The following is a 54,864-nucleotide window of genomic DNA, read 5'->3' on the forward strand; positions in this document are numbered from 1 at the left end:
AACATCCTCGTGGGGCTGCCCGACCGGGAGTTGGCCGTGCTGGTCTGTGCCCACAATGCCGACTTTTCGGCGACACAAAGTGCAAGATCGGCGCGGCGTCGGGTGGGGTCGGGTGGGGTGCGCGCGTTCCGGTGACGCGGGAGACCGGCGCACAGCCGACTGCCGTACCTTGACCTGCATGGGGCGGTTCGCGCAGTGGCGCGGGATGGTGCTGGAGCAGGGGCATCGGCTGCGCGGTGCGCTTCGGCGCCCGGAGGAGCTGGACGACCCGTTCGATCCGACGGGCAGTCTGAACCGCCTCGACGCGCTGGTGGAGGGCTTCGCCGCCGCTCAGCCGGTGCGGTGGAGCCTGGCCGGTCAACCCCGGCCGCTGCCGGGACCGGTCGACGCGGTGGCGTACCGGATCATCGAGGAATCGTTGACGAACGCGGGCCGGCACGCTCCCGGCGCGCCGGTCGCGGTCCGCCTGCGCTACGACGCCACGGGCATCACCATCGAGGTCCGCGACGAGGGCGCCGGCCCCCTGCCGTCCGGCGGTGGCAGCCAGGACGCCGGGCGGGGTCTGCTCGGGGTACGCAGGCGCGCGGAACGCCTCGGCGGCACGTTGTCCGCTGGCCCGCGCGCCGGTGGCGGCTTCACCGTGCGGGCTGCCCTGCCGGCGCCCGAGGAACTGGCCGAATGATGATCGCCCCGCAGGGCTTTCGCAATCGGGTGCCACGGAAATAGGGTGGGGGCGGCGACCGTGCTGGTGGCCGGTGACCCGGTGGGAGGCGCAACCCGCCGGGCCCAGGTGCGTCCGCACCCACCGGTGACCGCTCGGTGCCGTGTACGTCCGGTCACCCTCGCCCCGGTCCGCACCTGGAATCCCCCATGACAACAGGGGAGATGAACAATGGCGCGACCCATCACGCTCTTCACCGGCCAGTGGGCCGACCTGCCTTTCGAGGAGGTCTGCCGGCTCGCCTCCGAGTGGGGCTACGACGGTCTGGAGATCGCCTGCTGGGGCGACCACTTCGAGGTCGACAAGGCGCTCGCCGACGACTCGTACGTCGAGCGCAAGCGGGAGACCCTCGCGAAGCACAACCTTGAGGTCTTCACGATCTCCAACCACCTCGTTGGTCAGGCGGTCTGCGACCACCCGATCGACGAGCGGCACCAGGACATCCTGCCGGGCCGGATCTGGGGCGACGGGGAGCCCGAGGGGGTTCGTCAGCGGGCCGCCGAGGAGATCAAGGACACCGCGCGGGCGGCGGCGAAGCTCGGAGTGAAGACCGTCGTCGGCTTCACCGGCTCGTCGATCTGGCACACCCTGGCGATGTTCCCGCCGGTGCCGCCGGCGATGATCGAGCGCGGCTACCAGGACTTTGCCGACCGGTGGAACCCGATCCTCGACGTGTTCGACGAGGTCGGGGTGCGGTTCGCGCACGAGGTCCACCCCAGCGAGATCGCGTACGACTACTGGACGACCAAGCGGACGCTCGAGGCGATCGGCAACCGGCCCGCGTTCGGGCTGAACTGGGATCCGTCGCACTTCGTCTGGCAGGAGCTGGACCCGGTGAACTTCATCTTCGACTTCGCCGACCGGATCTACCACGTGGACTGCAAGGACGCGAAGGTGCGCACCGGCGACGGCCGGCGTGGCCGGCTCGCCTCGCACCTGCCCTGGGCCGACCTGCGCCGCGGGTGGGACTTCGTCTCCACCGGCCACGGCGACGTGCCCTGGGAGGACTGCTTCCGCGCGTTGAACGCGATCGGCTACACCGGCCCGATCTCGGTCGAGTGGGAAGACGCCGGTATGGACCGGCTGGTCGGCGCCCCGGAGGCGTTGCAGTTCGTCCGCCGGCTGGCCTTCGACGCACCGAGCGCGGCCTTCGACGCGGCGTTCAGCAGCAAGGACTGACCGCACGTCGGACAGACCACGGGCCGGTCGCCCTGCGGCGACCGGCCCGTCGACGTGCGATTGGTCAGAGCGTGCTGGCGTTCGTGCCCGAGCCGGACGGCTTGGTGCGGGGGTTGTTGGTGGACGACGGCGACCCGGAGGTCGTGCCGACCGTGCTGGTGCCCGCCTTGGCGCCCACGGTGGCGGGCGTGCCGGCGAACGCGTCGTCGGCGGCGGTCAGCTCCTGCGTACCGGTGCTGCCGTTACCGGTGCCCAGCTTCTCGCCCAGTTTGGTCTGGCCGAGCTTGTCCTTGCCCTCGCTGTAGAGCTTGTTGGCCTGGGCCTGCGCGACCCCGGCCGCCTCCTGGACGGTCGGGTGGTCGAGCACCTTGCGGCCCCGAACAACGAGCTCCTCGTACTTTTCCCGGCCGGCACGGGCGCCCAGGACGAATCCCGCAGCCAGCCCGCCAAGAAACATGATCTTTCCGCGCATGGCGGCTCCTTCCGTACCTGACGCGCCGTCGCCCCGGCGAGTTGCCCCGTCGGAAGGCGACCTGTTCGCGCCTGCGTCCTCTGTCCGCAGCTAACTACCCATCCTGCTCTCCGCTCAAGCATGCTTGTGCCGGGATGGCGATTTACCCCGATTGTCAATGCGTCGCGGGCCGTGACCTGTGCACCTTGATCATCGGCGGGTGCGGCGGAACCCACTGGACCGCAACCGGGGGATGTCCTGTATTCTTTTCCCGTCGCACGGCACCGGGGTGATCCGGGGCGCGCGGTGCACGATCCCCTGTAGCTCAATTGGCAGAGCAGCCGGCTGTTAACCGGCAGGTTATTGGTTCGAGTCCAATCGGGGGAGCTTCTCCACCCAACGCCCGTCGGCCTGATGCCGGCGGGCGTTCTCTTCGTACCACCCTTCGCCCTCTCCGCCTGTGCGCAGGGGTCGGCGTTCGAGACAGCAACTTCGGGGATGTTGCTGCCTCCCGCGTGCCTGAGGCAGCAACATCCCCGAAGTTGCGCCGATCTTGGTGCGGGGTGCGGGGCGGAATGAGGGGTTTGGCCCGCTAGGGGCCTCCGTGGCCGGCAGGATGGTCGATGTCGACTGAGGCTTTCGCTGCGTCGATTGATGCGTCGACCCCTGGGGTGAGTGCGGATGTCCGGACGTGGCGGCAGGGCCACGCTGATCGCGGTGGCGGTCGTGCTGGCCTGGCTGGTGATCGGCGGCGTGGCCGGGCCGTACGCCGGGCGGCTCAGCGAGGTCGCCACCAACGACAACGCCGCCTTCCTGCCCACCGACGCCGAGGCGACCCGCGCCCAGGACCTCACCGGCGACTTCGTCGACAGGCAGACCATTCCGGCGCTTGTCGTCTACGAACGGCCGACCGGGATCACCGACGCCGACCGGCAGCGGGTCAGCGCCGACGCCGCCCGGTTCGCCCAGGTGCCCGGCGTGCTCACCCCGTTGCCCCCACCCATCCCGAGCCAGGACGGCCAGGCCCTCCAGGTCGTCGTACCGGTGGACGACGCCGAGGGGGAGGAGATCGGCTCGGTCGTCGACCAGCTCCGCGACATCACCGGCGGGGACCGGGACGGGCTCACCGTGGACGTCTCCGGGCCCGCCGGCCTCCTCGCCGACCTGATCAAGGTCTTCTCCGCCATCGACGGGCCACTGCTGCTGGTCACCCTGGTGGTGGTGCTGATCATCCTGTTGGTGGTCTACCGCAGCCCGGTGCTCTGGGTCTTTCCGCTGCTCGCCGCCGGCATGTCGTACGCCCTGGCCTCGGTCTTCGTCTACCTGCTCGCCGACGCCGACGTGGTGAAGCTCAACGGGCAGGCGCAGGGCATCCTCACCGTGCTGGTCTTCGGTGCCGGCACCGACTACGCGCTGCTGCTGATCGCCCGCTACCGGGAGGAGTTGCACCGCCACGCCCGACCGTGGGACGCCATGCGGACCGCGTGGAAGGGCGCCGCGCCCGCCATCATCGCCTCCGGCGGTACCGTCATCGTCAGCCTGCTCTGCCTGCTGCTGTCGAGCCTCAACTCCAACCGGGCGCTCGGCCCGGTCGCCGCCATCGGCATCGCCGCCACCCTGTTGGTGATGCTCACCTTCCTGCCCGCGCTGCTGGTGCTCGGCGGCCGGTGGGCGTTCTGGCCGCGACGGCCCCGGGAGGACCAGGCCGACCCGCGCGCCGAGCACGGCATCTGGAGCCGCGTCGCCGGCTTCGTGGCCCGCCACGCCCGACCGATCTGGCTGAGCACCGCAGTCGTGCTCGCCGTCCTCACGTTGGGGCTCACCCAGCTCGGTGCCACCACGCTCGGGCAGTCCGACCTGTTCACCCAGCGCACCGACTCGGTGGACGGACAGGAGGTGATCTCCCGGCACTTCCCGGCCGGCACGGGCAGCCCCGCCACCATCTTCACCACCGAGCGGACCGCCCGGCAGGTCGCCCAGGTGGCGCAGGGCGTACCCGGCGTCGCCGACGTCCGCCCCCGCACCGCCGGCCCACAGACCGGCCCACCCAACCCGAACGCCGCCCCCAAGGTCGTCGACGGACGGGTGCAACTGGAGGCCACCCTGGCCGACCCACCCGACAGCGACGGGGCCGAGCGGACCATCCGGGAGCTGCGGGTGGCCGTACACCAGGTGCCCGGCGCGGACGCGGTGGTCGGCGGCTTCACGGCGATCAACGTGGACACCTCCGACGCCGCGAAGCGCGACCAGAACGTCATCATCCCGGTGGTGCTGGTGGTCATCGCGGTCATCCTGGCCCTGCTGCTGCGAGCGCTGCTCGCCCCGCTGCTGCTGATCGGCACCGTGCTGCTCAGTTTCGCGGCCACCCTCGGCCTCTGCGCGCTGCTGTTCCGGCACGTGTTCGACTTCCCCGGGGTGGACTCGTCGTTCCCGCTGTTCGCGTTCGTCTTCCTGGTCGCCCTCGGCATCGACTACAACATCTTCCTGATGAGCCGGGTCCGGGAGGAGTCGCTCAAGCGCGGCACCCGCGCCGGGGTGCTGGCCGGTCTCGCCGTCACCGGCGGCGTGATCACCTCCGCCGGCATCGTGCTCGCCGCGACCTTCTCCGCCCTCGCCGTCCTGCCGCTGGTGATCCTCGTCGAGTTGGGTACGGCGGTCGCGATCGGGGTACTGATCGACACGATCATCGTCCGGTCGCTGCTGGTGCCCGCGCTCGCGTACGACATCGGGCCGAAGATCTGGTGGCCGGGCCGGTTGTCCCGGACGAACGGTGAGCGGGAGGCGCGCGATGCTGGCTGAGACGGACGTGGTCATCGTCGGCGGTGGCCTCGCCGGCCTCGCCGCCGCCCGCCGGCTGCACCGCGCCGGCGTGCCCTGGCGGCTGCTGGAGGCCAGCGGCCGACTCGGCGGCCGGGTCGCCACCGACGTCGTCGACGGCTACCTCATCGACCGGGGCTTCCAGGTGCTCAACACCGCCTACCCGCAGCTCGGCACGCTGCTCGACACCGATCGGCTGCACCTCGGCTACTTCACCTCCGGCGTGCTGGTGCGCAAGGGCGACGACCTGCTGCGGCTGGTCAACCCGGTGCGGGAGCCGACCGGCGCCCCCGGCACCGCGCTCGCCGGAATCGGCACCCTGCTCGACCGGCTGCGCTTCGCCGCGCTCGCGACCGGCTGCGCCACCCTGCCGGTGTCCCGGCTGCTCAGCGCCCCGGAGACCAGCGCCGAGACGGCGCTGCGCCGGGCGGGCCTGTCCGACGCGATCATCGAGGAACTGTTGCGGCCGTTCCTGTCCGGTGTGTTCATCGACCGGGAGCTGGCCACCTCCAGCCACGTCCTCGCGATGGTGTTGCGCTCCTTCGCCCGCGGCCGCATCGGCCTGCCCGCCGAGGGCATGGCCGCGCTGCCCAGGGCCATCGCCGACCCGCTCCCCGCCGACCTGCTCGACCTGGACACCCCGGTCGCGCAGGTCGCGCCCGGCCGGGTCGGCACCCAGGCCGGCGACATCACCTGCCGGGCCGTCGTGGTCGCCGTCGACCCGCCCGCCGCGCCCGCGCTGCTGCCGGCCCTGGCGACGGTACGCATGCACAGCTACACCACCTACTACCACAGCGCACCGGAACCGCCGCTCACCGAACCGATCCTGCTCGTCGACGGCGACCGACGGGAGATCGTGGCGAACACGGTGGTGCTCAGCAACGCCGCGCCGACGTACGCGCCCGCCGGGCGGCACCTCGTGGCCACCTCGGTGGTCGGCCCGACCGCGCCACCCGAGCCGGCCATCCGGGCCGAGTTGACCCGGCTGTACGGCCGATCCACCGCCGACTGGACCCACCTCACCACCGTGGCCGTGCCGCAGGCGCTGCCCGCCGCACCGCCACCGCAGGGACGGCTGCGCAAGCCCGTGTCGTTGGGGGAGGGCCTCTTCGTGGCCGGTGACCACCGGGACAGCCCATCGATCCAGGGCGCTCTCGCCAGCGGCTGGCGCGCGGCCGGCGCCGTGCTTGAGGAGCTGCGCGCCGGCTGACCGGCGTACCCGAGCACGCTGTTATATTCCTGTAGCCCATCGTGCTGGCGCAGGCGTGGGCACCGGCCGGCACGGTGCTGGCTGCTGATCGCCGAGCGGGATAAGATCCGGCGCGGTGTTTCGGGGCGGTAGCTCAGCCGGTTAGAGCAGGGGACTCATAATCCCTCGGTCGCGGGTTCGAGTCCCGCCCGCCCCACCAGCCAAAACGCGACCTGCCCCTGACCTCACGGTCAGGGGCCGACTTCGTTGTGGGTCGATGGAATCAAGATCAAGGGTGTACTTCAGGGGGTACCTGGCCTCCGAAGCAAGGTCGTTCCCATCGTGTCCGTGGCCCTTCTTCGCCAACTCCGACGCCGCGTGCACGTAGCCCCGCGTCACCTGAATCGCCGAGTGCCGCAGCACCTCCTGCACGACCTCGATCGGCACGCCCTGCGCGATCATCAGCGACGCCGCGGTGTGCCGGCCGTCGTGCACTCGCGTCGCCGGCACGCCAGCGGCCTTGCACAGCGCCTTCCATTCCGCCCAGTCCCGCGCCGGGTCGATCGGCGACCCGTCGAGGTCTGCGAACATCCCAGACCTCTCCGCTGCGGCATGGCGAAGCCCACGTACGACGACAACAACGGCGGTGCCCGCATCGACAGTCGCCATCCTCGACTGCGTCGTTCCGTAGGCGACAGCAAGAATCTCGGTGGCGGGAGCATCCAGTCCACGACGGGCCACTAACTCCGCTTCATGTGGGTATCAAGGCGCCACTGCTGCGGCGTGAGACCACGGCGACCTCCGCAGCCGGGCATCGCAGCGACCGCCGCTGGTCGGTCTGCCACCCAGCCTGATGCAGTCAGCTCAGGGTGAGCCCCAAAGGTGCCGACAGTCGCAGGCCGCACTCGTATCAGGGCGGTCGGTAGCAGTAGAGTGCCTACTTTCGGTGTGATCCTCTCGGCGGGTGGGCTGCTCGCCGACGACTCGGACGGGAATCGAAGCGCAGTGACGACCGTGCACGACGTCATCAAGGCGATCCGCGACAACTCGACCACCAACCGAGATCGCGGCACTGGCTTCGAGGAGTTGATGCTCAAGTACCTCAGCATCGACCCGCAGTGGACCGAGCAGTTCAGCCGGGTCTGGATGTGGGCCGACTGGCCCGGGGCGGCGCACGACCGCCGAGACACGGGCATCGACCTGGTTGCCCTCGACCGGGAGACGGGCGGCTACTGCGCGATTCAGTGCAAGTTCTACGAGCCGCACCACACCGTAGAGAAAGCGGACATCGACTCGTTCTTCACCGCGTCCGGCAAGGGTGGCTTCACTCGCCGTCTGATCATCTCGACGACGGAGAAGTGGAACGTCCACGCCGAGGCGGCGCTCGCCGACCAGCAGATCCCTGTCACACGGGTCGGGCTCGTCGAGATCTCGCAGAGCCCGGTCGAGTGGCATATCCCCAGCTACGGCCATCAGCCCGATCTGACGCTGCGGGCCAAGAAGACACCGCGTCCGCATCAGCGTGAGGCTATCGAGGACGTCTTCACCGGCCTCACCCAGCACGATCGCGGCAAGCTGATCATGGCGTGCGGGACGGGCAAGACGTTCACCAGCCTGAAGATCGCCGAACGGCTACAGAGCGAGCGTGCCGCCCTAGGAACGGGCGAGCACACCAATGTCCTGTTCCTGGTCCCCTCCATCGCGCTGCTATCGCAGAGCTTGCGGGAGTGGTCGTACGAGTCCGAGGTGACGCTGCGCGCGTTCGCGGTGTGCTCGGACGCGAAGGTCGGCAAGCAACAGCCCGCAGGCGACGACAAGGACATGGCCACCTACGACCTGGCCCTGCCCGCCACCACAGACCCGGCTCGACTGATCGAGCAGATGACCAGCGTGGCGGAGCACCCGGGGCTGACAGTCGTCTTCTCCACCTACCAGTCCATCGCCACCGTCGCTGCGGCCCAGCAGCAGGGCCTGCCGCGTTTCGACTTGATCCTGTGCGACGAGGCCCACCGCACGACCGGCGTCACGCTGGCCGGTCAGGACGAGTCGGCGTTCGTCCGGATCCACGACGACACCTATATTGGTGGCGATCGTCGCCTCTACATGACCGCCACCCCGCGGATCTACAACGAGGACACCAAGGCTGAGGCCCGCAACGCGGACGCGCTGCTCGCTTCCATGGACGACGAAGCCACCTACGGTCCAGAGTTCCACCGCCTGGGCTTCGGTAAGGCCGTTGAGCGGGGTCTGCTCACCGACTACAAGGTCCTCATCCTCACCGTGGATGAGGGCAGGGTCGCCAAGACGCTGCAGCGAGGTCTGGCCGGTGGAGACTCCGAGCTGAGACTCGACGACGCCGCGAAGATCATCGGCTGTTGGAACGCGATGGCGAAGCGCACCGGCACGTTCGCCGACGGCTCCGGGTTCGCCGAAGGCGAGGCACCTATGAAGCGGGCCGTCGCGTTCGCACGCTCCATCGCCGACTCCACCGCGATCGCCAAGCGCTTCAACGACGTGGTCGACGCCTACGACGACGCCGATGACGAGGTGCTGCGCTGCGAGGTCGAGCACGTCGATGGCACCTTCAACATGCTGCGCCGCAACAAGCTGCTGGACTGGCTGAAGCAGGATCCCGGCCCGGCCAACGCGCGCATCCTGTCGAACGCTCGCTGCCTTTCCGAGGGCGTGGACGTGCCGAGCCTGGACGCCGTTCTGTTCCTCCACCCCCGCAACTCGGTCGTGGACGTCGTCCAGTCAGTCGGGCGGGTCATGCGCCTCGCGTCCGGCAAGAACTACGGCTACATCATTCTGCCGGTCGCCATCCCCGCCGGGATGGCGCCAGAGAAGGCACTCGCCGACAACCAGCGTTTCAAGACGGTCTGGCAGGTCCTCCAAGCGCTACGCGCCCACGACGACCGGTTCAACGCCACCGTCAACCAGATCGAGCTGAACAAGAATAAGCCCGACAACAAGATCGGCATCGGCAACATCGGTCCGGGTGACGAGTCGGTCGGCGACCGCGACGGATCGAGTACGGACTCCAGCGCCGAGGCCGCGAAGGCGAAGGAAGCCCAGAGCGCCAAGCACGTCCAGGAAGCCCTCTTCTCCGTCACGGACTGGCGGGAGGCGATCTACGCCCGCATCGTCGACAAGGTCGGCCAGCGGCAGTACTGGGAAGACTGGGCCCGCGACATCGCCCAGATCGCTGACCGGCACGTCACCCGGATCAGGGCCGCCCTGACGCTGCCCGACAAGCGCAACGCCTTCGAGGAGTTCCTCGACGAACTTCGGGTCAACATCAACCCCGGCGTCAACGAGACCGACGCCATCGACATGCTCGCCCAGCACATCGTCACCAAGCCGGTCTTCGACGCGCTGTTCAAGGATTACGGCTTCGCCGAGCACAACCCCGTCTCCAAGGCCATGCAGCGCATGCTCGACATCCTTGACGACCAAGGGCTCGACGCCGAGAGCAAGAAACTCGACGAGTTCTACCAGTCGGTGCGGGTGCGCGCCGAGGGCATCGACAACCACGAAGGCCGGCAACGCGTCATCATCGAGCTGTACGACAAGTTCTTCAAGACAGCTCTGCCCAAGACTGCCGACGCCCTCGGCATCGTCTATACCCCCGTCGAGGTCGTCGATTTCATCATCCGGTCCACGGAACAGGCGCTGAACAAGCACTTCGGCCGCTCACTGTCGGACGAGGGTGTGCAGATCATCGACCCGTTCGTCGGCACCGGCACCTTTCCCGTCCGCCTCCTCCAGTCCGGCGTTGTCAAACCTGAGGATCTGCTCCGCAAGTACACGAGCGAGCTGCACGCCAACGAGATAGTGCTGCTCGCCTACTACATCGCCGCCGTGAACATCGAAGCAGCGTTCCACGACCTGAGCGGCGGCGACTACCGGCCCTTCGAAGGCATCGTGCTCACCGACACCTTCCAGCTCGCCGAGGGGACCGCGAAGCTCGACGGCCTTGACGTCCTCGAAGGCAACAGCGAGCGCGCCAAGAAACAACAAAAGCAGAAGATTACAGTAATAATCGGCAACCCGCCCTACTTCGGCGGCCAGGATCGCGCAAACGACAATAACCAAAACATGAAGTATGAAGTGCTGGATCAGCGTATTGCAGAGACTTACGTCGCGGCTTCTACGGCTACGCTGAAGACTTCGCTTTACAACTCCTATATCCGAGCCATCCGCTGGGCCTCCGACCGGATCGAGGATGAAGGTGTTGTGGCATTCGTCTCCAACGGTGGGTATATTGACGACAATTCGGCAGATGGTCTTCGCAAGTCTTTAGCCAACGAATTCGACACGATTTACTGCTACAACCTTCGCGGGAACCAGCGGACGAGCGGTGAGCAGTCGCGCCGAGAAGGCGGTAAGATTTTCGGGTCAGGCAGCCGGAATACTGTCGCAGTTCTACTTTTGATCAAGGGTGGCAGAAGTGTTGCGACCAATGAATGCGCGCTCTACTATCGGGATATTGGCGACTATCTGAGTCGCGAAGATAAGCTACGTATCGTTGGTGGTCAGGGTCTCGACACTGTCGATTGGCAACGCCTTGCGCCCAACCAATCGGGTGACTGGATCAATCTGAGAGACGAGCGTTTTGCGTCTTTTCAGGCCCTAGCCGGGAAGGAGTCTAACGACAGACAGAGCGCCATTTTCGAGCTGTACTCCAGTGGCCTTAAGACTGGTCGAGACGCTTGGGCATACAACTTTTCCGACCGACAGCTAAAGACCAACATGCGGTCGATGATTGACTTTTACAACTCTCAGGTTAGAGGATTCTTGCAGTATTGCAAGAAGGAAGGTATAACCTCCCCCAAGGGTTCACATGCGGATGAGTACATCGACTTGGACCCGAAAAGGATTAGCTGGGACCGGGCAGATAAAGTTCGCATCGCCAAAGGCGAAGAGTACAGCTTTGACGATCGCCGTATCTTTATATCGACATACCGGCCATTCACTAGGCAGCGAGCCTATTTTGATCCGAAGCTAAACAACACCGTTTACCAGCTTCCCCGAATCTTCCCCTCGGCCCAACATGCCAATATCGGGTTCTACGTCACCGGTGCAGGTTCAGAGGAGCCGTTCTCGGTCCTGATGGTGGACGCCGCCCCCGACCTGCATGCAGTGGGCACGAAGAGCGTCGGGCCACTCTTCGCTCGCTATTTCTATCGGGAGCGCGGAAAAGGTGATGATCTCTTTTCGGCATTAGAAGACGAGGTCGGCCACGATCGCATTGACAATATTACCGATGCGGCCCTTCATGGCTACCGCAAAACTTACGGTGATGCTGCGATCAGCAAGGATGACATCTTCTACTACTCCTATGGCCTACTTCACTCTCCACAGTACCGGAAGTGGTTCGCGGCGGACTTGAAAAAGTCGCTGCCGCGCATCCCAAAGGCGGCCGACTTCCGAGGTTTCGCCCAAGCCGGCCGTACGCTCGCCGAACTGCATATCGGCTATGAGCAGGCGGAGCCGTATAAGGGCGTCGCCGTGACAGTCGCGGGTGAAATGTCTACTACCCCGTTGGACGAGCTATTTCGGGTGACCAAGATGAGGTTCCGGAGGGAGAAGGGCGTGGTAGACCGTTCGACAATCCACTACAACCACCGCGTCACCCTCACCGGCATCCCAGAGGAGGCGTACCGCTACCAGCTTGGTGGTCGCTCGGGGATCGAGTGGCTAATCGACAGGTATCGGGTCAAGGTCGACAAGGACTCCGGCATCATCAACGACCCGAACGACTGGTCCGACGATCCCCGCTACATCATCGACCTGGTCATGCGGATCGTCACGGTGAGCGTGCAGACGATGAAGATCGTGGACGACCTGCCCGATCTTGAGATCTTAGACTGAGCGCGGGGACCGGGCTGGAGCAATAGGTCCAGCTCTTGCGCTTGGCCCATATAGCCGGGCACGAGAGGGCCGGACACCGTTATCCGGCTCTCTCGTCGCCGGTTCACTCGAAGGGTCGCAACCGAGATCGCAAAATCCGACGGGCCGCCCTACTTCTTCTGCGTCCGTGTGGAGGTCAGCAGCCTCCGGACATGCCGCTCGGTCACGCCGAGTTCAGCGGCGATCTCTGCCATACCCGCCTCCGGGCGCCTGGCCTGAATCGCTGCCAAAGCGACGGAGGTCCTGCCAGCGCCTCGACGTTGGCGTTCAGGTGTACGAGACTGTCGGGAGCCGCCGGATGTATGCGGTGCCGTGGCGACCTGGGTCTCCGAAGTTGATCGCGGCTCTTCCGCGTCCATGTCCGCATCCGTGGAAGCTGCACCAGTACGTTCAACAATCGCGCCTCCCAGTGCCGCCGTCGTGGATACCGGCGCTCGCTGGCTTCGAGTGAGCATTTCCACCACCAGCAGCAGCGCCACTGCCGGCCATGCCGCCACGACCCGCGCCCCCACGCTCGGATGGGCGGCGGCGATGTTCGCCGCGACGCTGGCTGCCACGCCGGCCACGAACGCGATCCGGGCCGACCAGCGGACGGGTCTGGCAGCTCGTTTGTCTTCGACCATGGCGGTGGAGGCGACGATGAGCATGCCGTCGACGGAGATTGGTAGAACGAGCGCGACCTCTGGTCGCTCGCCGAATTTCAAAGCCACATGGACCATGTGGCTCCAGGAAGACCACGCGGCGATGGACGCGACGGCGGCGGTGCTGATGTTGCGGGCCACCCGGGTTGGTGTCATCGGACCACCTCCGCCCGGACCCGATCCCGGATGGTCAGGACCTCGATGGGATCGACCGCGGGACGTCCGCCGATCCCCAAGCGGGTCTGGACATCGGTCCAGCGCTCCCAGCGCCGGACCACCTCGCCGGGGTCCAGCCCGGTCGCCTCGGCGATGTCCGCCAGGTCGGCTCCACACCGCAGCGCCCGGTGAATCGTGATCGGCTGCCATCGGCTCCACCACGAGACCACGGCGGCGGCGAGCGCCAACTCCGTCAACGCCTCGGCCCGGGACGACCCGGACGACTGTTCCAGCGCATGGTCGTGGAGCTCGATCAGCACTCGGAACGGGTTGATCTTCTCGGCATCAGAGAACCGGACCGGCGGCCCGGCGTGGTGGGCGCGGTCGTCGGTCATCGTCTCCTCCAGTCGGGAGGGAGTACGTTCAAGATCGAGACCTTCCGTACGAACGTCTCGTACGCCTTGGCCTCGGTGGTGAGGGGATCGGTCGGCGTGTCGTGAAGGTGGGCGACGATCTCGATCACCATGCGGGACGGGGCCGCCCGCGCCGCTGGTGCCGTCAATCCCTCATACAGGAATTCTCGGACAAGATCGGCGCCGGTCAGCCGCTCGATCGGCGATGGCCGGTAGTCCCGCGTCATTGAGCTGACCTGCCCAAACGCAGCGGCAACGGTTCCCCGGCGATGGTCGCCGGTTGGTTCGCATGGTGGTACCTCCGGCCCGCCACGCAGTTCCCCTGGTCAGCCATGCTGCCGACGACATCAGGCGAACCGCATCGAGGTCAGCCCGTGCGGCTCTGCCGCACCCGACGGGCTCGCCGGACGTCCTAGCTGGGATTGTTCCGTAGCTGCTCGTGGAGCTGGCCGACGGTATTGACCACCGCGACGAAGTCGAACGCCTCAATTCGATCGACGTCGAAACTGCCCGTGACGATCGGCGGTGGCGCGTAGGCGTAGATCTGGCTGGCGTCCAGGTGAAGCCCGCGCCGGTGGTATGCGGCCATGGCGAGGGGGCCCAGGAGGTACCTGTCCTGGCCACCCTCGGTGTCCAATTCGGCGGTCAGGTCGGCGCCTGAGTCCCACCCCCGTACGAGCTGCCCTTCGAAGGTGTTGAGGAACCACCACGACCCGTCGGCAGACTCAAGGAACACGTCGCCGAACAGTGAGGTGAACCGCGGAGCCTTGCCGGCGAGATCCAGCCAGGCCCATGACTCCAACGCCCGAGCGTATTGCTGCTCACTGAACTGCTTGGTCAGCTCCACCGCGCCATTGGATCATGAGGCCGCTCGGGTTGCCAATCAGCCGTGGCGGCAGCGAACTGGGCCAGGTCGCGCAGCCGCAGCGACGACCGTCAGTAGCAGTCTTCAGGTCTCGCCAGGACAGTGCCTGAGCTACCCCCGGTAGCTCGGAGGACGATCTGCTGGGCTGCTTGGGCGGGCGTGAGGTGCGTGGTGTCGACGACCTCGGCCTCGGCATGCAGCCACGTGCGGGCCGCCTCGGCGTAGGGCTCAAGGTAGGTGAGGCGGAACGGGGAGGGGACGGGGTGTTCCCCCTCGATACGCCTGCGGAGGGTGTCCTGGTCAGCGTGGAGGACGAAGTGCCTTACCGGTACGGCGTGCTGGGCGAGGCCCCCGCTGATTTCGCGCCAGTACTGCTCCACCAGGACGGTCATCGGCATCACCAGCGTGCCGCCGGTGTAGTCGAGCACGCGGCGGGCGGTCTCGACGACGAGCTGCCGCCACGGCGGCCAGTGCTGGAAGTTGTCCGTCTCGGGCAGCCCCGGCCTGATGTCCATGAGTGTCTCGCCGACCTTCTCGGCGTCGAATACCCGTGAATCCGGGATCAGTTGCTGCACGAGCGCACTGGTCGTCGTCTTGCCCACGCCGTGGGTGCCGTTGAGCCATACGATCACGGGGCACACTAACGCGGGTGAGCAACCGGGCGACGTGATGGACGGGATCCTGAGGCGGGACGATCGCCGTCGGGGTCGCTGGCTATCGAGGGCAGAGCGATCGCCGCCGCGCAGCAGAGCTGCTTGCCCGCGGACTCTCGTGGGTACCGCCGGCGGCCGATGACGATGAGATAATCCCTCGGTCGCGGGTTCGAGTCCCGCCCGCCCTACATCTCCCAACCGGCAGCGCCGTAGAAATAAGTGGCTACGTCGTGTCCCAAGATCCGCCGCGTCCGCTGTCACGTGGCCGGTGCCTGATGAGGCCGAGCGCGAGGAGCACGAGCGCCAAGCCCGCAAGCATCCACGTTGTTGCGGGTCCGAACGCGCCGACGAGCCGGCCAAGGTATCCCACTGCGAGTAACAGGAAGAAGAGTCCAGCGTAGAGGAACCACAGTCCCGCATCGACCGACCGCCTCCACCGTCTCCGGGCAAAGGGCGACATGCGGCCAGTCAGCAGGAGACGAACACCGTAGCCGGCAAGGACCAGACCGCCGATGCCCAACAGCATCTGAAAGAAGGTTCGGGGGTCCACAGAGCTACCTCTACCCGGGAACCTGGTGGGCAACCAGGTTGAGGCAAGGCCAATCCGTCTCGACAGCAGCGCAGTCCGCGTCCAACCCGCAAGGTATCGATGAGTGACGGGGGATCGGCACCCCGCCCGCCGGTCAGGTTTGGTACAGCACCGCCCGGTAGCCCCACTACGCCGCGACGATCAGCACCGCGATCCCCGCCGCCAACGGCCACCAGCGACCACGCGGACGGGCGAGGGCGACGACGACTGTCGCCGCATACAGCACCGCGACGACAGTCGTCTAGAGCGTCGCGGCGGACACCCGATCGGCGATCCGGCAGCCGGCACGCGCGGGCAGGACGGTCGCGCAGATGTCATAGCGCGGCACGGCCAACCACCAGAAGCCCGCCACGGCGATCGCCGCTATCACGGTGGCCGCCGCGAGCCCAAGCCACGAGCGGATGCATCCCGAGGACCGAAGAGGAGATCGAATGAGTACGCGACCACGTCGATCCCGACGCTGGCCATGGTTCGCGCTGGGTGTCGTCGGGGTTGAGCACCGTCCCGCCAGATTTCCGTGATCGGATGCACTGTCATCAACACGAGCGCGCAGTCCCGAGGTTGGTCAGGGCGCGGGGTCCCGTGATGAATGCGAAGATCTTCCAGATGAAGCCAGCCAAGAATCCGTGGTGGCAGACAGCAAAGACGCCGAAGCAGGCTTTCGTCAGGGGAGGCGTCTGGCTCTTCCTGGCCACTGGGTGGATGGTCGTGGCCAGCGGAGACCCCACGCCGTGGCGTTGGGCATTTGCTGCACTGTGGGCGGTCGTCGGTGTGGGTTACCTGGTGTCGGCCGTGTTGCTCTGGCGACGGCAGCGCGGCTCAGGATAGGGCAGGGCCAGCAGCCGCGGTTCTTCACTACCGCGTCAATCCGATGGTCGCGGCCAGCCGAGCCACGTCGGCCGCACCGGGTCCGGCGCGGAACACGGCGGTCAGCGCTGCCCGGGCTACGGGGCGAATTCGTGTCTCCCAGGTGGCGATCCGGTCGGCGGCGACCAGCGCCCGGCCGGCGGAGCGCGGGTCGCCGAGGTCCAGGTAGGCGTGCGTGATGTCGATCAGGTGAGCGGCCCGGTGTTCGGCGGGGAGCAGGTGCCAGGCGTTGCCGCCGATGACCCGTCGGTGGGTGGTCACGGCCGATTGGTGGTCGCCGGACCACATCGCGATCAGGGCGCGGGCGAGGTCGACAGGTGTAAGGCCGAATTCCACGCCGTCGCAGTCGTGCTGACGCTGGCCGTCGGCGAGGTGAGCCGCTCGCTGGGTGAGTTCGCCTGCCGCACTGGTGTCCCCGCCGACGGCGGCGGCGAGCGCCGCTTCGATCAACAGGGTCCCGGTTACGCCGGCCCGGCGGGCGTGGGCCGGTGCCAGGTCCAGTTGGTGTACGGCGGCGACGGCGGCCGTCATCGCCAACCGGCCGCGCCCCAGGGCTCGCAGCGCCTGCGCGAGAGAGATCGCCGCCAGGCCGGCACGCAAAGGGTCGCCGGAGGCGGCGGCCATCGCCCGATCGGCGGCCAGCCAGGCGAGATCCGCCTCGCCGAGCTTGACCAGCACCTGGGCGGCGAGCCGGTATACCCGTACCAGCAAGTCGGCCGTGTCTCCCGGGTGTGTGCGGCTGTCGTCGAGCAGGTCGGGCAGCAGGCGTAGCACCTGGGGAAGGTGACCGTTGCGGTACGCCGTCCACGCGTACCCCGCTTGGGCGTCGAGCTGGGCCAACGACGGCGCCGGCCGGCCGGTGGCGGGTAGGTCGTAGCGGGCCAGCGCCGCGCGGAGGCGTTCCACGTCGCCGCCGGTGTCGGCGACCGGCTGGCGCGGGGCCTTGCCCGCGAGCAGGACGTCCGGGGCGACGCCGAGGGCGGCGGCGACCGTCTCGATCACCGAGAGCCGATCGAGGGTACGCACTCCTCGCTCGACCTTGTCCACCCAGCTCTTCGACCTGCGGATCCGATCGGCGAAGACCTGTTGGCTCATGCCCCGACGTGCTCGCAGCTCCGCCATCCGCCGCCCGATCGGCGGCTCGTTGCCGTTGCGGCGGTAGGGCTCGGTCATCGCTCCCGCCCCGGCGACGGCTCGATGGCCTCGGTGGATTCCCCGCAGCGCGGGCACGATCGCGACTTGACCCGGAAGGCGAGGAGCCCGAGCAGGAAGCCCGGCACCAGGCCGCCGAACACGATCGACACGACTGCAGAGGCCATGCGCACGCTCGCTTTCTGATGAGGCCGGAGGCCGGCAGGTCGCGACGTCCGCAGCTCACGCTGTGGTGAGTTTCCGTCGCCGACAGTCATCAGAGTTGCGCATCATGTGATGCAAGGCAAGGCAAGGGGCATGATCGACACGCCGAGCACATGCGTCAGGGCATGGCGACATGCGAGTCAGGGCGCAGAATCACGACATGCCTCGATTTACGCCAGCGACACCGCGCTCTCGGCGGCTGGGCCGGGAGCTACGCAAGCTCCGCGAAGCGAAGGAGCTGACCGGCGAGGCCGCGGCGGCGATCGTGGACTGCTCACCGTCGCGGATCAGTCGGATCGAGTCGGGTGAGATCAGACCTCGGGTCGGTGACGTGATGGAGTTGCTCGTCGCGTACGGCGTCAAGATCGACGAGGAGCCGGGGACCTCGCTGCTCGACCAGGCGCGCGGTCTGCGTGAGGACGGCTGGTGGCAGCGTCTCGGTGGCAAGTACGCCACCTACATCGCGTACGAGATCGAGGCCGTTGAACTGAAGAACTTCGAGCCGATGCTCGTGCCCGGTCTACTCCAGACCGAGAGCTACGCCCGCGAGGTCAACGTCATCGGCCGGGAGACCGACCCGGAGACCATCGACCAGCGGGTTTCCGCCCGGATGACCCGGCAGGAGGTGCTGCGTCGGCAACCGACTCCGCTGCGGATGCACGCCATCCTCTCCGAGGCGTCCCTGCGCACCGAGGTCGGCGGCCCGGATGTCTTGCGTGAGCAACTCGATCACCTGGTCACCCTCAGTCGGCTGCCGAACGTGACGATCCAGGTGCTGCGCTTCGAGGCCGGCGCCCACCTGGCGATCAGCAGCGGCTTCGCCCTGCTCAGCTTCGAGCGGGACGAGCCGCCACTGGGCTACATCGAGACCCTGGCCGGCGAGCTGTTCCTTGAGTCGAGTCGCGACCTGGCGCGGCTGTCGGCGGCGTACGACAATCTGAAGACGCTGGCGCGGTCACCCGCCGAGTCGATCAAATTCGTCAAGGAGCTGAGCAAGCATGGAACGTAACGCCTGGCGCACGTCGAGCCGTTCCGGCAACAACGGCCAGTGCGTGGAGGTGCGCGACCGGTGCGTCCAGGTCGATGTCCGCGACTCCAAGTCGCCCGATGCCGGGATGCTGAGCTTCGCGCCCGCCGCCTGGGACGCGTTCGTCGGCACGATCAAGGGGAACGTCTGCCGCCCCTGACCCACCGGGACGGTGGCGTGGTTCAGGGCATGCGGGTCACGGTTCCCTCTCCTTGATCCTCACCGGCCGCCACCTGAAGAACAAGACTGTTTCTTCGTCCGCGATGTCGGCAGTCTTTCGTGGCATGGGCGCTGACAACCAAGCTGTAGATCTCGCTCGCCGTCTGTCCCATGTGCGGTGGCTCGGCGGGGGCACCGGGTCAGGCAAGAGCACTCTCGCCCATGCCCTGGCCGCGCGCTACGACGTGCTGATCTACGACGGCGACCGCGCGGAGCGCAGCTACGTCAGCCGGTGCACCGCGCACGAGCAGCCGTACCTCTGGGCGTTGCTGCACGCCTCGCCCGCGCGGAATTGGAACAGCCGTAGCGCCCAGGAGATCTTCGAGTCGATGCCGAGCCTGCACGGGGAGACGTTCGGGTTCGTGGTCGACGACCTGCTCGCGATGCCCGCTGAGCGTCCGGTCGTGGTCGACGACTTCCGTACGCTGCCCGGCGAGGTCGCTCCGCTGCTGACCTGGCCGGAGCAGGCGGCCTTCCTGCTGCCCACGCCGCGCTTTCGGGATCGGGCACTGCGGTCCCGGTTCGCCGACGCCAGGAGAGCCCACGCGAACTGGGGAGACAGCGACCACAGCGAGGCGCTCGCGCTGCGACTGGGTCGCGACGAACTGTGGGACGCCGAAGTCCGCCGCCAGGCCGTCGAGCTGCGCCTGCCGGTGGTGTCCGTCGACGGTTCGCGTGACAGTGGCGACCTTGTCGATGACCTCGCAGCCCGGTTTCGGCTGGGCCAGCCACGCCAGTGACCCGTGCGTGGCGGATTCGGCCGCCACGCACACCCGTCATCGGACCTCGATGACGACCTTCCCGAACGGGCTGGCCGACTCATAGTGCCGGAACGCCGCGCCGGCTTGTTCGAACGGGAACGCACGGCCGGTGACGGGCCGAAGCTGGTGCGCGGTGATGACCTCGTTCAGCTTAACGAACTGGGCGTGACTTCCGACTGCCAACGCCCGGACCGTCGCAGCGACACCGAACAGCAGGCGAGGGTCGACCGGTGGCCACTCACCCGAGAGGGACCCGACGAACGCCACGTGTCCGTTCACGGCAAGCGACTTCAGCGACTGCTCCAGCATGCCGGCGGTGTCGACGACCCGGTCGACCCCTCGCCCGCCGGTGATGTCGCGGACCGCGGCATGCCAGTCGGGAACGGCGCGATAGTTGACGACCTCGTCCGCGCCCAGGTCACGAAGGCGCTGCTCCTTTTCGACCTGGCCGGTCGTGGCGATCACTTTCGCACCGAGAAGCTTGGCCAGCTGAACGGCGAACAGTGAGACGCCGCCCGATCCGGTGGCCAGCACCGTGTGCCCGGGCTGGATCCCGGGGCCGTCCCCGGTCAGCGCGTTCCAGGCGGTGACGGCAGCGCACGGCAGCGTCGCGGCCTCGGCGTAGGAGAGGTGCTCGGGGACCGGGACGAGGGCCTGCTCGGGCAGGACGGCGATCTCGGTGAGCATGCCATCGAGGGAGCCTCCCAGTTGTGGCAGGTACGACGGTTTCAGGGGACCGTCCAGCCAGTGCGGGAACAGCGCGGCGGTGACCCGGTCACCCGGTCGCACCAGCTGGACACCTGGCCCCACGGCAATCACCTGCCCGGCGCCCTCGGAGACGGGGACGACGTCCGATTTGACCGGCAGCACGTACTGCCCCCGCAGCACCAGCAGGTCGCGGAAGCTGAGCGAGACGGCGTGGACCGCGACCGCGACCTCGCCGACACCCGGCGGGATCAGTGCGTGGGTACGCAGCTTCAGGCCAGTAATCCCATCGCCGCTGTTCACGCGGTAGCTGCGCACGGACGGCGGCAGACTCCGGTCGGTGCGGTTCGTCAGGTCGATGTCAGCCATGCTGATCCCTCGGTCGTGGATGATCGTGCGACCACGACTCTTCTGCGCCGCATGCGCCGCGACAATTCCTCGGAGGGAATCGCCATCCGGCGCGGCACCCGGTACACCTGACGAATGATCACCGAATCCGCCAGCGGCGGGCTCGCGGCCGCGTTGCGTACCTGGCGCTCCCGACGACGCGTCAGCCAACTCGAACTGGCGGTGCGGGCCGGCACCACACAACGGCACGTCAGCTTCATCGAGAGCGGACGCTCGCTCCCCGGCCGGGCGATGATCATACGGCTGGCCGAATCGCTGGAGATGCCGATCCGCGAGCGCAACGAACTGCTCCTCACCGCCGGATTCGCGCCCGCGTACCCACAGCACGACCTGGACGACCCCCACCTGGCGCCGATCCGAACCGCCCTCGAACGCGTGCTGCACGGCCACCTGCCGTACCCGGCCGTGATCGTCGACCGGCACGGCGACCTCGTCTCCGCCAACGCCGGCTTCCACCTGATCACCCGGGGAGTGGACCCACAGCTCCTCACCCCACCGGTGAGCGTCCCCCGGGTCCTGCTGCACCCCCGCGGTCTCGCACCCTGCATCGTCAACCTTGACGAATGGGCCTGGCACGTCATCGACAGCGTCCGCGCCGAGAGCGTCCGCAACCCGAGTGACCGGCTCCAGCGCCTCGTCGAGGAACTCGTCGACCTGGCACCTCCGCGGCCACGACAACTCTCGCCACACCACCTCGGGTTCGCGGTGCCGCTGCACCTGCGCACGAGCGGCCCGGAGAACCGGGAGCTGCGGCTCATCACCACACTCACCCACTTCGGCACCGCCACCGACGTCACCATCGCCGAACTGCGACTGGAGGCCTTCCTCCCGGCCGACGAGAGCACGAGCGCCGCACTGGCCGAACTCGTCAGGTGGTAGACACCATCTGCCGGCCGGGGCCTCAGCCGAGGTGCAGCAGCAGGACCTGGTCGTCGCCGAGGTCGGAGATGCTGTCGCGCAGCAGCGTCAGCCCGTCCAGACCGGCGGTGCCGCTCTCCTCGAACTCCATTCCCATCTCATCGAAATGGGCGGTCAACTCCTCCGCGCGGTGCCTGCCGGGGTCGAGCTGATCCAGGAACTGCCGGTGGGCTGGCGTGATCAACACGGTGAAGCCGAGCACGCTGTTGATGGCATTCGACTCCGCATCGAACTCCGACTGCTGTAGGTCGACGCCGCGCTCCTCCAGATAGGTCAGGACGTACAGCATGCAGTACCCGGACCAGTCGTACTCCTGGCGCGCCGGGCCCCCGTGCTCCGCGAGGTACGAGTGGAGCGACGATGACGATGTGGCGGCCAGGCGGGCCAGCTCGGTGACGCTGTCCCTGGGGACCACGGTCAGTGACGTGATCGCGGACATCAGACCCCCTGTCGTATGCCGGGCAGGCTACCGGGAGGGGGTGACACGCTTCGGACCCTAGGGACGACCCACATCGGTTCGGTTCAGGAGTCGGAGCCTTCGATGCGGACGGCGATGCCGTCGAGGATCAACTCCAGCCCGAGGGAGAAGTCCGCGTCGGCGATCGTCGCGTCGGGAGTGTCGGACGGTGGCGCCTCGAACAGGGGCGAGGAGAACAGGCGGGCCGTCTCGGGGAAGCGGGCGGGATCGACGAGCCGGGTCAGCGCCCGGCCGTATTCGCGTTCGGCGTCGGCCTGCCCCTGGCCTTCGGCCCTACCCTCGGCGAGTTCGCTGTACTGGCGTACGGACTGGGCCACATAGCCGCTGATCAGGGACAGCGCGCCGATTTTGTGTGCCCAGTCCAGGTGGGTGTGGGACATGATCGCCAGTGCGGCCTCCATCCAGGCGATCTGGTTCGGCCCGGCGGGCGGCCCGGAGGCGGGCACACGCGTCAGCCACGGCCGACGCTGGTACACCGAGCGCTGCGCGAAGGCCCAGCGGCGCAGCCCTTCCCGCCAGTCGCTGGTGTCGAGTCGTGGTGGTGGACCGAGTGCGGCGTTGGCCATGAGGGTGAGCAGTTCGTTCTTGGATCCGACGTGACGGTAGAGCGACATGCTCGTGAAGCCGAGGCTCTCGGCGACCTTGGGGAGCGTCACGCCGCCCAGACCGTCGCGGTCGGCGATCGTCACCGCCGCGGCGACGACCATGGTGACGTCGAGGGCCGCGGGCCGCCCGAGCCGCGACGACTCTGGCATCCCCCACAGCCGGCGCAGTGGCGCTGGAACGAAGTCCTCGCTGGTCATGGGCTCTCACGTTCGCCCCGGACAGTCACCGCACCATCATGCCAGACGCAATTAGTGTGCCTGTGATACTTTCTGTCTGAAACTAAATCAGGCGAGCGGGGGAGACGAACGTGAGCATGCACACCGCGGTGCGGACATCGAGAGGACCGGTGCTGCGCACCGAACGCGCCCTCGCCCCGGACCTGGCCCGAGGAGCGATGCTGCTGATCATCGCCCTGGCCAACGTCGTCGGAGTCGTCTTCGCCGGCGAGCCCGGTCTCGACGCCACCCCCGAGGGCGTCGACCGTGGCCTCAACCTCCTGCTCTTCGAACTTGTCCATGCCCGCGGATATCCGGTCTTCGCCGTGATGTTCGGCTACGGACTCGTCCAGCTCGCCCGCCGCCAGGAGACCTCCGGTGCCACGCCGAAGCAGGTCCGCTCCGTGCTGTTACGCCGTAACCTCTGGCTCGTCGTGTTCGGTTTCGCGCACGCCGCACTGCTGTACTACGGCGACTTCCTCGGCGCGTACGGCATCGTCGGGATCGCGATGACCCTGCTCCTCCTGCGCCGCAGCGACACGTTCCACCGGATCGCGCTGGTGCTCTGGGCGCTGGCGACAGTCGAGGTGCTGGTCATCGGCGCCATCGTGGTCAGCGCCATCCTCGGCGCCTCGGGCTCGTCGGCGCCGCTGCCGTCGACCCACGTCGACTCCCTCGCCGCGCCCGGGTACGCCGCAGCCGTGCTGGACCGCCTCGGCGAATGGCCGGTGCACACCCTTACCGTCCTGCCCTTCATCATGATCGCCTGGCTGGGCATGTGGGCCGCTCGCCGTCGCGTCCTCGAGGAACCGGCCCGCCACCGGACCCTGCTCACCTGGACCGCCATCCTCGGTCTCGGCCTCGCCATCGCCGGAGGACTCCCGGCCGCCCTGGTCAGCGCCGGATGGCTGCACGTCGACGAGTCGGCCGCCGGTCTGGCGTTGCTGCTCCACGGTGCCAGCGGCATGTTCGCCGGACCCGGCTACGTGGCCGTCTTCGGCCTGATCGCCATGCGAGCCACGCGGTCTGGCCTTGTCGTGGGCGCACTCTCCGCCCTGGGGCAGCGGTCCCTGTCGGGGTATCTCTTCCAGTCCGTGGCCTGGCTCGTCCTTCTGGCACCCTTCACGCTCGCCCTCGGCGACCGTTTCGGCAGCCCCACGGTGACCGGCCTGATCATCGCGGTCGCCGTCTGGCTCGCCACCGTGCTGATGGCCCGTCAGCTCGACAGGCGCGCGCGACCCGGTCCCGCCGAGGTCGTCCTGCGCCGCCTGACCTACCGGCCCCGGACGTGATGTCCGCACCGTGGCCGGGCCGCCGCCGGCGTACGACAATGTGCGGACGTCGGCGCGGTCGGTCACGCAGGACAGCCCGACCGCGAAAACACAGGGGGAGTACGCCGACCTGGCCCAGCAGGAGGTTCACCTGGTGCACGGCACGCGCGGTGAGTTGATCGAGCGCCTCGCTGAGGCGGTCGGGTCGGTCGTGGTCGCCCACCCGACCCGGGTCGCCGTCGACGGACCACCCGCTGCCGGCAAGACCACCCTCGCCGACGAGTTGGCGGTCGCCCTGCGCGAACGGGGCCGCGACGTCATCCGCGCCACGATCGACGATTTCGTCCACCCCCGGGCACAGCGCTATCCGCGCGGCGAGTACTCGGCCGAAGGTTGCTACTACGACACCCACGACTACGACGCCCTGAACCGGGTCCTGCTGGATCCGCTCGGCCCGCGCGGAGATCGACGCTTCCAACACGCGATCTACGACCATGCCGCGGATGCTGTGCTGTCTCCGCCGATCACGACTGCCCCGGCGGCCGCCGTGCTCGTCTTCGACGGCGTCTTCCTCCTGCGCCCGGAACTGATCGATCGGTGGGAGCTGCGCATCTTCGTGTCGACGGCACTGGAGAGGACCGTGGATCGTGCCGTGAGACGCGAGCGCCTGGTGTCACCTCGGGCGGCCGTCGAACGACGCTGGCGCGAGCGTTACATCCCCTCCCAGCAGCTCTACTTCGCCGCGGCTCGCCCGGCCGAGCACGCGGACATCGTCGTACACAACGACGATCCCGAACTGCCGGCCTGGGAGATCGCCAGACGTCTCACGAGCCCGCCGATCGGCCCGCTGGATCCACCCCCGCCCTAGGGGTCGCCGGGACTCTGTTCGCGGGTGCGCCTGATGCTGGCGACCTCACCCCTGATGGGCAGCCAGTAGAAGGGGATGAACGCGGTGACCACGACGAGGCCCACGACCGGATGGAGAGCGCCCAGCGCGGTTCCGGCGGCGATCCAGACGGGCGCGGGACGGAACCGTCTGCTGATCGCCCAGGCGGTGTCGTTGTCGGTGGTGGAGGTGAGCAGGCGCCGGCCAGACCTGGCGTACTCCCAGATCACGTTGAAGAGGAGGGCGGCCACCTCGTAGGTGGCCCCGTAGAAGATGAGTGCCGTTGTCTTGCCCTCGCCGGACTCGAACGCGTGGGCCAGGAGGGACGAGGCGAACGGCAGGAACGCGATCACCATCAGCAGCAGGGTGTTGAGCAGGAGCAGCATGCGATCGGCGGAGCGGATGTGATCGAACATGACGTGGTGATTCACCCACATCTGCCCAATCAGCAGGAACGTGATCGCATAGGCCACGTAGGAGGGCCACAGCTCGATGAGGCCGCGAAGGAGGTGCGCAAAGTCCTCCGGCGGGCGGATCTCCAGGACGAGCAGGGTAACGGCGATGGCAATGACCGCGTCGCTGAACGAGATGACCCGCTTCGGATCTCGCTCGGCGCCGATCGGGTTGCTGGACCTGGTCGGGTCCTTCCTGGAGGCGCGGCGAGCCGCGCGAAACCAGCGCATGAGCCTCCCCCAACTTTCCGGTGCCGCCGGTTTCCCACCGCCGCGCGAGCCAAACCGCCGGGAAACCGCCTGCCGTCGGGGTCCGGCCTCCGAGTCGCGCTGCGGCCCGGCCGGGAGGCGAGTGCCCATGGCACCGGCGTCCGCACCGCGGGGCACCATGTCTGCCGGACGCATGGTTGTCTGGATTCCGGCGTCAGAGAACACGTGGGGGAGCACACCGTGACCGAGCCTTACCAAGCCCAGCAGCCGCAGTCGCCGTACCAGCCGGGCGGCCCGGTTCACCCGCCACAGCAGTACCAGCCCCATCCGATCGGGCAGCAGGACCCCGGGTCGGGTCAGCCCGGCCACCTGCCATCGCCGCCGGCCGGCGCATCAGGGCGCAAGCCGCTGCTGCTCGCCGGCGTCGCCTTCGTCGCCCTCCTGATGCTCGTGGCCGCCGGCCTCACCGTCTACGAGGGGTTCCTCAAGGAGGACTCCGGGCTCGCCGCCTGCAAGCGGCTGGCCGAGGGCAAGAGCCCGGACGGCAGCGTCAAGGGCTCCGGCGACCTCAAGCTCACCGAAGCCGAGTATCGGCAAACGCGGGAGGTGTTCGAGGACTCCCGGTACGAGGACATTCGCAAGCACGGCACCACGCTCATCGACATCGCCTGGCGGATCTCGCAGCTGCCGAAGGGGCAGGAGTCGGATGCGTTCGGGTTGCTCACCGCGGCGGGCACCGCGTCGACGGGGCTCCAGACGGCCTGCGCCGACCAGGGTGTGCTCATCAAGACGAACGTCGAGTAGCGTCGCCGAGTCAGCTGTGCAGGGAGTCGCTGGGCGACTGGCCGTGCGCCGCTCGATAGTCGGCGGCGAACCGGCCCGTGTGTGGGTAGCCCCAGCGGTGCGCGATCTCGGCCACGGTGGTCCCCTGGGTCGGATCGGCCCCGAGCAGGTCCTGGTGGGCCCGGTCCAGCCGGGTGCGCCGCAGGTACGCCATCGGAGTGGTCCCCAACTGGCGGCGGAACGCCGCCCGGAGGGCGCGGGGCGTGACGCGGGCCGCCTCGGCGATCTGGGCAGCGGTGATCGCTTCGTCGGAGTGCGTCTCGATGAACGACACGGCACGGCGGACCGGGCCGGCGGGCAACGGGACGGCCTCGACCCGGTGCGACATCGTCATCGCGGAGTTCGCGAAGACGGCGAGCGCGGCCGAGGCGACCTGGTCGATCGCGGCACCGACCACGAGCGGACTGCGGAGCGGCTCCGACGGCCCGTTGAGAAGGTCATAGAGGTGAAGCGTGGTGCTGTGCCAGAACTGACCCATCTCCCTGGAGACTGGCGTGATCGCCTCGAACCGAAAGTCGACCGGATCGATGCCCGTCCGCTCGGTGGCGGCCTCGGTCACGGTGCGCAGGTCCAGGTTGACGCTGTAGATGTCGAAATCCCGGCAGATGTTGGTGAACGGGCGGCCGGTCGGGTTCAGGAGCACCTCGCCGCGACCGGTCCGCGTCTCGTCCCGCCCATCCCGTGTGTCGACCTGCCCCTGCAGCACCGAGAGGAAGATCAGGTCGGTCAGTGGCTCGAAGAAATGACCCTCGATGTCCGCGCCGCACCGCACCCGACTCACCAGGACCGGCCCCGCCTCCACCGATTCCTGCTGATAGGTGAACTGCCCGGTGACGTTGTGTGACCGAAGTTCGATCCCCGCGCACTCCTGGCTGATCACGTCGTGCGCCCCCGAGACCTCACGGGCCTCGTACCTGCGCCGGATGGGCGTACCCACCGAATCATCGCCATGCTGCATGCCGGCTCCTCGTTGCCAAGCTGGGGCCGTCTGACACGTCTGCTTGGCGACGCGCGGATTGGTCGGAGTGCTTGGAATGTGAGGACGGTCCACTGTCCTCAACGACGGCAAGCGCCCGCCGACATGGGTAGAAACCTACCCGCCACAGCGACGACGGAAACCTTGCTGTCCATTATCCGCACGAGACAGGCCAGATAACGCCGACCAGAGGCACCAAAAGAGGCCGCTGCGGGCGGGACGTGGTAGTTCCGAGAGAGCGGATTTCCGCTATGGACCAGTCCGTACCACAGGCACCCGCCAGGCGGACGGCGCCGATCGTCCCGGACGGCCGAAACGCCGCGCCGAACACGCTCCGAGCCGGACCAGGCGCCGGGCGGGTAGTCGCACCCGGTGTCGGCCACGCGCCCGAGCGACACCAGGAGACGCACCCATGAGAACCGCCTACGGGCTGCACATCGAGGGACTCGACGAGGTCGTCGAACTGGACGCCGACACCTGCCCACCCGTGGGAAGCCGACCGGTGACCGTACGGCAGCGGCACGCCGTCCCACCGCCGCCCGCGCCGTTGAACGCCGACCGGATGGTCCGGATACTCGCCGACGGCCGTACCCTCGACGTGAACCGGGCCAGCGGCAGCGCCACCTTCTACGGGCCGCCGCTCGCCGCGGACCTGCTCGCCCACCCGTACCTCGCCCCGGTGGCCGTGGTGGTCAACCGATGGGCCGAGCGGGAGACCTTCCACGCCGGGGCGTTCGTCCACTCCGGACGTGCCTGGGTGGTGCTCGGTGGTCGTACCGCCGGCAAGAGCACACTGCTCGCGGCGCTCGCCGCCCGGGACGTGCCGGTGCTGGCCGACGACATCGTGGTCTGTGCGGCCGGCGACGTGCTCGCCGGTCCACGCTGCGTGGACCTGCGAGAGCCGATCCCCGGTCTCGGGTTGCCCACCCGGGTCGTCCGCGACGACAGCCGGCTTCGGCTCATCCTGCCCGCCGTCACGCCCCGCCTGCCGATCGGCGGTTGGATCTTCCTGCACTGGGGCGACCGGCTCGCGGTGACCCCGGTCGGTCCGGCCGAGGTGCTGGCCCGCCTCGTCGCCCGTCGATCCCTGCCCGAGTTGCCCTCCGACCCGAGCGCGCTGCTCGCGCTCGCCGCCCGGCCGGGTTTCGACCTGACCCGTCCCCGCGACTGGGCGGCCCTCGATGCCACCCATCGACTCCTTGGTGCCGCGCTCAGCGGGTCGCTGCCGTGACGACCAGCCCCGGCCGCACCCTGAATGCGCTGGCCCGGCTGATCCGTGGCCACGGGCCACGTGGTGTGGCCCTGGCGGCGTGGACGATGCTGGCCTGTCGGCGAGTACGGCGCCAGCTCGCCCGAGGTGGGCTGGGCGCGGTACGCCTCACCGCGCCCCCGTCCGGCGGTAGCGACACGTTGGTCCGGCGGGCGCTGGGCCGCAGCGGGGGCAACTGTCTGGAGAGCGCGCTGGTGCGGCAGCGCTGGTTCGCCGAGCGGGGGGTGCCGCGGACCGTGGTGATCGGGGTCAGCGCGCCGGCTGCCGGTTTCCACGCCCACGCCTGGCTCGACGGTGACCCCGACCCGCACCGGCACGGGTTGGCCGAGATTCTGCGGCATCCGGTCCCGTCGGCCTGGCTGCGCTGACCGTTGCGCAGCCAGCAGGATCGTCAGGGGGACCGGCCGACCGGGGTCGCATCGTCGCGGACCCCGATCGGCCGGCGATCGGGCCGACCCAGGGTGAGTGGCTCGGACAGCAGGGGGTAAAGCTGAGAAACGGGGATCGACGTTGCCGACTGAGTTGTCGGCAACCCGACAATCTTGCCCGGAAAAACGCGTAACCACATTGACACAGTCATGCTGCTCACTCCGGAGACTGCCTCGGCGCAGCCCGGAGACGCGGGATCGAACTCGATTGTTGCGTAGCAGCGAACCATCACGCGACCTGTAGTTCGTGAAATGGCCAGTCTTGTACCGGAATTGGATCGACTTGTCGGCTCGGCGTGTCGCAGCCGCGGAGGATGCCGCGGCAGCCGTCTGGAAGTCTCCGACAGGCCGTTGCGAACCACCGCGTGGCACGTTCAAACAGATCGGGCCGGATTGACGGCCGACGGAGGTGACGGCCCATGGCGTGGACGGGGAATGTTGACGGGCAGGAGCCAGTCAGCCGAGACGTCGTCGAGACTGACGACCCAGAAGAAGCACACCACGTGATCGCACTCCAGTACGGGGAACATCGAGTGCGGATCTCCGGACCCCCCGCGCGATTCCGCTACCGGCAGGCGACGCTGCGTGTCGAGGACCTGGAAATCGGTGAATCCCGATACACCATGCGCAACCGCGCCGAGTCGTTGCCCTATCGCGACTTCACGGCGGTGACAGTGGCGCACGGCCGGTACGCCGTCCGTACCGAGGACGACGAGTTGCGCCTCGGCCCCAACATGACAGGTCGCTACCCGGCGGTGGCTGGGGTCCACCTCATCGACGATCTGGCGGCCGTCTTCGTCCGGCTGCCGATGCAACGGGTCGCGGCGGCCGCCTCCGTCCGCACCGGCCTGCCCATTGCGAACTTCCGGTTCACCACGATGGCACCCCTGTCCCCGGCGATGGCCCTGCTCTGGCAGTCGGTGACGGCGTTCGCCCGGCGACAACTCGCCGTCAACGCGGTGACCGCCAGCCCACTGGCCCGCGCTGGCCTGGTGGACCTGCTGACGACCACCGCCGTCGCGGTGTTCCCGAACACCACGATGACCATCAACTACCTGCCCGGGCAGGCGGGCGTCGGCCGCGCGATCGTGCGGCGGGCCGCCGAGTTCATCGAGGCCCACGCCGCGTCACCGTTGACCGTGGGCCGGATCGCCGAAGCCTGCGAGGTCAGCCAACGCGCGTTACAGGTGGCGTTCCAGCGTTACCACGGGCAGACCCCGATGGCCTTCCTGCGCGCCGTCCGATTACGCCAGGCGCACTGGGACCTGCAACACGCCAAGCCGGGGCAGACCGTGGCGGAGACGGCCCGGCGTTGGGGCTGGACCCATCCCGGGCGCTTCGCCCAGGCGTACCGCGAGGCGTACGGCTGCCATCCCTACGACACTCTCCGCGCAACGAGCGCATCGGTGCCGGTGGAGCCCGGTCAGTGACGAACCCCGGCCGGCGGTGGACGGGGTTGGCTATCCGAACCGGTCGGCGAGCTTCGTCAGCTTGGCGACGTACGCCGGCCAGTCGTACCCGTCGGGGAGGTTGTCGCTCTTCCCTCGCCAACCAACCGCCCCGTCGAGCTGCTCGCGCATGATCCGGGCACTATCGTGCTGGCGTGCACATCCGTTTCGACGTCCCCGCCGATCCCGCCTACCCGGGCCGGGTGGCCGACGCGCTCAGCCGTGTACGCCTGCGCAGGTACGGCATCATCGGCGCAGTGCTGGTGGCGGTCGGGGCGATCGGCCTCGCCGTCTCGCGCGGCTCCGACCGGGCCGACCAGATCTCGCCGCTGTGCGTGACCCTGGTCGTGGCCGGCCTGCTGTCGATGCTGTACTCGCCGTGGGTGCGGTGGCGTGCCCGGCGACGCTCCAGCGGTTACGCGGTCGAGGGTGCCTACGACATCACCGACAACAACATCATGATGCGCAGCGGCTCGCAGTCCAGCGGCATCGCCTGGGACGGGGTAACCCAGGTGAAGGAAACTCCCGAGTTCTGGATCGTGTTCGTCGGGCGGATGCCGGCGACAGTCATCCCCCGTCGCCTGATGTCCGCCGAGGACGACGAGACGCTGCGGGCCTACCTGGCCACACGTGATCTGCTCCAGTGACCACCCGGTACGACCTTCGGCCCGCAGCGAAGGTGCTTCTGGGCCGGAGCGTCCGCGCCGGACCCGCTCTCCGTAGACTGCTGCTGTGGATGGGGTCTTCCTGCTCCGTCAGATAGTCGCCGGGCGGGCGCACATGGCCGAGGTCGCCGCGGTGGCGGAGCCGGCCGAGCAGGATCAGGTGGTCGTCTCTCCCCACGCGTTCGACTGGTTGCGGGACCGGTACGGACCGCATGCCGTGGTCGACCGACCGACAAACGTTGAGCTGATCGCCGAGGCGGTCGAGGGCGCCGAGTACGCGCTCGCGCACGTACCTGGTCGCGACCGTGCCATGCGGGTGACGCTGACGATGATCCACGATCTACCGGTCGACACCGGCGACGGCGACATCAAGCTGGCCGCCGCTCAGGCGGTGGCTGCCGCGCTGGGTGGCCGCCTGGACCCGGCTCCGTACCTGGGCGCCAACGGTGCTGTCTTCCCGGCCTAGCCATGGCGCAGCACGGCGTACTCCCCGCTCGGCTGGCCGCGCTGGCCCCCTCGACCCGCTGGATGGCGTCGGTCTGCACCGGCGGACTGTTGCTGGCGGCCGCCGGCCTGCTGGGCCAGCGGCAGGCAACCACCAACCGCAACGCGTACGAGGAGTTGCGCTCCTACGGCGTCGACGTCGTCGACGAGCGGGTCGTCGACGACGGGGACCGGATCACCGCGGGCGCGCTCGCGGCCGGGCTGGACCTGGCCCTGTGGATCACGGAACGAGAGCGCGACGCGGCCACCGCCGACCGCGTCGCGGCCACCATCGAGTACGCGCGACCGGCGCCCACCTGGCTCGCGCAGGGAAGGTAGAACCATGAGCGACCTCGCGCGTACGGGCCGACCCGAGAGCCGATTGCCCTGGATCGAGTCCGGCGGCGGGCCACTCGTCGTCGTGCCGTCGTCGGCGCTCACCGACTGGCAGGGCGCGATCTCCGGTTCCGGCGACCCGAATACCTGGGATGATTACGATCGGGCCTGCCGGATCGACGGCTACGCCGGGACCGTGGCCGTCGGCGACGCCGAGGCACTGGTACTGGGCGACGAACCGGCCACCACCACCTACCTCCCCGACCGGCGGATCTTCGTACGGTGGATCTACGCCCCCTCGGAGGTGGACGTCATCCGCCTCGTTCCCCGTGCGGTCGAGGTCGCTCGCTGGGAGGACGCCGGTACGTGGACGACCAGCGGGCCGGCGCGGTTGTTCGACGCCGCGTACGCCGGTGACGAGCTGGCGCACGAACCACACCTCACGGTCGACGTGGCTGCCGGCACCTACCTGATCCGTACCGCCTATGTCGATCCTGAGCGGGGGACTGCGCTGGTGCTCGTGCAGTTGGTCGAGCCGCCGCCGTCGGCGTGAACGCCGTGGCCCCGCATGGGGGCGCGCTCTCGCCCTCGCGGGCGTGCCGGTGGGCGGGCGGCCTCCGGCGGACGTACCCCCGGCCTCCGTCAGGCGTGTCGGCGCGGACCTTCGTCCGCCGCCGACGCTTGCTCGGGTGGTGTCGGAGGTGGCTCCCAATGCGTGCCGGCAATCGCGGCCGCCTGGTCGTGCGCCCGGTTGAGGATCGCCTCCGCCTCCCGTCGGGCGTCGGTCACGATGCCCTCTGCTTCGCGCCGCGCCTCCGTCCGGTGGTCGTGGGCCTGCCGCTCGGCGAGTCTGAGGATCTGCTCGACCCGGTTGCCCAGGCCGCTGAGGGTGGGCCGCCGCTGGAGGTCCAGCAGTAGCTGGTCGGTGACGACCGGAGTTCCGGTGCTCGTCCCGTCGGCTGTCCCCGCCGCGGCCCCGTCGCGATTGACCAGGCCGTCCTCGACGAGATCGGATTCCGTGGTGCCCACGAGGGACAGCACGACGCCGAGCGCGGCGACCGTGATGCCGGACCACGTGGCGGCCGGCCCGAGGGATGGGCCGACCGCGGCACCGACACCCAGCCCGAAGAGGACGGCGGCGGTCTTGGCTGGCTTACGCACGAGTCCTCCTCGGATGGCACGGGTGTGGGCTCCGCTTCCAGCATGACGAAGGAGTCAAGCAGGCCGATGCGTGGCAGACCTGGATTGAGGACGGGAGGTGGAACTGTCGCGACGTCGGTCGATGGCATCCACTGTCGCGGTGGCGATGGAAACCGTCCCGGGAGCGCGGGTCGGGTGTTCCGGACAACCTCGGACAGGGCCGTGAGCTGCCCGGACAGGCACGCGTGTGTCCGGGACAGCCATCGGCGTAGCGGCCAGCCCGGTAGGGCCAATACGCTGCGTTTCGATCAGCCAGGACGCCGGCCGATCGAGATTGGGTGACGAGTTCCGCCCACCGGTGGGCACCTCAAGCAGGTCCGACGATCAGTCCACGCTGTCGCCAATCGCACCGGCGGCACACACCGCTCAAAGGGAGAGTTCATGCGAATCCGTCGTGTCTTCTACGCAGTGGCGATCGGAGCCGCGCTGGCAGTCAGCGGGGTGGCCGCGCCAGCTCAAGCCGGCGAGAAGCCGGTCGTCTCGGAGTCCGTCCTGCAGACCCTCGGTTGGGGCCACGGCTAGCAGCGTCGTGACACCGCCCCCAACCATCACGGGGGTACAGCAAGCCGATCCCGAACAGGCGATTGAGACCCCCGGTGACCGACCCGAGTTGGTCACCGGGGGCCGTGCGGTACACGCCGTCGGTCGGGAGATTTCCCGTTGGGTCGACGCCCGACGGCGCCCGACGGCTGATCAGCGCGTCGGGCTCATGCTCGTCGTCGCGAGGCTCTCCGTGGGGGTCGCGACGATGCGGTGGCGGCGCACCGGGTACAGGATCGGGCGGGAGACGCTCCAGGCCGCGCCCGCGCAGACGAACTCCTTGTAGCGGGCCGCCAGCGTGCCCTTGAGCAGGGCGGGCCTGGCCCGGTCGTCGGCGGTCACGTACTGGATGATGCCGTCGCGGCGGCCGAGGCTGATGCACTGGTTGAAGTAGCGCAGCGGGGCCTTCGGGATCTTCGTCCGACCGGTCAGGCGGGTGGCGATGGCGTCGGCGGCCTGCCAGGCCATCGGGGTTCCCGAGGCGCAGGACATCCGCAGCGGTTTCCCGCCCGGTCCCTCGGCGACTGCGGCGTCGCCGACGGCGTACACGTCGGGGTGGGAGACCGACCGCATCGTGGCGTCGACGACGATCTGCCCGGTGTCCGCGACGGTCAGGGTCGTGGCGGCGGCGATGGGGTGGACGGCGAAGCCGGCCGTCCACACGGTCACCTGGGCCGGGATCACCTGGCCGTCGCCGGTGACCGCGCCGGTGGCGTCGACCCGGGCGATGTCGGTGTGCTCGTGGACGGTGATGCCGAGCCGGTCGCAGACCCCGCGCAGGTGCTGCCGTGCCTTCGCGGTGAGCCAGTCACCGAGCGCGCCCCGGGCGGCGAGCGCGACGTCGAGGTCCGGGCGGGCCTCCGCGATCTCGGTGACCGCTTCCAGGCCGGTGAGGCCGCCGCCGACGACGAGCACTGTCGCGCCGGCCGGGAGCTGGGCCAGGCGGTCGCGCAACCGCGCTGCCGATGGCCTCCCGGCGAGGTCGTACGCGTGCTCGGCGACGCCGGGGACGCCGTGGTCCGCGCTGGTGCTGCCGAGGGCGTAGACGAGCGTGTCGTACGCGATCTCGTCGGTGCCGTGCTCGGCGACGAGCGCGACGGTCCTGCGGTCGACGTCGACGGCGGTGACCCGGGCCACCCGGACCTCGACGCCGGTGCCCGCGTAGACGTCGGTCAGCGGTCGGCGCCTGAGGTGCTGGCCGGTGGCGAGTTGGTGCATACGGACCCGCTCGACGAAGTCGTCGTCGGCGTTGACGATGGTGATCTGCGTGTCGTCGCGGTGCAGCCGCCGGGCGAGACGCCCGGCCGCGATGGCTCCGGCGTATCCAGCTCCGAGGACGACGATCCGGTGCTTCATGGTGTCACTCCTGTCTCGGTGAGGGTCGCTTCCAGAACCGGACAGCGTCCCGATTCCTGACAGGAGTCGGCTGAGAGCTGGGTCACCAGACGTGCAGCAGGGGCTCCCCGTGCGCGGAGGTGGACCAGTGGCGGGTGGCGCGTACGAGCTTGTCGGGGTTGACCTGGACGTGCAGGGCCGCGACGCCGTCGGGAGTCACCTTCAGCGTCATGACCCCGACGACCTGCTCGTCGAGCACCACCACCAGCGCCGGGGCGCCGTTGACGACCTCGGTGTAGAGGGCGGGACTGCCGCCCACGATGTCCCGTTTGGCGGTGCTGGGCGCGAACAGGCCGCGCAGGAACCTGGCCACCGCCAGCGCGCCGACGACGGGTGTGGTCCGGGCCGGGATCTTGCCGCCGCCGTCGCCGATGCTCGTCGCGTCGTCGGTGAGGAGTGTGACCAACCGCTGGGTCTCGCCGTTGGCGGCCGCCGCGAGGAACTCCTCGACGATCCGGCGCGCGGTGGCGCCGTCGACCTCGGCGCGGGCGCGGTCGCCGGTGACGTGCTGCTTGGCCCGCCGGTAGATCTGCTGGCAGTTCGACTCGCTGACGCCGAGCATGTCGGCGATCTCCGCGTGTGTGTAGCCGAAGGCCTCGCGGAGTACGTACACCGCGCGCTCCTTGGCCGACAGCCGCTCCAGCAGGGTGAGCACCGCCATGGAGACCGACTCGCGCTGCTCGGCGGTGTCGAGTGGGCCGAGCATCCGGTCCCCGGCCAGGACCGGTTCGGGCAGCCAGGTGCCCACGTACGTCTCGCGTCGGGCCCGCGCCGAGGTGAGCTGGTTGAGGCACACGTTGGTGAGGGCCTTCGTCAGCCAGGCCTCGGGCGTCTCGACGCGCTGCCGGTCGGCGGCCTGCCAGCGCAGGAACGTGTCCTGCACCGCGTCCTCGGCGTCACTTGCCGAGCCCAGCAGCCGATAGGCGATCGCCCCCAGGCGAGCCCTGGCGCGTTCGAAGAGCTCGACGTCGTCCGGACTGAGCGGCATGGCTCGATAGTTAACCACGCCCGCGACCCCGTCGGCCGAGCTGTGGGCATGCCAGCCGGCCTTGCCCGTGGGAAACTCTGTCGATGTCGTCGTCTACGGCCCCGTCCGGCTGGCCGCCGGCATTCGCTGGCGGGCGATCCGTCGACATCCAGCCGTTCCGGGTGGACGTGCCAGAAACCGAGCTGGTCGACCTGCGTGCTCGGCTGGCGCGTACCCGTTGGCCGGAGACGGCGACCGCTCCCGGCTGGGCCCACGGCGTACCCCTGCACGAGATGCGGTCCCTCTGCGCGTACTGGGCCGAGGGGTACGACTGGCGGGCCGCCGAGGCGCGGCTCAACGCCTTCCCGCAGTACCTCGTCAGCGTGGACGGCCTGAAGATCCACGTGCTTCATGCCCGGTCACCGCACCCGGGGGCGATGCCGCTGGTCCTGACCCACGGCTGGCCCGGATCGGTGCTGGAACTGGTAGACCTGATCACACCGTTGACCGATCCCCCGAGGCACGGCGGCACCGCCGGGGACGCCTTCGACGTGGTGATCCCGTCGCTACCCGGCTACGGTTTCAGCGCCCGGCCCACCGGACCCGGCTGGGGCATCGAACGGATAGCCGCGAGCTGGGCGGAGATCATGGCGGCGTTCGGCTACGCCCGTTATGGCGCCGCCGGCAGTGACTGGGGCACAAGCGTCTCCAGCGTCCTCGGGGCACTCGACGGCGAGCACGTGGCCGGCGTCCACCTCGTACCGCCGCTCGCCGGCCCGGATCGGGTCGCGGACGCAGAGCATACCGATGCCGAACGCGAAGCGTTGGCACAGCTGCGACAGCGCGGGGAGTCCAGCTCGGCGTACTCCGACGTGCACCGCACCGCCCCGCAGACCGTCGGTTACGCCCTGGTCGACTCCCCGGTCGGCCTGTGTGCGTGGATGGGGGAGAAGCTGCTCACCTGGGCTGACTCCGGTGGCCTCAGCCGCGATCAGATTCTCGACCAGGTCACCTTGTACTGGTTGACCGGCACCGCCGCGTCGTCCGCCCGCCTGTACGCGGAGAGCATCGACCGGGTGTCCGGCTGGATCAGCGGCGCGGACACCGCCCCGGTGCGCGTACCCGTCGGCGCGTCGGTCTTCCCTGCCGAGGTGCCCCGGCCGTCCCGACGCTGGGCGGCCCGCCGTTACCCGGACATCCGGTACTGGAAGGAGCACGACCGCGGCGGGCACTTCCCGGCGCTGGAGGTGCCCGAGCTGCTTATCGCCGACCTGCGCGCCTTCTTCCGGCTGCTGCGGTAGGCCGCCACACCACACGCTTCCGCTGACCGCTGGACGGCGGAGCCCAGCCGGAGCGATCAGGCTCGAGTGTCCGCCGAGTCGTCGTCGCCGGACGGGCGAGCGTGACCGCCACCGCCGTCAGGCAGATCACCACAGCGGCGACGAGCGGTGGGCGACCGCCGAGGTGGACGGCCGCCGAGCCGAGGGGGATGGCCAGCACGAGTGGGCCGAACATCGCGGTGTTCGCCGTCGCGGACACCCGGCCCAGCAGCTCCGACGGCGTGTGTGTCTGCACGGCCGTCACCGCGGCGACCAGGGTCCAGGGCAGGCCGACGCCGGCGATCACCGCGCCGGCGACCGTGACCGGCCACCACGGCAGGCCACGCGCCAGGCAACCGACGGCGAACAGCACGGTCCCGGCGACGCCGACCACACCCGGACCCCGGCCGGCCAGGAGCCTGCCGACGATCAGGCCGCCGATGACGGAACCGCCGCCCTGTGCGCTTGTCAGCACCCCCAGGAACGTCGTCGGGAGACGGAGGTCGCTGGTCACGATCGTGTAGATCGCCGCGGTCGTGAAGCCGGACATGGCGATCGACACGGCGGCGAGCACGATGGGCACGGCCGTCGCCCGCTGTCCGAACAGGGCCGACAATCCGGTACGCAGGCCCGGGCGCCGCCGCGTCGGTTGGACCGGTGGCGTCCGGTTGAGGCGCACCGCCGCGTACAGGATGGCGACCAGGACCGGCGCGCACGCGCTGAGGACGACGACCGCGTGGCCACCGTGCCAGGCGTAGAGGCCCGCCCCGGCCAGGGGAGCGACGAGTTTCATGCCCTCTCCCGCGCTGGAGCGCCACCCGTTGACGTCGCCGAGTTCCGTGGGTGACAGCGCGGACGGCAGCAGCGCCGTCTCGCCCGCGTCGATGAGCACGTAGCTGACGCCGTAGACGGAGGAGACGGCGAAGATCAGCCATGTCTGCCCCGGCCCGCGTACCGCGAAGAGGGCCAGCAGGGCGGTAGCCAACCCGAGGTTCACCGCGATGACCAGCGGGCGTCGGGGTGCCCGGTCGAGCAGGCCGCCCAGCCACGGGCCGGCGAGCACCGGGGCGTACACGCACAGCCCGGTGAGGGCCGCGAGGCCGGTGGAGCCGGTCAGGTCCAGGGTCCAGATGCCGGCCACCAGGGACATGGCGCTGCTGCCGAAGCCGGACAGCAGTGAGATCGTCACGAACAGTCCGGCGTTGCGCCGCATGAGCCCTCCAGGTTGAGTCGGGATGACTCATCCTTTGGCCTTGAGGCTTGTCGGCGCAATGTTGGCGGCTTACGTCAATGTGGCATTGACATCGCCGCGTCGAGCGCCGCCGCCGCGGCTCGGGCGGGTGCCGGCAGCCGGTCACCCGCCTCGGCGAGGTCGGCGACGAGGGGCAGGGCCAGCGCGTACAGCGACCCCGGGGCGGCGTCCAGGGCGGCGTCCACCGTGCTGCGCACGAGCGCCGCTCGACGAAATCGGGCGTTCCACCGCCGGTCCGCCACGATCCATCGCTCAAGCTCGGTCACGGCGGCGCGCAGTGCCGCGATCTGTGCCGGGTAGCCGAGGTCGCGGTGCCGCTGCCGTGACCTCCGCGCCACCACCAGGCGCTGCCGGCGCTGCTCTGCGGCCTGCCGGCTGCCGAGGCCCAACGCCTGCGCCACCTGCGCCCACGTCGCGCCGTCGTGCCGCGCCCGGTCGATCAGGTCCAGCTCCCGCTCGTCCAGGTGGGCGCGGGCGACCTGGACGTCCGCCAACTGCGCCAGCTCCGACGTCATCGGTCAACGTTACATTGACAATTGCGGTAGCGGCGCGCGCACCATGAACACGTCCACCGGGTCCTCGGCCGTCAGCGTGAATCCGTGCCGCTCGTAGAGCCGCCGGGCCGGACTGCCCCGCAACACGTTCAGCCGGACCAGGGTGCCGTCGCGGTCGCACCGGTCCAGCAGGTCGCGCAACACGGCCGTGCCGAGGCCGCTGCCCTGCACGTGCGGGGAGAGGTAGAAGTGCTCCAACCAGTGGGCGTCGTCCGCCGGGCGCAGCGCCACGCAGCCGGCGAACGCCCCACCCACCTCGACAACCCGGGTGTACGCCGGAACGAAGCCGTCCCGCAGGCGCTGCCGTACGCGCTGTTCGTCGTACCGCCCGAGCCGTTCCAGATCCGCCCGCAGCACCACGGCGCGCAACTCGGCCACGGCGTCGACGTCCGCCAGCGAGGCCGGTCGCAGCTCCCACTCCACCATGATCACCACGCTATCGCCGCCCCAGCAGACGAGAGGTCCGACACCCGCCGACCCTGCTCGACCCGGCACGCCGACGTCGCTGAACCGACCAGGGCACGGTGCCGCTGGTCAATTAGGATGAGGCCCATGAGCGCTGAGGCCGTCGGCATGCACATGCCCGCCATCGTGACGCTCGACGACCTGGCGGCGATGAACGCCGCCGATCCGAACGGCCACCGTTACGAGACCAGCCCCGAGGGGGTCCTGTCGGTCATGCCGCCCCCCGACTCGGATCACGCCATGATCGCCAGTCGCCTCTTCGCCTGGCTGATCATGGCTGGTTGGCCCGCCGAGCATGTGCTCCAGGCGGCCGGTCTGCGCATCTCCGGCCCGGACGGCCACGGCGGTCGCACCCCCGACCTCAGCGTGTGGCGGACGCCGCCGACCCGCAGCGTCTGGGCCGCGGTCGACGATGTCGTACTCGTGGTGGAGATCGTTTCGCCGGGGTCGGAGGCGATGGACTCGGTGACGAAGGTCCGCGAGTACGCGTCGGTGGGGATCCCGCGGTACTGGGTGGTGGACCGGGATGGCGCGCAGACCGTCACCCTGCATGTGTTGGGTGGGGACGGCACCTACGAGGAGCGGGCACGGATGCCGCTGGCGTGGTTGCTCCAGACGGTCCCCGCCGACCATCTCGACTGACATTCACTGACTTCGCCGACTGCTGGACGCCGTTCCTCGCTGGACAGGGCGCGACGTCGGCGCGCGGGTGTGAGCCGTTCGGGGTGTCGCGGCCGAAACAGCAGCCGCGATTCACGTTTCCGCAGCTCAGTGGGGGTCCCTGTCGTGCAACGGACAAGACGGTAGGGCCTCCGGCGGAGCACTGTTGGGGCAGGTGCCGACTCCGCTGGGGGCGCCCTCAGCGGGTTCGTCCTCACCGGGACAAGGACGTCATCACCGCCGACGCCGCCGCATGGCCGCGTCGCCTGGGCCGGTGCTCCGCCTTCCCTTTCCGCACCTGTGTGCGTCCCGTCGGTCCGGCGTCGCCCAGCGCGCCCGGACCCGGCGATCTAGCTCAGAGAGGCACCCCCATGGCCGCTCCCACCGTAACCGCAAGCCTGAACGCGTCGGCCTTCCCGCCCGGCGGCCAGATGCTGCTGACCGCCACCTACTCCGACGCCGACACCAAGCCGCTGACCGTCACCATCGTGGTGACCGACGCGCAGGGCAACAGCAGCGCGCCCGTCAAGGTCACCGCGGTCATCGACCCGCTCACCCTGACCGTCACCGACAACTCCGGGCGGACCTGGACCCGGGTCTCCGACAACGGCGCGGTCGCCGTCTACCGGGCGGTGGCGTGATGCCCCGCGTCACCGTGCAGGTGCGCGACGCCGCCGGCAACACCGCGACGGCCAGCGCCGACTACACCGTGGGTGGCCAGCCGGTACTCGGCGGCTACTACCTCTCCGGGGGTGCCGACCCGACCGCCGACATGGCCGGCGGCAACTTCCGCTCACTGACCCAGTACCGCAGCTTCGCCGACGGCTACATCTTCCCCGGCTACAACCGGCCCTGGCTGATCACGCTGGGCCGGGAGGGGATCCAGATGAACATGGTCCTGGAGCTGAAGCACTACGGCGCCCCGGACGGCCCGCAGACCTTCACCGTGGACGGCACCACCTACACCGTGCCCGCGCCGTCGATGACCATCCAGCAGCGTCCCGGCACCAACTGGCCGAAGGCGTACGGGTACGGCCAGGTGGTCAGCGGTCAGTGTGACGGGTTGTTCGCCCGCGCGCTGGCGCAGTATCGGACGCTCGGCTTCGGCGTGAACATCCAACTCGCGTCCGAGTTGGACACCGACCACGAGTTCGGCACCACCGAGGGCGGTGTCGGGTACACCTGGGCGCAGTCCGACGCCCGGGCGGTGCAGGCGATCAACTACATCCTCACCTGGTTCAAGGCACGCACGCTGCCCGGCGGTACGACCTTCTCGATCGGGATCGCCGGCTTCGACCGAGCCTGCTTCCAGCGCGTCCACCCCGAATCGTTGATGGCCCGGCTGGACTTCCTCCAGTGGAACGTCTACGGCACCAACGCCAGCCACACCGCGCTGGCCCGGTTCCGCCGTACCAAGGACTGGGCGGTGGCCGACCTCGGCCCGTTGGCGCTGTCCCGTCCGGTGCTCATCGCCGAGTGGGGGGTGCGGGTGGCCGAGATCCCCAACCAGGCCGCCTGGATCGCCACCGTGCCAGCGGCCGTCGCCCAGCTCAACGCCGAGCGTGGGCCGTTGATCGCGCGGACCAACTACTTCAACTCCGGGTGGGGCACGCTGACGCCGAAGGCGACCGGGTTGGCCGCGCTGCGGGCGGCCTACTCCACCCCGCCGTACGTCTGAGTCCGCGGCTGAGGACCCGGTCGGTGCGACCACCGACCGGGTCCGAGCGGGGGACCTATGCTCGGATCATGGAACTGCGGATCTTCACCGAACCCCAGCAGGGCGCCAGCTACGACCAACTGCTCGCTGTCGCCCGCTGCGCCGAGGACGCCGGCTACGGCGCGTTCTTCCGGTCCGACCACTACCTCAGGATGGGTGACGGCACCGGGGCCCCCGGCCCCACCGACGCGTGGACCACGCTGGCCGGCCTGGCCCGGGACACCAGTCGGATCCGGCTCGGCACGTTGATGACCGCGGCCACCTTCCGGTTGCCCGGCCCGCTGGCGATCACCGTGGCGCAGGTCGACCAGATGAGCGGCGGTCGCGTGGAGTTGGGCATCGGCACCGGCTGGTACGCCGAGGAGCACACCGCGTACGGCATTCCGTTCCCGCCACTGGCCGAGCGGTTCGACCGGCTGGAGGAGCAGCTCGCGGTGATCACCGGGCTGTGGTCCACACCGCCGGGGGAGCGGTACGAGTACGCCGGCAGGTACTACCCGGTCCGGGACTCACCCGCGCTGCCGAAGCCCGTGCAGCAGCCGCGCCCGCCGATCCTGCTCGGCGGGATGGGACCGAAGCGCACCCCCGCGCTGGCCGCCCGCTACGCCGACGAGTTCAACCTGCCGTTCGCCTCGGTGCCGGACACGGCGGCACAGTTCGACCGGGTCCGCGCGGCGTGCGCGGAGATCGGCCGGGACCCGGCCGAGCTGGTCTGGTCCAACGCGCTGGTGCTCTGCTGCGGGCGCGACGACGCCGAGGTGGCGCGTCGGGCCGCCGCGATCGGCCGCGAACCGGACGAGCTGCGGGCCAACGGCCTGGCCGGGACGCCCAGCGAGGTGCTGGACACCATCGGCCGGTACGCGGAGATCGGCAGCGAGCGGCTCTACCTCCAGGTGCTGGACCTCGGCGACCTGGCGCACCTCGAACTCGTCGCCAACGAGGTGATGGCGAAGCTCTGAGCCAACGGGTCGCCGTGGGGATGCCGCTCGCGGTTCAGGCGCGGCGATGGGCGCCCACGCCCGTCCCGGACACGTCCGCGTCCCTCAGCACGGTGTCCAGCCGTCCGTCCCGATCACTGTCCACATAGGTGATGTCGGGAATCCCGTCGCCGTCCACATCGATCTGGACGACATCGGCGACGCCGTCGCCGTCCAGGTCGGTGACCACCTCCACCGAGCCGTCCAGGTGCCGGGTCACGATCGACTGTGGCCCGGCACCGGGCGCACGCGGCGCCGGACCGGGTGCCGGCACCGGCGTCGGGGCCGGCGCGGGCGCCGGGGTGGGCCGGGGACCGGGCGTGGGCGCCGGATGGCTGGGCAACCCGCTGGCCGACGGGGCGCTGGCCTGCTCGACGCCGCTGCCGGTCGGGTCCAGCTCCTCCTCGGAGGGATACACATCGCCCCGTGGGGCCGGATCACGGTAGCTGCTCATGGGCGTAGGGTTCCCCGGCGATGACGAGAACAACCGTGCCCGATCGACCGGTGTCCCCGGTGGGTGGTTTGGCGGAAGATGCTGGAACCGACGCCACGGTCATGAACGGGGGTCCGAGCGTGGAACTGCGCCGGAATCGGGGGGCCCGTGCGCTCGCTCTGGTGTGCGTACTCGGAGGGGTGCTGCTCCTGGTCTATCCCAGCGACGGCGCCCTGCTACGGACGATCATCGCGGGCGGCGCCGTCGCGCTCGGCGTCGTGGCGCTGGCCAGCGCGCTGCGGCCGTTCCGATTCGGGATCGGCCCCGACGGGCTCAGCATCCGACGACCCGGCCTGCGCCGGGACATCCCGTGGGCCGAGGTCGACACGTTGGTGCTCGACGAGCCGCCCCGCCGCGACGGCTACCGGAAACCGCCGCGACTGCTGCTGGTGCCCGTTTCGGGCGTGCCGCTGGAGCCGGTGACCGCCCGCCACCCCCTCGACGGCCGCCCCGCCATCGAGGTGCTCGTCCTCGACCAGGTCCGCGAGCAGCCCGACCAGGTGTCCGCCGCGCTCACCCAATATGCCGGTGACCGTTTCGTCGACCTGCTGGCGCTGCGCCGAGCGGCCTTCGCCGACCCGGACCTCCCGGTGGGCCTACGCGGCTACCAGATGGACCGGGTCGACCGGTTGATCCGACGCGGCCAGGACGCCCTGCTGTCCGGGGACGCGCCGACCCGGCAGGCCGCCCGGGGTGAGATCGAACGCGCCGGCGCGGCCGGTCTGCCGATCGCCCAGCGTGGCTACCACACGTTCCAGACGGATACGGTTCTGGACGCCCTCGTCGCCGCGCTGGCCGACCACCCGTCCACCGATCGGGAGACCGCAACATGATCGCGCACGGACCGCACGCCACTCCGGCCACCGCGGCCGACGTTCCGCGCCGCAACTGGGCCGGCAACGTGCGGTACGCCGCGCGGGCGTTCCACCGGCCGACCTCCACCGACGACCTGCGCCGCCTGGTCGCCGGCAGCACCCGGATCCGGGCGGTGGGCAGCGGGCACTCCTTCAACCGCCTCGGCGACACCGACGGCGACCTGGTCACCCTCGCCGGCCTGCCCCCGGTCGTCGAGCTGGACCGCGAGCGCGGGCAGGTCACCGTGAGCGGCGCGATGCGCTACGGCGACCTCGCCCGACACCTGCACACCCAGGGGTACGCGCTGGCCAACCTCGCCTCGTTGCCACACATCTCGGTGGCCGGCGCGGTGGCCACCGCCACCCACGGTTCCGGTCAGGCGCACGGCAACCTGGCCACCGCGGTCGCCGGTCTGGAGTTGGTCACCGCCGACGGTGACCTGCTGCGGGTCGGCCGCGAGACCGACCCGGACACGTTCGCCGGCATGGTGGTCGGTCTCGGCGCGCTCGGCCTGGTCACCAGGGTCACCCTGGACGTGGTGCCGGCCTTCGAGCTGCGCCAGTACGTGTCACTCGACCTCGACCGGGAGGCGTTGGACGAGGCGCTCGGCTCGGCGTACAGCGTGAGTGTCTTCACCGACTGGCGTACGCCTCGGCTGCGTGAGGTGTGGCGCAAGCAGGCGGCCGACCAGTCGCCGCCGCCGGCGGACTGGCTCGGCACCACAGCCGCCACCGAGCCACGGCACCCGGTGCTCGGCATGCCACCGGAGAACTGCACCCCGCAGCTCGGCGAACCGGGTCCGTGGCACGAGCGGCTGCCGCACTTCAAGCTCGGCTTCACCCCGAGCAGCGGCGACGAGTTGCAGTCCGAGTACCACGTGCCGCGTACGGCGGCGGCCGACGCGCTCGCCGCGCTGGACGAGGTCGCGCTCCTGATCGCACCGGTGCTGCTGGTCTGCGAACTGCGGACCGTGGCGGCGGACGAGCTGTGGCTCAGCCCGAACCACCAGCGGGACAGCTTCGTCGTGCACTTCACCTGGATCGACGACACCGCGGCCGTACTGCCGGTGGTGGCCGCCGTGGAGGAGCGCCTGGCACCGTTCGCGCCGCGCCCACACTGGGGCAAGGTCTTCGTCACCGACCCGACGGAGCTGGCGGCCCGCTACCCCCGCCATGCCGACTTCGCGGCCCTGCTGCCCCACCTGGACCCAACCGGCAAGTTCCGCACGGCCCTCCTAGACCACCACTTCCCCCGCTGACCCATGATCACCGCGGGGTAGCCGGGGTGCGCAGGGTGCTGCGTTGGACGGCTCGGCTGATGTCGCTGGGGGAGACGATTCCGGTTAGGCGGCCGTCTTCGCTCACCACCAGGGCGCGGCCGTCGGCGCACTCGCTGAGCCGGGGGAGCAGGTCGTTGAGCTGCTCGCCGGGCTGCGCGAGGACCAACTGGTCGGCCCGGCAGGCCACCTCGGCAAGCGTGGTCGACGCCCGCCGCTCGGCCGGCACGCCGCGTACCCGGTCGACGGTGACCAGGCCGATCGGCCGGCCCTCCTCGGTGAGGGGCAGCGCCGAATGCCGGTACGCGAACAGGTAGTGGTCGACGAAGTCGGCGACCGTCATCTCCGCCGAGGCGGTCTGCGGGTGCGGCGTCATGACGTCACCCACCCGGACCCCGCGTAAGGCGCTGCCGGTGCGGGCCTGCCGTTCCTCGGTCCCGGCGGCACCGATCAGGAACCAGCCGATCAGGGCCAGCCAGAGCCCGCCGAAGCCGACTCCGGACAGGAACTGCCACAGCCCCAGGCCGATCAACAGGACGCCCAGCACCCAGCCCGCCCGCGCGGCGACCACCGACGCTCTGGTCCGGTCACCGGTGGCCTTCCACACCGCGGCGCGCAGCAACCGGCCGCCGTCCAGGGGCGCGGCCGGCAGCACGTTGAAGATGGCCAGCAGCACGTTGATGCCGGCCAGCCACGCCACCGCCCCGAAGAGCAGTCCGTCCTGCCCGGACAGCGCGAGCAGCGCGGCGATCGCGCCGAAGAATGCCCCGAGCAGCAGGCTGACCAGGGGGCCGACCCCCGCGATGCGCAGCTCCGCGCCCGGGTCGCGCGGCTCGCCCCGCAGCTCGGCCACGCCGCCGAACAGCCACAGCGTGATGCCGTCGACCTCCAGCCCGTTGCGCTTGGCCACCACCGCGTGCGACACCTCGTGGGCGAGCAGGCCGACGAAGAAGACCACCGCCGCGGCCAGCCCGGCGAGGGTGTACGCCACGGACGAGCGATCGGGGTACGAGCGGGGGAACTGATTGGCGGCCAGACCCCACGCGATCAACGCGAAGATGACCAGAACGCTCCAGTTGACTCCGACCGGCACTCCCGCGATCCGACCAAGTCGGAAACTGGCCCTCATCCCACCGAGATACCCCAGTCGGGCCCGCTCATGCCAGACCCGACTGAGCCGGACACGCGACGCCGCCCACCCCAGCGTCTTGCCCCGGGACTGCGCCTGATGGGCGGGTCAGCGGCGGGGACTCTCGCTCGCGATTGTCGCCTCCCGCGGCAGGGCCGCCGCTCGCAGCGCCCAGTCCAACGCGTAGTCGGCGACCTCCTCCCAGCCGTCCTGCCCGACGGTGAAGTGTGATCGGCCGGGAAACTCCTGGTAGGCGGTGAGCGCCCGGGACTTCTGGTAGAGCGCCGCGTTGGCCCGGACCACTGACGCCGGCACCACGTGGTCGGCCCCGCCGGCCAGCAGCAGCAGGGGTGGGCGGTTGTCGCGTGTGGTGTCGACCCGGGCCGGCGAGCGCGGGTCGACGTTGGCGAAGGCGCCCTCGAAGAACACCCGGCCGGCACCGGGGACGGCATAGCGCTGATACGCCCGGTCGGAGTCCTCGCGGCTCATCACGTTGCCGAAGGTGTAGGCGAAGTCGTCCGGGGTGAACGGGACGGCCTTGCTCCGGTTGGCGGGGCTGCGCAGGATCGGGAAGCCGGAGCGCAGTTGGCTCAGCGGCACCTTGAGCACCCCCTTCACCGCCGCCGGGTGCACCCCCACCACCGCTGAGCCGAGCCCCCGGTCGGCGAGGACCTGGGCGAACAGTCCGCCGAACGAGTGGCCCATGATGATCGGCGGTCGGGGCAGCGCTCGGATGATCTTGTCGTAGTGCGCGACGATCGTGGCCATGCTCTGCTCGGCGATCGGGCTGGGGTCGTCGCGCAACTGCTCCACGGATCGGTCCATCCCCGGCCAGGCCGGGGCGATGACGTGCATGCCGCGCCTGGTGTACCGCTCGACCCACCCCTGCCAGCTACGGGGGGTCATCCAGAGTCCGTGGATCAGCACGATCGTGTCGACCTGGCCCTGCGGCATGGAGCCCATCGCATCCTCCCGGTGTCGCGGCGTCCGGCCCGGCGGTTACCCGCTCCCACACGTGGAATTCCTCCGAGAACGCGATGGGGTCGCGCCGGGGATGCCCCCTGACAAATGTCACGGTCGGAACGTGACGACCGCTCCGGGCCTCGAGGTCCGCGCCGCCGGAGCATGAGTGCCATGACCAGTACGCATCCGGCCGTCGAGTTGAACGGCCTCACCAAGACCTTCGGCGCGGTCACCGCGGTCGACGGGCTGAGCCTGCGGGTGCAGCCCGGCGAGGTGGTGGCGTTCCTCGGCCCCAACGGGGCGGGCAAGACCACCACCATCGACATGCTGCTCGGTCTGGCCCGCCCGGACGAGGGCAGCGTCCGGATCCTCGGCGGCACCCCGGACGACGCGGTGGCCCGGGGTCGGGTCGCCGCCGTGCTCCAGACCGGCGGGCTGCTCAAGGACCTCACCGTCGGCGAGACGGTCGAGATGAGCGCGCACTTCTACCGGCACACCCGCCCGAGCGCCGAGGTGTTGGAGCGGGCCGGTATCGCCGACATCGCCGGGCGGGTCGTCGGGCGGTGCTCCGGTGGCCAGCAGCAGCGGTTGCGTTTCGCGCTGGCGCTGTTGCCCGACCCGGATCTGATGGTGCTCGACGAGCCGACCACCGGCATGGACGTCGAGGGCCGGCGGGACTTCTGGCAGGCCCTGCGCCGCGACGCGCGGGCCGGCCGGACCGTCATCTTCGCCACCCACTACCTGGACGAGGCCGACGCGTACGCCGACCGGATCGTGCTGGTCCGACAGGGGCGCATCGTGGCCGACGGCACCACCGCGGAGATCAAGAACCTGGCCGCCGGCCGCACGGTCCGGGCCACCCTGCCCGGTGCCGACCAGGCCGCGCTGGCCGCGCTGCCCGGCGTGGACGCCGTGGAGGTACGCGGCGACAGCGTGCTGGTGCGCACCGGCGACTCGGACGCGATCGCCCGGCACCTGCTCACCCGGACCGACGCCCGGGACGTGGAGATCACCTCCCGCAACCTCGAGGACGCCTTCCTCGCCCTGACCACCGCGCACCCCGGAGTCTGAGATGACGACCGTCACCCCCACCCCCACCCGTGCCGTCGAGCCGGACCGTCGGCTGCCCGCCCTGGGCGGTTTCGCCCCGGGCGTGCTGCGCATCGAGCTGCGCCGGGTGCTGCGTAACCGCCGCACCCTCGCCTTCACGCTGATCATGCCGGGCGTCTTCTTCCTCATCTTCGGTCTGCCGCAGGGCGGGCAGTCGCTGGACAACGGCCGCCCGGTCACGGCGTACGTCATGATCAGCCTGGCCGTGTACGCGGCCATGGTGGCGACCACCAGCGCGGGCGGCGCGGTCGCCACCGAGCGGGCACTGGGCTGGAGCCGTCAGCTGCGGCTCACCCCGTTGCGCCCGACCGCGTACGTGGCGACGAAACTGGTCACCGCGATGACCCTCGGCCTGCTCGCCGTGGCCGTCGAGTTCCTGGTGGGCGCGGCGGCCGGTGTACGCATCCCCGCGTACGTCTGGCTGTTGTCCGGGCTCGCCGCCTGGCTCGGCTCGCTGGTCTTCGCCGCGTTCGGCCTGTTCATCGGCTACCTGGTGCCGGCCGAGAACGTCATGCAGTTCATCGGCCCGATCCTGGCCGTGCTGGCCATGTTCGGCGGGCTGTTCGTCCCGGTCGAGGTGCTGCCGGAGGTGCTCCAGCAGGTCGCGAAGTTCACCCCGGTGTACGGCATGGGTGTGCTGGCCCGTGCCCCCCTGACCGGCGACGGGGTGAGCGTGGCGGCGGTGGTCAACCTCGTCGGCTGGGCGTTGGTCTTCGGTGTCGGTGCGGCCCGGCTGTTCCGCCGGGACACCGCGCGGGTCTGACCACCCCGACGGTCAGCGCCTGCTTCATCAGAACTGGCCGGCCTACGGCGGGCCCGGACGACGACCGGCGGCGTTGCGGTTTCGTCCAGATACAACACCGGTATCCGAACGAAACCGTGCCTTGCCGGATCGCCGCCCGGACTCCGCCTCGGCTCGACCGCCCTGATGAAGCAGGCGCTAGCGTGGACCCGATGGACCTCTCGACCGGGCAGCCCTGGCCGGTGAACCGCCACTGGCGGTTCACCGGCTGGCTGCTGGCGGCCGTCTGGCTGTTCTTCCTCAACGTGCCGCTCGCCACCGCGTTGCACCAGCCGGAGCTGTGGCGGCGGGCCGTCGGGGTGGTGGCCCTGGTCGCCTTCGGCATCGGTTACGTGCTGCTGTTCCAGTGGGCCCGCAAGCAGCGCCAGACCCTGCGGCCGATCCCGGCGGGTCGGGCGCGGGCCGGGCTGGTGCTGCTGCTCGCGGTGGGCCTGGCCAGCATGCCGGGCACCGGTGGCGACTGGTTGGCGACCCTCGTCTACGTGGCGGCGGCGAGCGTGTTCCTGCTGCCGCCCCGGGAGGCGTTGGCAGTCGTACTGCTCTGCGCCGTGACCCCCGTGCTGACGTCCTGGCTGGTGCCGGGCTGGCAGGCCGAGAGCGGCATCGTCTTCGCGGTGCTGCTCGCCTCGTTCGCGATGTTCGGGGTGTCCCAGCTGGCCCAGCGCAACAGCGAACTCCGGGCCGCCCAACAGGAGATCGGCCGACTCGCGGTCGCCGAGGAGCGGGCCCGTGCCGCCCGCGACCTGCACGACATCCTCGGGCACTCGTTGACCGTGGTGGCGATCAAAGCGGAGTTGGCGGGCCGGCTCATCCAGGTGGACCGCGACCGCGCCGCCACCGAGATCGCCGAGGTGGAGGCGCTGGCCCGCGCGGCGCTGTCCGACGTGCGGCAGACCGTCGGGGCGTACCGCGAGGTCACCCTCGCCGCGGAGCTGGCCGGCGCCCGCTCCGCGCTGGCCGCGGCGGGCATCGCGGCGGATCTGCCGGCCGAGGTGCCGGCGCTGCCGGACGGGTGGGACCGGTTGTTCGGGTGGGCGGTACGGGAAGGGGTGACGAACGTGGTCCGGCACAGCGGGGCGCGGTGCTGCACGGTCCGGGTACACCCGGACGGGGTCGAGGTGAGCGACGACGGTCGGGGTCCGTCCACTCCCGACGCCAACGGGCACGGGCTCGTCGGCCTGCGTGAGCGGGCGCGGGAGTTGGACGCCGTGGTGAGCGTCGGCCGCCGGCCCGACGGGAGTGGCTTCCTGCTGCGGGTCCACGCCCCGGCGGAGGCCCGGTGAGTGCCTCCGGCCTGGGCCGGTCCAACCCGATCCGGCTGCTGCTCGCCGACGACCAGGCACTGGTCCGCGGCGCGCTGGCCGCGCTGCTCTCGCTGGAGGAGGACCTGAGCGTGGTGGCCGAGGTCGGCCGGGGCGACGAGGTGGTGCCGACAGCCCGCCGCAGCAACCCCGACGTCGCCCTGCTGGACGTGGAGATGCCCGGCCTGGACGGGATCGCCGCCGCCGCCGCGTTACGGACCGCGCTGCCGACCTGCCGGGTGCTGGTGGTGACCACCTTCGGTCGGCCCGGCTACCTGCGTCGGGCGATGGAGGCGGGTGCGAGCGGCTTCGTCGTCAAGGACACCCCGGCCCGGCAACTCGCCGACGCGGTCCGTCGGGTGCACGCCGGCCTGCGGGTGGTCGACCCCACGCTGGCCGCCGAGACCCTGGCCGCCGGGGTGAGCCCGCTGACCGACCGGGAGACCGAGGTGCTGCGGACCGCCCGCGGGGGTGGCACGGTCGCCGACCTGGCCGGGGCGCTGCACCTGTCCGAGGGGACGGTACGCAACCACCTCTCGGCGGCGATCGGCAAGACCGGTGCCCGCAACCGGGCCGAGGCGATCCGGGTCGCCGAGCAGAACGGTTGGCTGCTCGGCGAGTGACGCCCGCCGGTCAGGCGGTCGGGGGCGGGGTGGGTAGCTTGTCGACGACCACCACGCTGCTGCCGGGGCGGACCTCGGCGAGCAACTCCCGCTGACCACTGCGGGTCAACCGGATACAGCCGTTCGTGGTGTTCTCGCCCAACTCGTCGTCGTTGTGCCAGGTGTGCACCCCGATGTGGGCACCCCGCAGCCCGGCCGGCACCGACTCGGGGTCGTCGGGCACCGAGCCGAGGGCGTAGATGTCCACCCCTCCGTAGACCTCCTCGGGCGGCGGGGTCCGGCCTAGGACGAAGGTCCGCCCGAGCGGAGTGTCCTGCCCCGGCTGGCCGAGGCTGATCTCCCAGGAGCGCACCGCCGTGCCGGCCCGGTACCAGGTGAGCCGGTGGACCTTGCGTTCCACCACGATCTGGTCGCGCAACGCCACGGTGTCGAACCCGCCGGGAGGCAGCCAGGCGAGCCTCCGATTGGCCGAGGGCAGCAGGACGGCAATCCAGCCGGAGCGCCGGTCGGCGATCGGCATGGTGAGGTCGACGCCGCTGATCGTTGGTTCGAGGAAGGCTCGTGGACGGCCGCCGGGCGCGTCGTACGCGGTGATCCGCCTGGTCGGGTGCGCACCCTCGGTCAGCGGCGTGGTGTCCATGGTGGCCGGATCCGTGGGGAAGCCCCCGGGCGCCGGGTCGTAGTCGACCACCGGCAGCCCCGCCGGGGCGGGCGCGGCCGGGGGAATCGACTCCTCGGCGCTCTGCTCGACGGTGCTCGGCGTCGGGTCGGCCGCGATCCGTCGGTCGGGTGCTGTCGTGCCGGGGGTCAGGGCCTGACCCACCAGCAGCGCGGCCACCAGCAGGGCCGGCACGGCGATGGCGGCGGCCACCCAGGGGCCACGGCGGCGATACGGGGACTTTCCGTCAAACAGCACTAAACCACTCTAAGGTGGCGGACGGTTCGAGGCCCCCGGTTCGGTGATACCCGCCGACCGAAGGTCTCGACCCCGCTCCGAGGTGGACGGCAACGCACGTCGACGCCACTCGGTTCGATCCCGGCCCAGAAATTTTTCCTAACGGATGATCCGCGCGCCCCGCCGGTCCGTACTGGATGGGGGAGCAGGGGTCGGCCGGTGGTACGCCGCCGCGAGACGATCGAGGAGCACATGGCCCGGGCACAGCAGAACCAGAAGGCGGCCACCGTCCGGACCAGCGCCAGCAGTCGGGGGGTACGCACACCGTCCCGGTCGGCAGCCACCATGCTGATCGCGTCGGTGCTCGCCGCACTGTGGGCGGCGGTCATGCTGACGGGCGCCGGACAGAAGGCGTACGCGTACGGCTTCTTCTTCACCGAGTTCTTCGCCGGGGTGATCTCCCTGGTGACGTTGAGCCTCACCGTGATGCTCGGGCTGCTCGCCACCGACCGGCTGGTGCTGCGCATCTCGCACCGGGTGCTGATGCAGTCGGCGCACCGGGCCACCGGCGTACTGGGCGTGGCCGGGCTCGGTTTCCACGTCCTCACCAAGATCGCTACTGGGCGGGCCGCCGCGACCGACGCGCTGGTGCCGTTCGTCGGCGGCCGGGGGCTCTACGTCGGGCTCGGCACCGTGGCCGCCCTGCTGATGGTCAGCGTGATCTGGACCGGGATCATCCGCGCCCGCTTCGCCGGCGTCGGTCCCAAGTGGCTGTGGCGCACGCTGCACTCCACCGCGTACCTGGCCTGGCCGTTCGCCGTGCTGCACGGCCTCAACGCCGGTCGGGCCGCAGCGCCCTGGGTGGTGTTCAGCTACCTGGGCTGCATCCTGCTGGTGGTGCTGGCCCTGCTGGTCCGGCTCTCGGTCACCATCGGCCGGCGCAGCCGCGAACAGCACCAGGCCGCGGTGCGTAACGCGGTGCTGGCCGGGCGGGCCAAGGAGACGAACACGGGCCGGAAGCTGCTGGCCGGGCTGACCCGACGCAAGAACGCCGACGCCGACACGCGTCCCGGCTGGGCGGACACCACCACCGCGACGTGGGCCGCGCCGGCCGCGCGTCGCGATCCGGACCGGTTCACCGTCCCGGTGGTGCCCGAACCTGGTTCCCTCGTCGAGCCGACCCGGCCCAGCCGCCGCCGGCGGGTGGAAGAGCCGGCGGCCGGCCGCGACACCGAACGGCCCTCGCGCGGCCGGCGGGACGAGGTGGAGCCCGCGACCCGCCGGTCGCGGCGCAGCGTCGAGGAGACCGTCACCCGTGGACGCGACGACGAGGAGGTCGAGCCGGTGACCCGGCGGCGCGGCTCGCGTACCCGGGACGAGGCGGTGCCGACCGGACGGCGACGCGTCGAGGAGCCGGCCGCCGAACGGTCCAGCCGCCGGTCCCGCGACGAGGACGACGGCACCCGGTACTCGGCACCGCCACGGCCGACGGTCGAGCCGGAGGAGCCGTGGGACAGCCCGCGCCGGTGGCAGGCCGCCGAGCCGATCTCCGCCGGCCCGGTCTCCGTCGAGCCGATCTCCGCCGGCCCGATCTCGGCCAGCCCCATCTCGGCGACGCCGCGCAGCGGCAGCGGCCGGCACAGCGTCGAGGACGACGTGCCGGAGGAGCCGGACTACTGGCGTCCGCCGGCCCGGTACGTGCCGGACGAGGTCGCGCCGCCCGTCGACGACACCCCGACCCTTGTCGACCTGGCGTCCCGGCGGGCTCGGCGGGCAGCCGGCGAGGGCCGGTCCGCCAAGCGCCGCAAGGCCAGCGCGGACGCGGTGGACGGGGCGTACTGGGCTGGGCTGCGGGGTGAGGCGAAGTGATGCGCACCGCGGTGCCACCGGTCGCCTGCGTGGGCGAGCCCCGGCTCACCGCCGGCTTCGCCGAGTACGGCCGGCTCGACCTGGCCG

General features: G+C 70.1%; 57 protein-coding genes, 2 tRNA genes and 2 pseudogenes (1 of these 61 only partly in view). 36 read left to right on the top strand and 25 right to left on the bottom strand.

Annotated features, from left to right (window positions below; translation table 11 throughout):
- The first annotated feature begins 178 nt into the window (after positions 1-178).
- Positions 179-682 carry an ATP-binding protein gene (locus AB0C01_RS14435; RefSeq protein WP_357571342.1) on the top strand — a complete coding sequence of 168 codons (504 nt, stop codon included), beginning with the start codon at positions 179-181 and terminating at the stop codon, positions 680-682.
- A 210-nt stretch (positions 683-892) separates the two neighbouring features.
- A complete protein-coding gene (locus AB0C01_RS14440; protein WP_112623875.1) occupies positions 893-1,900 on the top strand; it encodes a sugar phosphate isomerase/epimerase family protein in 1,008 nt (335 codons plus the stop codon).
- A gap of 64 nt (positions 1,901-1,964) precedes the next feature.
- Here AB0C01_RS14440 and AB0C01_RS14445 read toward each other — a convergent pair whose 3' ends face one another.
- Positions 1,965-2,372, bottom strand: a complete 408-nt coding sequence (locus tag AB0C01_RS14445) for a hypothetical protein (RefSeq protein WP_357244700.1) — start codon at positions 2,370-2,372, stop codon at positions 1,965-1,967.
- A 293-nt stretch (positions 2,373-2,665) separates the two neighbouring features.
- Between AB0C01_RS14445 and AB0C01_RS14450 the strand changes: the two genes are divergently transcribed.
- The 4 genes from AB0C01_RS14450 (at position 2,666) to AB0C01_RS14465 (ending at position 6,577) form a co-directional block, all read left to right on the top strand.
- Positions 2,666-2,738, top strand: a tRNA-Asn gene (locus AB0C01_RS14450).
- 294 nt (positions 2,739-3,032) lie between these two features.
- Positions 3,033-5,150 carry an MMPL family transporter gene (locus tag AB0C01_RS14455; RefSeq protein WP_357571343.1) on the top strand — a complete coding sequence of 706 codons (2,118 nt, stop codon included), beginning with the start codon at positions 3,033-3,035 and terminating at the stop codon, positions 5,148-5,150.
- Positions 5,140-6,378 (top strand): NAD(P)/FAD-dependent oxidoreductase, encoded by a 1,239-nt coding sequence (locus tag AB0C01_RS14460; RefSeq protein WP_357571344.1) that lies wholly within the window; start codon positions 5,140-5,142, stop codon positions 6,376-6,378. The genes AB0C01_RS14455 and AB0C01_RS14460 overlap by 11 nt, the downstream gene beginning before the upstream one ends.
- Before the next feature lie 122 nt (positions 6,379-6,500).
- A tRNA-Ile gene (locus tag AB0C01_RS14465) sits at positions 6,501-6,577 on the top strand.
- Between the two features lie 212 nt (positions 6,578-6,789).
- Here AB0C01_RS14465 and AB0C01_RS14470 read toward each other — a convergent pair.
- Positions 6,790-7,026, bottom strand: a pseudogene (locus tag AB0C01_RS14470) (hypothetical protein); the annotation flags it as partial.
- Positions 7,027-7,305: 279 nt separating this feature from the next.
- Between AB0C01_RS14470 and AB0C01_RS14475 the strand changes: the two are divergent.
- Entirely contained in the window at positions 7,306-12,231 is a 4,926-nt protein-coding gene (locus AB0C01_RS14475) for a type ISP restriction/modification enzyme (protein ID WP_357571345.1), read from the top strand.
- A 149-nt stretch (positions 12,232-12,380) separates the two neighbouring features.
- Here AB0C01_RS14475 and AB0C01_RS14480 read toward each other — a convergent pair whose 3' ends face one another.
- From AB0C01_RS14480 to AB0C01_RS14505, 6 genes are all read right to left on the bottom strand, one after another.
- Positions 12,381-13,067 (bottom strand): DUF2637 domain-containing protein, encoded by a 687-nt coding sequence (locus AB0C01_RS14480; protein ID WP_357571346.1) that lies wholly within the window; start codon positions 13,065-13,067, stop codon positions 12,381-12,383.
- Positions 13,064-13,462, bottom strand: a complete 399-nt coding sequence (locus AB0C01_RS14485; protein WP_357571347.1) for a hypothetical protein — start codon at positions 13,460-13,462, stop codon at positions 13,064-13,066. The genes AB0C01_RS14480 and AB0C01_RS14485 overlap by 4 nt, the downstream gene beginning before the upstream one ends.
- Positions 13,459-13,707 (bottom strand): hypothetical protein, encoded by a 249-nt coding sequence (locus AB0C01_RS14490; RefSeq protein WP_357571348.1) that lies wholly within the window; start codon positions 13,705-13,707, stop codon positions 13,459-13,461. The genes AB0C01_RS14485 and AB0C01_RS14490 overlap by 4 nt, the downstream gene beginning before the upstream one ends.
- 185 nt (positions 13,708-13,892) lie before the next feature.
- On the bottom strand, positions 13,893-14,327 hold the full coding sequence (locus tag AB0C01_RS14495) for a hypothetical protein (RefSeq protein ID WP_357244712.1): 435 nt from the start codon (positions 14,325-14,327) through the stop codon (positions 13,893-13,895).
- 89 nt (positions 14,328-14,416) lie between these two features.
- Positions 14,417-14,977, bottom strand: a complete 561-nt coding sequence (locus tag AB0C01_RS14500; RefSeq protein WP_357244714.1) for an AAA family ATPase — start codon at positions 14,975-14,977, stop codon at positions 14,417-14,419.
- Between the two features lie 851 nt (positions 14,978-15,828).
- Positions 15,829-15,957 (bottom strand): hypothetical protein, encoded by a 129-nt coding sequence (locus AB0C01_RS14505; RefSeq protein WP_357571349.1) that lies wholly within the window; start codon positions 15,955-15,957, stop codon positions 15,829-15,831.
- Positions 15,958-16,172: 215 nt separating this feature from the next.
- Between AB0C01_RS14505 and AB0C01_RS14510 the strand changes: the two genes are divergently transcribed.
- Complete coding sequence (locus AB0C01_RS14510; protein WP_357244717.1) at positions 16,173-16,415, top strand: hypothetical protein; 243 nt, start codon at positions 16,173-16,175, stop codon at positions 16,413-16,415.
- A 27-nt stretch (positions 16,416-16,442) separates the two neighbouring features.
- Here the strand turns inward: AB0C01_RS14510 and AB0C01_RS14515 are convergent, their stop codons facing one another.
- Positions 16,443-17,627: a helix-turn-helix domain-containing protein gene (locus tag AB0C01_RS14515; RefSeq protein ID WP_357571350.1), complete on the bottom strand. Its 1,185-nt coding sequence runs from the start codon at positions 17,625-17,627 to the stop codon at positions 16,443-16,445.
- Positions 17,624-17,773, bottom strand: a complete 150-nt coding sequence (locus AB0C01_RS14520) for a hypothetical protein (RefSeq protein WP_357571351.1) — start codon at positions 17,771-17,773, stop codon at positions 17,624-17,626. Before AB0C01_RS14520 ends, AB0C01_RS14515 begins: the two co-directional genes overlap by 4 nt.
- A 197-nt stretch (positions 17,774-17,970) precedes the next feature.
- Between AB0C01_RS14520 and AB0C01_RS14525 the strand changes: the two genes are divergently transcribed.
- The 3 genes from AB0C01_RS14525 to AB0C01_RS14535 all read left to right on the top strand — a co-directional run bounded on the left by AB0C01_RS14525 (position 17,971) and on the right by AB0C01_RS14535 (position 19,796).
- Positions 17,971-18,819 (top strand): helix-turn-helix transcriptional regulator, encoded by an 849-nt coding sequence (locus AB0C01_RS14525; protein WP_357571352.1) that lies wholly within the window; start codon positions 17,971-17,973, stop codon positions 18,817-18,819.
- Complete coding sequence (locus AB0C01_RS14530; protein ID WP_357571353.1) at positions 18,809-18,997, top strand: DUF397 domain-containing protein; 189 nt, start codon at positions 18,809-18,811, stop codon at positions 18,995-18,997. Before AB0C01_RS14525 ends, AB0C01_RS14530 begins: the two co-directional genes overlap by 11 nt.
- A 124-nt stretch (positions 18,998-19,121) precedes the next feature.
- Entirely contained in the window at positions 19,122-19,796 is a 675-nt protein-coding gene (locus tag AB0C01_RS14535; protein ID WP_357571354.1) for a hypothetical protein, read from the top strand.
- A gap of 36 nt (positions 19,797-19,832) precedes the next feature.
- Here AB0C01_RS14535 and AB0C01_RS14540 read toward each other — a convergent pair whose 3' ends face one another.
- Entirely contained in the window at positions 19,833-20,891 is a 1,059-nt protein-coding gene (locus AB0C01_RS14540; RefSeq protein ID WP_357571355.1) for an NAD(P)-dependent alcohol dehydrogenase, read from the bottom strand.
- Between the two features lie 114 nt (positions 20,892-21,005).
- Here AB0C01_RS14540 and AB0C01_RS14545 point away from each other — a divergent pair, with 114 nt between their 5' ends.
- Positions 21,006-21,809 carry a helix-turn-helix transcriptional regulator gene (locus AB0C01_RS14545; RefSeq protein ID WP_357571356.1) on the top strand — a complete coding sequence of 268 codons (804 nt, stop codon included), beginning with the start codon at positions 21,006-21,008 and terminating at the stop codon, positions 21,807-21,809.
- A 22-nt stretch (positions 21,810-21,831) separates the two neighbouring features.
- Here AB0C01_RS14545 and AB0C01_RS14550 read toward each other — a convergent pair whose 3' ends face one another.
- Positions 21,832-22,287, bottom strand: a complete 456-nt coding sequence (locus AB0C01_RS14550; RefSeq protein ID WP_357571357.1) for a hypothetical protein — start codon at positions 22,285-22,287, stop codon at positions 21,832-21,834.
- Positions 22,288-22,370: 83 nt separating this feature from the next.
- The gene (locus AB0C01_RS14555) at positions 22,371-23,129 is read right to left on the bottom strand and encodes a TetR/AcrR family transcriptional regulator (RefSeq protein ID WP_357571358.1); all 759 of its coding nucleotides are present in this window, start codon (positions 23,127-23,129) and stop codon (positions 22,371-22,373) included.
- A gap of 116 nt (positions 23,130-23,245) precedes the next feature.
- Between AB0C01_RS14555 and AB0C01_RS14560 the strand changes: the two genes are divergently transcribed.
- Positions 23,246-24,439 carry a DUF418 domain-containing protein gene (locus AB0C01_RS14560; RefSeq protein ID WP_357571550.1) on the top strand — a complete coding sequence of 398 codons (1,194 nt, stop codon included), beginning with the start codon at positions 23,246-23,248 and terminating at the stop codon, positions 24,437-24,439.
- Between the two features lie 130 nt (positions 24,440-24,569).
- Positions 24,570-25,286 (top strand): uridylate kinase, encoded by a 717-nt coding sequence (locus AB0C01_RS14565; RefSeq protein WP_357571551.1) that lies wholly within the window; start codon positions 24,570-24,572, stop codon positions 25,284-25,286.
- Here AB0C01_RS14565 and AB0C01_RS14570 read toward each other — a convergent pair.
- Positions 25,283-26,191 carry a TMEM175 family protein gene (locus AB0C01_RS14570; RefSeq protein ID WP_357571359.1) on the bottom strand — a complete coding sequence of 303 codons (909 nt, stop codon included), beginning with the start codon at positions 26,189-26,191 and terminating at the stop codon, positions 25,283-25,285. The genes AB0C01_RS14565 and AB0C01_RS14570 overlap by 4 nt on opposite strands.
- A gap of 15 nt (positions 26,192-26,206) precedes the next feature.
- Between AB0C01_RS14570 and AB0C01_RS14575 the strand changes: the two genes are divergently transcribed.
- Positions 26,207-26,770: a hypothetical protein gene (locus AB0C01_RS14575; RefSeq protein WP_357571360.1), complete on the top strand. Its 564-nt coding sequence runs from the start codon at positions 26,207-26,209 to the stop codon at positions 26,768-26,770.
- 10 nt (positions 26,771-26,780) lie between these two features.
- On the opposite strand, the gene AB0C01_RS14580 is transcribed toward AB0C01_RS14575, so the two are convergent.
- A complete protein-coding gene (locus AB0C01_RS14580; protein WP_357244739.1) occupies positions 26,781-27,767 on the bottom strand; it encodes an AraC family transcriptional regulator in 987 nt (328 codons plus the stop codon).
- 430 nt (positions 27,768-28,197) lie between these two features.
- Here AB0C01_RS14580 and AB0C01_RS14585 point away from each other — a divergent pair, with 430 nt between their 5' ends.
- From AB0C01_RS14585 to AB0C01_RS14615, 7 genes are all read left to right on the top strand, one after another.
- Positions 28,198-29,016 (top strand): hypothetical protein, encoded by an 819-nt coding sequence (locus AB0C01_RS14585; protein WP_357571361.1) that lies wholly within the window; start codon positions 28,198-28,200, stop codon positions 29,014-29,016.
- Positions 29,013-29,423, top strand: a complete 411-nt coding sequence (locus AB0C01_RS14590) for a lasso peptide biosynthesis protein (protein WP_357571362.1) — start codon at positions 29,013-29,015, stop codon at positions 29,421-29,423. Before AB0C01_RS14585 ends, AB0C01_RS14590 begins: the two co-directional genes overlap by 4 nt.
- A gap of 563 nt (positions 29,424-29,986) precedes the next feature.
- Positions 29,987-30,913: an AraC family transcriptional regulator gene (locus tag AB0C01_RS14595; protein WP_357244744.1), complete on the top strand. Its 927-nt coding sequence runs from the start codon at positions 29,987-29,989 to the stop codon at positions 30,911-30,913.
- A 173-nt stretch (positions 30,914-31,086) separates the two neighbouring features.
- Positions 31,087-31,578, top strand: coding sequence for a YcxB family protein (locus AB0C01_RS14600; RefSeq protein WP_357244746.1), 492 nt, complete (start codon positions 31,087-31,089; stop codon positions 31,576-31,578).
- Positions 31,579-31,663: 85 nt separating this feature from the next.
- Positions 31,664-32,062, top strand: coding sequence for a hypothetical protein (locus AB0C01_RS14605; protein ID WP_357244748.1), 399 nt, complete (start codon positions 31,664-31,666; stop codon positions 32,060-32,062).
- Between the two features lie 2 nt (positions 32,063-32,064).
- Positions 32,065-32,418, top strand: a complete 354-nt coding sequence (locus tag AB0C01_RS14610) for a DJ-1/PfpI family protein (RefSeq protein ID WP_357244750.1) — start codon at positions 32,065-32,067, stop codon at positions 32,416-32,418.
- Positions 32,419-32,422: 4 nt separating this feature from the next.
- Positions 32,423-32,968, top strand: a complete 546-nt coding sequence (locus AB0C01_RS14615) for an Imm21 family immunity protein (protein WP_357571363.1) — start codon at positions 32,423-32,425, stop codon at positions 32,966-32,968.
- 170 nt (positions 32,969-33,138) lie between these two features.
- Here AB0C01_RS14615 and AB0C01_RS14620 read toward each other — a convergent pair.
- Positions 33,139-33,312, bottom strand: a pseudogene (locus AB0C01_RS14620) (DivIVA domain-containing protein); the annotation flags it as partial.
- A gap of 684 nt (positions 33,313-33,996) precedes the next feature.
- On the opposite strand from AB0C01_RS14620, the gene AB0C01_RS14625 reads away from it, so the two are divergent.
- Positions 33,997-34,137, top strand: coding sequence for a hypothetical protein (locus AB0C01_RS14625; protein ID WP_357244754.1), 141 nt, complete (start codon positions 33,997-33,999; stop codon positions 34,135-34,137).
- 171 nt (positions 34,138-34,308) lie between these two features.
- On the opposite strand, the gene AB0C01_RS14630 is transcribed toward AB0C01_RS14625, so the two are convergent.
- Together AB0C01_RS14630 and AB0C01_RS14635 are read right to left on the bottom strand one after the other, a co-directional pair.
- Complete coding sequence (locus tag AB0C01_RS14630) at positions 34,309-35,511, bottom strand: FAD-dependent oxidoreductase (RefSeq protein WP_357571364.1); 1,203 nt, start codon at positions 35,509-35,511, stop codon at positions 34,309-34,311.
- Between the two features lie 82 nt (positions 35,512-35,593).
- Positions 35,594-36,538 (bottom strand): RNA polymerase sigma-70 factor, encoded by a 945-nt coding sequence (locus AB0C01_RS14635; RefSeq protein ID WP_357244758.1) that lies wholly within the window; start codon positions 36,536-36,538, stop codon positions 35,594-35,596.
- An 83-nt stretch (positions 36,539-36,621) separates the two neighbouring features.
- Here AB0C01_RS14635 and AB0C01_RS14640 point away from each other — a divergent pair, with 83 nt between their 5' ends.
- Positions 36,622-37,818 carry an epoxide hydrolase family protein gene (locus tag AB0C01_RS14640; RefSeq protein WP_357571365.1) on the top strand — a complete coding sequence of 399 codons (1,197 nt, stop codon included), beginning with the start codon at positions 36,622-36,624 and terminating at the stop codon, positions 37,816-37,818.
- Here AB0C01_RS14640 and AB0C01_RS14645 read toward each other — a convergent pair.
- The 3 genes from AB0C01_RS14645 to AB0C01_RS14655 form a co-directional block, all read right to left on the bottom strand.
- Positions 37,778-39,049, bottom strand: coding sequence for an MFS transporter (locus AB0C01_RS14645; RefSeq protein WP_357244762.1), 1,272 nt, complete (start codon positions 39,047-39,049; stop codon positions 37,778-37,780). The genes AB0C01_RS14640 and AB0C01_RS14645 overlap by 41 nt on opposite strands.
- A 74-nt stretch (positions 39,050-39,123) precedes the next feature.
- The gene (locus AB0C01_RS14650) at positions 39,124-39,603 is read right to left on the bottom strand and encodes a hypothetical protein (protein WP_357244764.1); all 480 of its coding nucleotides are present in this window, start codon (positions 39,601-39,603) and stop codon (positions 39,124-39,126) included.
- 9 nt (positions 39,604-39,612) lie between these two features.
- Positions 39,613-40,068 (bottom strand): GNAT family N-acetyltransferase, encoded by a 456-nt coding sequence (locus AB0C01_RS14655; RefSeq protein ID WP_357244766.1) that lies wholly within the window; start codon positions 40,066-40,068, stop codon positions 39,613-39,615.
- Between the two features lie 126 nt (positions 40,069-40,194).
- Between AB0C01_RS14655 and AB0C01_RS14660 the strand changes: the two genes are divergently transcribed.
- From AB0C01_RS14660 to AB0C01_RS14675, 4 genes are all read left to right on the top strand, one after another.
- Positions 40,195-40,749: a Uma2 family endonuclease gene (locus AB0C01_RS14660; protein WP_357571366.1), complete on the top strand. Its 555-nt coding sequence runs from the start codon at positions 40,195-40,197 to the stop codon at positions 40,747-40,749.
- 389 nt (positions 40,750-41,138) lie between these two features.
- Positions 41,139-41,408: a hypothetical protein gene (locus tag AB0C01_RS14665; RefSeq protein WP_357244769.1), complete on the top strand. Its 270-nt coding sequence runs from the start codon at positions 41,139-41,141 to the stop codon at positions 41,406-41,408.
- Positions 41,408-42,445 carry a hypothetical protein gene (locus AB0C01_RS14670; protein ID WP_357244771.1) on the top strand — a complete coding sequence of 346 codons (1,038 nt, stop codon included), beginning with the start codon at positions 41,408-41,410 and terminating at the stop codon, positions 42,443-42,445. The genes AB0C01_RS14665 and AB0C01_RS14670 overlap by 1 nt, the downstream gene beginning before the upstream one ends.
- 68 nt (positions 42,446-42,513) lie before the next feature.
- Entirely contained in the window at positions 42,514-43,443 is a 930-nt protein-coding gene (locus tag AB0C01_RS14675; protein ID WP_357244773.1) for an LLM class F420-dependent oxidoreductase, read from the top strand.
- Positions 43,444-43,477: 34 nt separating this feature from the next.
- On the opposite strand, the gene AB0C01_RS14680 is transcribed toward AB0C01_RS14675, so the two are convergent.
- On the bottom strand, positions 43,478-43,915 hold the full coding sequence (locus AB0C01_RS14680; RefSeq protein ID WP_357244775.1) for a hypothetical protein: 438 nt from the start codon (positions 43,913-43,915) through the stop codon (positions 43,478-43,480).
- A 161-nt stretch (positions 43,916-44,076) separates the two neighbouring features.
- Here AB0C01_RS14680 and AB0C01_RS14685 point away from each other — a divergent pair, with 161 nt between their 5' ends.
- Positions 44,077-44,787 (top strand): hypothetical protein, encoded by a 711-nt coding sequence (locus AB0C01_RS14685; protein WP_357244777.1) that lies wholly within the window; start codon positions 44,077-44,079, stop codon positions 44,785-44,787.
- Positions 44,784-46,067, top strand: a complete 1,284-nt coding sequence (locus AB0C01_RS14690) for an FAD-binding protein (protein WP_357571367.1) — start codon at positions 44,784-44,786, stop codon at positions 46,065-46,067. Before AB0C01_RS14685 ends, AB0C01_RS14690 begins: the two co-directional genes overlap by 4 nt.
- 7 nt (positions 46,068-46,074) lie before the next feature.
- Here the strand turns inward: AB0C01_RS14690 and AB0C01_RS14695 are convergent, their stop codons facing one another.
- Both AB0C01_RS14695 and AB0C01_RS14700 read right to left on the bottom strand, forming a co-directional pair.
- Positions 46,075-47,214 carry a site-2 protease family protein gene (locus tag AB0C01_RS14695; protein WP_357244781.1) on the bottom strand — a complete coding sequence of 380 codons (1,140 nt, stop codon included), beginning with the start codon at positions 47,212-47,214 and terminating at the stop codon, positions 46,075-46,077.
- A 108-nt stretch (positions 47,215-47,322) separates the two neighbouring features.
- Positions 47,323-48,177 (bottom strand): alpha/beta hydrolase, encoded by an 855-nt coding sequence (locus AB0C01_RS14700; RefSeq protein WP_357244784.1) that lies wholly within the window; start codon positions 48,175-48,177, stop codon positions 47,323-47,325.
- 171 nt (positions 48,178-48,348) lie between these two features.
- Here AB0C01_RS14700 and AB0C01_RS14705 point away from each other — a divergent pair, with 171 nt between their 5' ends.
- The 4 genes from AB0C01_RS14705 (at position 48,349) to AB0C01_RS14720 (ending at position 52,013) form a co-directional block, all read left to right on the top strand.
- The gene (locus AB0C01_RS14705) at positions 48,349-49,248 is read left to right on the top strand and encodes an ABC transporter ATP-binding protein (protein WP_357571368.1); all 900 of its coding nucleotides are present in this window, start codon (positions 48,349-48,351) and stop codon (positions 49,246-49,248) included.
- A gap of 1 nt (position 49,249) precedes the next feature.
- Positions 49,250-50,050 carry an ABC transporter permease gene (locus AB0C01_RS14710; RefSeq protein WP_357244787.1) on the top strand — a complete coding sequence of 267 codons (801 nt, stop codon included), beginning with the start codon at positions 49,250-49,252 and terminating at the stop codon, positions 50,048-50,050.
- A 191-nt stretch (positions 50,051-50,241) separates the two neighbouring features.
- Positions 50,242-51,372 carry a histidine kinase gene (locus tag AB0C01_RS14715; protein WP_357571369.1) on the top strand — a complete coding sequence of 377 codons (1,131 nt, stop codon included), beginning with the start codon at positions 50,242-50,244 and terminating at the stop codon, positions 51,370-51,372.
- Positions 51,369-52,013: a response regulator transcription factor gene (locus AB0C01_RS14720; protein WP_357244791.1), complete on the top strand. Its 645-nt coding sequence runs from the start codon at positions 51,369-51,371 to the stop codon at positions 52,011-52,013. The genes AB0C01_RS14715 and AB0C01_RS14720 overlap by 4 nt, the downstream gene beginning before the upstream one ends.
- Positions 52,014-52,023: 10 nt before the next feature.
- Here AB0C01_RS14720 and AB0C01_RS14725 read toward each other — a convergent pair whose 3' ends face one another.
- On the bottom strand, positions 52,024-52,929 hold the full coding sequence (locus AB0C01_RS14725; protein ID WP_357571370.1) for a L,D-transpeptidase: 906 nt from the start codon (positions 52,927-52,929) through the stop codon (positions 52,024-52,026).
- A 198-nt stretch (positions 52,930-53,127) separates the two neighbouring features.
- Here AB0C01_RS14725 and AB0C01_RS14730 point away from each other — a divergent pair, with 198 nt between their 5' ends.
- Together AB0C01_RS14730 and AB0C01_RS14735 are read left to right on the top strand one after the other, a co-directional pair.
- The gene (locus tag AB0C01_RS14730) at positions 53,128-54,777 is read left to right on the top strand and encodes a hypothetical protein (protein WP_357571371.1); all 1,650 of its coding nucleotides are present in this window, start codon (positions 53,128-53,130) and stop codon (positions 54,775-54,777) included.
- Positions 54,777-54,864, top strand: partial view of an NADH-ubiquinone oxidoreductase-F iron-sulfur binding region domain-containing protein gene (locus AB0C01_RS14735; protein ID WP_357244797.1) — the beginning only. It continues 1,376 nt past the right edge of the window; the window shows 88 of its 1,464 coding nt (coding positions 1-88); it begins with the start codon at positions 54,777-54,779; its stop codon lies beyond the right edge, outside the window. Before AB0C01_RS14730 ends, AB0C01_RS14735 begins: the two co-directional genes overlap by 1 nt.

The organism is Micromonospora sp. NPDC048905 (assembly GCF_040649655.1).
Classification (GTDB): Bacteria; Actinomycetota; Actinomycetes; order Mycobacteriales; family Micromonosporaceae; genus Micromonospora.

Bases quoted from the DNA above. Each gene is read 5' to 3' on its own strand.
- AB0C01_RS14520 (WP_357571351.1), bottom strand. From the start codon at position 17,773: ATGGCCTCTGCAGTCGTGTCGATCGTGTTCGGCGGCCTGGTGCCGGGC.
- AB0C01_RS14485 (WP_357571347.1), bottom strand. From the start codon at position 13,462: ATGACCGACGACCGCGCCCACCACGCCGGGCCGCCGGTCCGGTTCTCT.
- AB0C01_RS14715 (WP_357571369.1), top strand. From the start codon at position 50,242: ATGGACCTCTCGACCGGGCAGCCCTGGCCGGTGAACCGCCACTGGCGG.
- AB0C01_RS14645 (WP_357244762.1), bottom strand. From the start codon at position 39,049: ATGCGGCGCAACGCCGGACTGTTCGTGACGATCTCACTGCTGTCCGGC.
- AB0C01_RS14640 (WP_357571365.1), top strand. From the start codon at position 36,622: ATGTCGTCGTCTACGGCCCCGTCCGGCTGGCCGCCGGCATTCGCTGGC.
- AB0C01_RS14445 (WP_357244700.1), bottom strand. From the start codon at position 2,372: ATGCGCGGAAAGATCATGTTTCTTGGCGGGCTGGCTGCGGGATTCGTC.
- AB0C01_RS14510 (WP_357244717.1), top strand. From the start codon at position 16,173: ATGAATGCGAAGATCTTCCAGATGAAGCCAGCCAAGAATCCGTGGTGG.
- AB0C01_RS14585 (WP_357571361.1), top strand. From the start codon at position 28,198: ATGAGAACCGCCTACGGGCTGCACATCGAGGGACTCGACGAGGTCGTC.
- AB0C01_RS14460 (WP_357571344.1), top strand. From the start codon at position 5,140: ATGCTGGCTGAGACGGACGTGGTCATCGTCGGCGGTGGCCTCGCCGGC.
- AB0C01_RS14615 (WP_357571363.1), top strand. From the start codon at position 32,423: ATGAGCGACCTCGCGCGTACGGGCCGACCCGAGAGCCGATTGCCCTGG.
- AB0C01_RS14650 (WP_357244764.1), bottom strand. From the start codon at position 39,603: ATGACGTCGGAGCTGGCGCAGTTGGCGGACGTCCAGGTCGCCCGCGCC.
- AB0C01_RS14480 (WP_357571346.1), bottom strand. From the start codon at position 13,067: ATGACACCAACCCGGGTGGCCCGCAACATCAGCACCGCCGCCGTCGCG.
- AB0C01_RS14665 (WP_357244769.1), top strand. From the start codon at position 41,139: ATGGCCGCTCCCACCGTAACCGCAAGCCTGAACGCGTCGGCCTTCCCG.
- AB0C01_RS14695 (WP_357244781.1), bottom strand. From the start codon at position 47,214: ATGAGGGCCAGTTTCCGACTTGGTCGGATCGCGGGAGTGCCGGTCGGA.
- AB0C01_RS14515 (WP_357571350.1), bottom strand. From the start codon at position 17,627: ATGACCGAGCCCTACCGCCGCAACGGCAACGAGCCGCCGATCGGGCGG.
- AB0C01_RS14670 (WP_357244771.1), top strand. From the start codon at position 41,408: ATGCCCCGCGTCACCGTGCAGGTGCGCGACGCCGCCGGCAACACCGCG.
- AB0C01_RS14710 (WP_357244787.1), top strand. From the start codon at position 49,250: ATGACGACCGTCACCCCCACCCCCACCCGTGCCGTCGAGCCGGACCGT.
- AB0C01_RS14705 (WP_357571368.1), top strand. From the start codon at position 48,349: ATGACCAGTACGCATCCGGCCGTCGAGTTGAACGGCCTCACCAAGACC.
- AB0C01_RS14635 (WP_357244758.1), bottom strand. From the start codon at position 36,538: ATGCCGCTCAGTCCGGACGACGTCGAGCTCTTCGAACGCGCCAGGGCT.
- AB0C01_RS14675 (WP_357244773.1), top strand. From the start codon at position 42,514: ATGGAACTGCGGATCTTCACCGAACCCCAGCAGGGCGCCAGCTACGAC.
- AB0C01_RS14660 (WP_357571366.1), top strand. From the start codon at position 40,195: ATGAGCGCTGAGGCCGTCGGCATGCACATGCCCGCCATCGTGACGCTC.
- AB0C01_RS14490 (WP_357571348.1), bottom strand. From the start codon at position 13,707: ATGACGCGGGACTACCGGCCATCGCCGATCGAGCGGCTGACCGGCGCC.
- AB0C01_RS14610 (WP_357244750.1), top strand. From the start codon at position 32,065: ATGGCGCAGCACGGCGTACTCCCCGCTCGGCTGGCCGCGCTGGCCCCC.
- AB0C01_RS14550 (WP_357571357.1), bottom strand. From the start codon at position 22,287: ATGTCCGCGATCACGTCACTGACCGTGGTCCCCAGGGACAGCGTCACC.
- AB0C01_RS14630 (WP_357571364.1), bottom strand. From the start codon at position 35,511: ATGAAGCACCGGATCGTCGTCCTCGGAGCTGGATACGCCGGAGCCATC.
- AB0C01_RS14560 (WP_357571550.1), top strand. From the start codon at position 23,246: ATGCACACCGCGGTGCGGACATCGAGAGGACCGGTGCTGCGCACCGAA.
- AB0C01_RS14580 (WP_357244739.1), bottom strand. From the start codon at position 27,767: ATGCAGCATGGCGATGATTCGGTGGGTACGCCCATCCGGCGCAGGTAC.
- AB0C01_RS14440 (WP_112623875.1), top strand. From the start codon at position 893: ATGGCGCGACCCATCACGCTCTTCACCGGCCAGTGGGCCGACCTGCCT.
- AB0C01_RS14525 (WP_357571352.1), top strand. From the start codon at position 17,971: ATGCCTCGATTTACGCCAGCGACACCGCGCTCTCGGCGGCTGGGCCGG.
- AB0C01_RS14535 (WP_357571354.1), top strand. From the start codon at position 19,122: ATGGGCGCTGACAACCAAGCTGTAGATCTCGCTCGCCGTCTGTCCCAT.
- AB0C01_RS14690 (WP_357571367.1), top strand. From the start codon at position 44,784: ATGATCGCGCACGGACCGCACGCCACTCCGGCCACCGCGGCCGACGTT.
- AB0C01_RS14545 (WP_357571356.1), top strand. From the start codon at position 21,006: ATGATCACCGAATCCGCCAGCGGCGGGCTCGCGGCCGCGTTGCGTACC.
- AB0C01_RS14700 (WP_357244784.1), bottom strand. From the start codon at position 48,177: ATGGGCTCCATGCCGCAGGGCCAGGTCGACACGATCGTGCTGATCCAC.
- AB0C01_RS14655 (WP_357244766.1), bottom strand. From the start codon at position 40,068: ATGGTGGAGTGGGAGCTGCGACCGGCCTCGCTGGCGGACGTCGACGCC.
- AB0C01_RS14435 (WP_357571342.1), top strand. From the start codon at position 179: ATGGGGCGGTTCGCGCAGTGGCGCGGGATGGTGCTGGAGCAGGGGCAT.
- AB0C01_RS14680 (WP_357244775.1), bottom strand. From the start codon at position 43,915: ATGAGCAGCTACCGTGATCCGGCCCCACGGGGCGATGTGTATCCCTCC.
- AB0C01_RS14625 (WP_357244754.1), top strand. From the start codon at position 33,997: ATGCGAATCCGTCGTGTCTTCTACGCAGTGGCGATCGGAGCCGCGCTG.
- AB0C01_RS14455 (WP_357571343.1), top strand. From the start codon at position 3,033: ATGTCCGGACGTGGCGGCAGGGCCACGCTGATCGCGGTGGCGGTCGTG.
- AB0C01_RS14530 (WP_357571353.1), top strand. From the start codon at position 18,809: ATGGAACGTAACGCCTGGCGCACGTCGAGCCGTTCCGGCAACAACGGC.
- AB0C01_RS14540 (WP_357571355.1), bottom strand. From the start codon at position 20,891: ATGGCTGACATCGACCTGACGAACCGCACCGACCGGAGTCTGCCGCCG.
- AB0C01_RS14555 (WP_357571358.1), bottom strand. From the start codon at position 23,129: ATGACCAGCGAGGACTTCGTTCCAGCGCCACTGCGCCGGCTGTGGGGG.